The sequence below is a fragment of the Kitasatospora fiedleri genome, assembly GCF_948472415.1.
GTDB lineage: Bacteria > Actinomycetota > Actinomycetes > Streptomycetales > Streptomycetaceae > Kitasatospora > Kitasatospora fiedleri.
Window position 1 is genome coordinate 6,740,522 of the sequence record NZ_OX419519.1, and the last position, 54,056, is coordinate 6,794,577.

General features: G+C 74.7%; 57 protein-coding genes, 2 pseudogenes and 1 riboswitch (2 of these 60 running past the window's edge). Of the genes and pseudogenes, 17 read left to right on the top strand and 42 right to left on the bottom strand.

Annotation, left to right across the window (positions count from 1 at the left end):
• Positions 1-717 carry the end of a putative bifunctional diguanylate cyclase/phosphodiesterase gene (locus QMQ26_RS30435; protein ID WP_282203463.1) on the top strand. Its footprint begins 1,482 nt before the window's first position, so 717 of the gene's 2,199 nt are visible here — the last part of the coding sequence; the start codon falls outside the window, past its left edge; it ends in the stop codon at positions 715-717.
• On the opposite strand, the gene QMQ26_RS30440 is transcribed toward QMQ26_RS30435, so the two are convergent.
• Positions 688-1,773 carry a phosphotransferase gene (locus tag QMQ26_RS30440; protein WP_282203464.1) on the bottom strand — a complete coding sequence of 362 codons (1,086 nt, stop codon included), beginning with the start codon at positions 1,771-1,773 and terminating at the stop codon, positions 688-690. The genes QMQ26_RS30435 and QMQ26_RS30440 overlap by 30 nt on opposite strands.
• A gap of 1,006 nt (positions 1,774-2,779) precedes the next feature.
• On the opposite strand from QMQ26_RS30440, the gene QMQ26_RS30445 reads away from it, so the two are divergent.
• On the top strand, positions 2,780-3,223 hold the full coding sequence (locus QMQ26_RS30445; RefSeq protein ID WP_282203465.1) for a DoxX family protein: 444 nt from the start codon (positions 2,780-2,782) through the stop codon (positions 3,221-3,223).
• 133 nt (positions 3,224-3,356) lie between these two features.
• On the opposite strand, the gene QMQ26_RS30450 is transcribed toward QMQ26_RS30445, so the two are convergent.
• Positions 3,357-3,704, bottom strand: coding sequence for a protein kinase family protein (locus QMQ26_RS30450; protein ID WP_282203466.1), 348 nt, complete (start codon positions 3,702-3,704; stop codon positions 3,357-3,359).
• Positions 3,705-4,613: 909 nt separating this feature from the next.
• Here QMQ26_RS30450 and QMQ26_RS30455 point away from each other — a divergent pair.
• Positions 4,614-4,856, top strand: coding sequence for a hypothetical protein (locus QMQ26_RS30455; protein WP_282203467.1), 243 nt, complete (start codon positions 4,614-4,616; stop codon positions 4,854-4,856).
• Positions 4,853-5,200, top strand: a complete 348-nt coding sequence (locus tag QMQ26_RS30460) for a hypothetical protein (protein ID WP_282203468.1) — start codon at positions 4,853-4,855, stop codon at positions 5,198-5,200. The genes QMQ26_RS30455 and QMQ26_RS30460 overlap by 4 nt, the downstream gene beginning before the upstream one ends.
• A gap of 208 nt (positions 5,201-5,408) precedes the next feature.
• Here the strand turns inward: QMQ26_RS30460 and QMQ26_RS30465 are convergent, their stop codons facing one another.
• The 7 genes from QMQ26_RS30465 to QMQ26_RS30495 form a co-directional block, all read right to left on the bottom strand.
• Complete coding sequence (locus QMQ26_RS30465) at positions 5,409-6,200, bottom strand: phosphotransferase family protein (protein WP_282203469.1); 792 nt, start codon at positions 6,198-6,200, stop codon at positions 5,409-5,411.
• Positions 6,201-6,268: 68 nt separating this feature from the next.
• Positions 6,269-6,511 carry a glycine-rich domain-containing protein gene (locus QMQ26_RS30470; RefSeq protein WP_282203470.1) on the bottom strand — a complete coding sequence of 81 codons (243 nt, stop codon included), beginning with the start codon at positions 6,509-6,511 and terminating at the stop codon, positions 6,269-6,271.
• Positions 6,512-7,194: 683 nt separating this feature from the next.
• Positions 7,195-8,043, bottom strand: a complete 849-nt coding sequence (locus QMQ26_RS30475) for a helix-turn-helix domain-containing protein (RefSeq protein ID WP_282203471.1) — start codon at positions 8,041-8,043, stop codon at positions 7,195-7,197.
• 15 nt (positions 8,044-8,058) lie between these two features.
• Positions 8,059-8,577, bottom strand: a complete 519-nt coding sequence (locus tag QMQ26_RS30480) for a DUF6879 family protein (protein WP_404813992.1) — start codon at positions 8,575-8,577, stop codon at positions 8,059-8,061.
• Positions 8,558-8,821 carry a hypothetical protein gene (locus QMQ26_RS30485; RefSeq protein ID WP_282203472.1) on the bottom strand — a complete coding sequence of 88 codons (264 nt, stop codon included), beginning with the start codon at positions 8,819-8,821 and terminating at the stop codon, positions 8,558-8,560. Before QMQ26_RS30485 ends, QMQ26_RS30480 begins: the two co-directional genes overlap by 20 nt.
• Before the next feature lie 90 nt (positions 8,822-8,911).
• On the bottom strand, positions 8,912-9,064 hold the full coding sequence (locus tag QMQ26_RS30490) for a hypothetical protein (protein WP_282203473.1): 153 nt from the start codon (positions 9,062-9,064) through the stop codon (positions 8,912-8,914).
• A gap of 15 nt (positions 9,065-9,079) precedes the next feature.
• Positions 9,080-9,736 (bottom strand): GTP cyclohydrolase II, encoded by a 657-nt coding sequence (locus tag QMQ26_RS30495; protein ID WP_282203474.1) that lies wholly within the window; start codon positions 9,734-9,736, stop codon positions 9,080-9,082.
• 363 nt (positions 9,737-10,099) lie between these two features.
• Here QMQ26_RS30495 and QMQ26_RS30500 point away from each other — a divergent pair, with 363 nt between their 5' ends.
• Positions 10,100-10,870: a VOC family protein gene (locus QMQ26_RS30500; RefSeq protein WP_100839420.1), complete on the top strand. Its 771-nt coding sequence runs from the start codon at positions 10,100-10,102 to the stop codon at positions 10,868-10,870.
• A gap of 16 nt (positions 10,871-10,886) precedes the next feature.
• On the opposite strand, the gene lnt is transcribed toward QMQ26_RS30500, so the two are convergent.
• The 3 genes from lnt to QMQ26_RS30515 form a co-directional block, all read right to left on the bottom strand.
• Positions 10,887-12,446 carry an apolipoprotein N-acyltransferase gene (gene lnt, locus QMQ26_RS30505; protein WP_282203475.1) on the bottom strand — a complete coding sequence of 520 codons (1,560 nt, stop codon included), beginning with the start codon at positions 12,444-12,446 and terminating at the stop codon, positions 10,887-10,889.
• A 92-nt stretch (positions 12,447-12,538) separates the two neighbouring features.
• Positions 12,539-16,147 (bottom strand): cobaltochelatase subunit CobN, encoded by a 3,609-nt coding sequence (cobN, locus tag QMQ26_RS30510; protein ID WP_282203476.1) that lies wholly within the window; start codon positions 16,145-16,147, stop codon positions 12,539-12,541.
• Positions 16,144-16,290: a hypothetical protein gene (locus QMQ26_RS30515; protein ID WP_282203477.1), complete on the bottom strand. Its 147-nt coding sequence runs from the start codon at positions 16,288-16,290 to the stop codon at positions 16,144-16,146. The genes cobN and QMQ26_RS30515 overlap by 4 nt, the downstream gene beginning before the upstream one ends.
• Positions 16,291-16,342: 52 nt before the next feature.
• Positions 16,343-16,407, bottom strand: a riboswitch (cobalamin riboswitch).
• 259 nt (positions 16,408-16,666) lie between these two features.
• Between QMQ26_RS30515 and QMQ26_RS30520 the strand changes: the two genes are divergently transcribed.
• Genes QMQ26_RS30520 through QMQ26_RS30530 form a run of 3 tightly spaced genes read left to right on the top strand, consistent with a single transcriptional unit; the run spans position 16,667 to position 20,144 of the window.
• Positions 16,667-17,938, top strand: coding sequence for a hypothetical protein (locus QMQ26_RS30520; protein ID WP_282203478.1), 1,272 nt, complete (start codon positions 16,667-16,669; stop codon positions 17,936-17,938).
• Positions 17,935-18,561: a precorrin-8X methylmutase gene (locus QMQ26_RS30525; RefSeq protein ID WP_100839417.1), complete on the top strand. Its 627-nt coding sequence runs from the start codon at positions 17,935-17,937 to the stop codon at positions 18,559-18,561. The genes QMQ26_RS30520 and QMQ26_RS30525 overlap by 4 nt, the downstream gene beginning before the upstream one ends.
• Complete coding sequence (locus QMQ26_RS30530; protein ID WP_282203479.1) at positions 18,558-20,144, top strand: precorrin-2 C(20)-methyltransferase; 1,587 nt, start codon at positions 18,558-18,560, stop codon at positions 20,142-20,144. The genes QMQ26_RS30525 and QMQ26_RS30530 overlap by 4 nt, the downstream gene beginning before the upstream one ends.
• 25 nt (positions 20,145-20,169) lie before the next feature.
• Here QMQ26_RS30530 and QMQ26_RS30535 read toward each other — a convergent pair whose 3' ends face one another.
• A complete protein-coding gene (locus tag QMQ26_RS30535) occupies positions 20,170-20,928 on the bottom strand; it encodes a cobalt-precorrin-6A reductase (protein ID WP_282203480.1) in 759 nt (252 codons plus the stop codon).
• Between the two features lie 125 nt (positions 20,929-21,053).
• Between QMQ26_RS30535 and QMQ26_RS30540 the strand changes: the two genes are divergently transcribed.
• Entirely contained in the window at positions 21,054-22,229 is a 1,176-nt protein-coding gene (locus QMQ26_RS30540) for a cobalt-precorrin-5B (C(1))-methyltransferase (RefSeq protein ID WP_404813994.1), read from the top strand.
• A 104-nt stretch (positions 22,230-22,333) separates the two neighbouring features.
• Here QMQ26_RS30540 and QMQ26_RS30545 read toward each other — a convergent pair whose 3' ends face one another.
• The 3 genes from QMQ26_RS30545 to QMQ26_RS30555 all read right to left on the bottom strand — a co-directional run bounded on the left by QMQ26_RS30545 (position 22,334) and on the right by QMQ26_RS30555 (position 24,680).
• Positions 22,334-22,744 (bottom strand): RidA family protein, encoded by a 411-nt coding sequence (locus QMQ26_RS30545; RefSeq protein WP_282203481.1) that lies wholly within the window; start codon positions 22,742-22,744, stop codon positions 22,334-22,336.
• 32 nt (positions 22,745-22,776) lie between these two features.
• Positions 22,777-23,535 carry an IclR family transcriptional regulator gene (locus tag QMQ26_RS30550; RefSeq protein WP_100839413.1) on the bottom strand — a complete coding sequence of 253 codons (759 nt, stop codon included), beginning with the start codon at positions 23,533-23,535 and terminating at the stop codon, positions 22,777-22,779.
• Positions 23,536-23,603: 68 nt separating this feature from the next.
• Positions 23,604-24,680 carry a sugar kinase gene (locus QMQ26_RS30555; RefSeq protein WP_282203482.1) on the bottom strand — a complete coding sequence of 359 codons (1,077 nt, stop codon included), beginning with the start codon at positions 24,678-24,680 and terminating at the stop codon, positions 23,604-23,606.
• A gap of 245 nt (positions 24,681-24,925) precedes the next feature.
• Between QMQ26_RS30555 and QMQ26_RS30560 the strand changes: the two genes are divergently transcribed.
• From QMQ26_RS30560 to QMQ26_RS30570, 3 genes are all read left to right on the top strand, one after another.
• Positions 24,926-26,353, top strand: coding sequence for an alanine racemase (locus QMQ26_RS30560; protein ID WP_282203483.1), 1,428 nt, complete (start codon positions 24,926-24,928; stop codon positions 26,351-26,353).
• Positions 26,353-27,975 (top strand): N-acyl-D-amino-acid deacylase family protein, encoded by a 1,623-nt coding sequence (locus QMQ26_RS30565; RefSeq protein WP_282203484.1) that lies wholly within the window; start codon positions 26,353-26,355, stop codon positions 27,973-27,975. The genes QMQ26_RS30560 and QMQ26_RS30565 overlap by 1 nt, the downstream gene beginning before the upstream one ends.
• Before the next feature lie 87 nt (positions 27,976-28,062).
• On the top strand, positions 28,063-28,692 hold the full coding sequence (locus QMQ26_RS30570; protein ID WP_282203485.1) for a bifunctional 4-hydroxy-2-oxoglutarate aldolase/2-dehydro-3-deoxy-phosphogluconate aldolase: 630 nt from the start codon (positions 28,063-28,065) through the stop codon (positions 28,690-28,692).
• Positions 28,693-28,698: 6 nt separating this feature from the next.
• Here QMQ26_RS30570 and QMQ26_RS30575 read toward each other — a convergent pair whose 3' ends face one another.
• Together QMQ26_RS30575 and QMQ26_RS30580 are read right to left on the bottom strand one after the other, a co-directional pair.
• Positions 28,699-29,028: a hypothetical protein gene (locus QMQ26_RS30575; RefSeq protein ID WP_282206712.1), complete on the bottom strand. Its 330-nt coding sequence runs from the start codon at positions 29,026-29,028 to the stop codon at positions 28,699-28,701.
• A 68-nt stretch (positions 29,029-29,096) separates the two neighbouring features.
• Positions 29,097-29,390: pseudogene (locus QMQ26_RS30580) on the bottom strand (AhpC/TSA family protein); the annotation flags it as partial.
• Between the two features lie 65 nt (positions 29,391-29,455).
• Between QMQ26_RS30580 and QMQ26_RS30585 the strand changes: the two are divergent.
• Positions 29,456-30,100, top strand: a complete 645-nt coding sequence (locus tag QMQ26_RS30585; protein ID WP_282203486.1) for a TetR/AcrR family transcriptional regulator — start codon at positions 29,456-29,458, stop codon at positions 30,098-30,100.
• Between the two features lie 40 nt (positions 30,101-30,140).
• Here the strand turns inward: QMQ26_RS30585 and QMQ26_RS30590 are convergent, their stop codons facing one another.
• Positions 30,141-30,803, bottom strand: coding sequence for a TetR/AcrR family transcriptional regulator (locus QMQ26_RS30590; protein ID WP_282203487.1), 663 nt, complete (start codon positions 30,801-30,803; stop codon positions 30,141-30,143).
• 174 nt (positions 30,804-30,977) lie between these two features.
• Here QMQ26_RS30590 and QMQ26_RS30595 point away from each other — a divergent pair, with 174 nt between their 5' ends.
• Positions 30,978-32,231 (top strand): FAD-dependent oxidoreductase, encoded by a 1,254-nt coding sequence (locus QMQ26_RS30595; RefSeq protein ID WP_282203488.1) that lies wholly within the window; start codon positions 30,978-30,980, stop codon positions 32,229-32,231.
• Between the two features lie 33 nt (positions 32,232-32,264).
• On the opposite strand, the gene cobM is transcribed toward QMQ26_RS30595, so the two are convergent.
• Together cobM and cbiE are read right to left on the bottom strand one after the other, a co-directional pair.
• The gene (gene cobM, locus QMQ26_RS30600) at positions 32,265-33,005 is read right to left on the bottom strand and encodes a precorrin-4 C(11)-methyltransferase (RefSeq protein WP_100839405.1); all 741 of its coding nucleotides are present in this window, start codon (positions 33,003-33,005) and stop codon (positions 32,265-32,267) included.
• Positions 33,002-34,311, bottom strand: a pseudogene (cbiE, locus tag QMQ26_RS30605) (precorrin-6y C5,15-methyltransferase (decarboxylating) subunit CbiE). Before cbiE ends, cobM begins: the two are co-directional and overlap by 4 nt.
• Before the next feature lie 450 nt (positions 34,312-34,761).
• Here cbiE and QMQ26_RS30610 point away from each other — a divergent pair.
• Together QMQ26_RS30610 and QMQ26_RS30615 are read left to right on the top strand one after the other, a co-directional pair.
• Positions 34,762-35,235 carry a hypothetical protein gene (locus tag QMQ26_RS30610; RefSeq protein WP_282203489.1) on the top strand — a complete coding sequence of 158 codons (474 nt, stop codon included), beginning with the start codon at positions 34,762-34,764 and terminating at the stop codon, positions 35,233-35,235.
• 205 nt (positions 35,236-35,440) lie between these two features.
• The gene (locus tag QMQ26_RS30615) at positions 35,441-36,562 is read left to right on the top strand and encodes an alpha/beta hydrolase family protein (RefSeq protein WP_282203490.1); all 1,122 of its coding nucleotides are present in this window, start codon (positions 35,441-35,443) and stop codon (positions 36,560-36,562) included.
• A gap of 856 nt (positions 36,563-37,418) precedes the next feature.
• Here QMQ26_RS30615 and QMQ26_RS30625 read toward each other — a convergent pair.
• From QMQ26_RS30625 to QMQ26_RS30675, 11 genes are all read right to left on the bottom strand, one after another.
• Complete coding sequence (locus QMQ26_RS30625) at positions 37,419-37,598, bottom strand: hypothetical protein (protein WP_282206713.1); 180 nt, start codon at positions 37,596-37,598, stop codon at positions 37,419-37,421.
• Positions 37,599-37,898: 300 nt separating this feature from the next.
• Complete coding sequence (locus QMQ26_RS30630; protein WP_282203491.1) at positions 37,899-38,414, bottom strand: GNAT family N-acetyltransferase; 516 nt, start codon at positions 38,412-38,414, stop codon at positions 37,899-37,901.
• Entirely contained in the window at positions 38,411-38,746 is a 336-nt protein-coding gene (locus tag QMQ26_RS30635; RefSeq protein ID WP_282203492.1) for a protein kinase family protein, read from the bottom strand. The genes QMQ26_RS30630 and QMQ26_RS30635 overlap by 4 nt, the downstream gene beginning before the upstream one ends.
• Positions 38,743-39,252 carry a protein kinase family protein gene (locus QMQ26_RS30640; RefSeq protein WP_282203493.1) on the bottom strand — a complete coding sequence of 170 codons (510 nt, stop codon included), beginning with the start codon at positions 39,250-39,252 and terminating at the stop codon, positions 38,743-38,745. The genes QMQ26_RS30635 and QMQ26_RS30640 overlap by 4 nt, the downstream gene beginning before the upstream one ends.
• Positions 39,216-39,872: a hypothetical protein gene (locus tag QMQ26_RS30645; protein WP_282203494.1), complete on the bottom strand. Its 657-nt coding sequence runs from the start codon at positions 39,870-39,872 to the stop codon at positions 39,216-39,218. Before QMQ26_RS30645 ends, QMQ26_RS30640 begins: the two co-directional genes overlap by 37 nt.
• On the bottom strand, positions 39,869-40,294 hold the full coding sequence (locus QMQ26_RS30650) for a hypothetical protein (RefSeq protein WP_282203495.1): 426 nt from the start codon (positions 40,292-40,294) through the stop codon (positions 39,869-39,871). Before QMQ26_RS30650 ends, QMQ26_RS30645 begins: the two co-directional genes overlap by 4 nt.
• 580 nt (positions 40,295-40,874) lie before the next feature.
• Positions 40,875-41,048, bottom strand: a complete 174-nt coding sequence (locus tag QMQ26_RS30655; RefSeq protein ID WP_282203496.1) for a hypothetical protein — start codon at positions 41,046-41,048, stop codon at positions 40,875-40,877.
• Between the two features lie 51 nt (positions 41,049-41,099).
• The gene (locus QMQ26_RS30660) at positions 41,100-41,372 is read right to left on the bottom strand and encodes a hypothetical protein (protein WP_282203497.1); all 273 of its coding nucleotides are present in this window, start codon (positions 41,370-41,372) and stop codon (positions 41,100-41,102) included.
• Between the two features lie 274 nt (positions 41,373-41,646).
• Positions 41,647-42,495 (bottom strand): helix-turn-helix domain-containing protein, encoded by an 849-nt coding sequence (locus tag QMQ26_RS30665; RefSeq protein ID WP_282203498.1) that lies wholly within the window; start codon positions 42,493-42,495, stop codon positions 41,647-41,649.
• Between the two features lie 9 nt (positions 42,496-42,504).
• On the bottom strand, positions 42,505-43,017 hold the full coding sequence (locus tag QMQ26_RS30670) for a DUF6879 family protein (RefSeq protein ID WP_282203499.1): 513 nt from the start codon (positions 43,015-43,017) through the stop codon (positions 42,505-42,507).
• Between the two features lie 4 nt (positions 43,018-43,021).
• Entirely contained in the window at positions 43,022-43,342 is a 321-nt protein-coding gene (locus tag QMQ26_RS30675) for a hypothetical protein (RefSeq protein ID WP_282203500.1), read from the bottom strand.
• 259 nt (positions 43,343-43,601) lie between these two features.
• Between QMQ26_RS30675 and QMQ26_RS30680 the strand changes: the two genes are divergently transcribed.
• Positions 43,602-43,787, top strand: a complete 186-nt coding sequence (locus QMQ26_RS30680) for a hypothetical protein (protein ID WP_282203501.1) — start codon at positions 43,602-43,604, stop codon at positions 43,785-43,787.
• A gap of 369 nt (positions 43,788-44,156) precedes the next feature.
• Here the strand turns inward: QMQ26_RS30680 and QMQ26_RS30685 are convergent, their stop codons facing one another.
• The 10 genes from QMQ26_RS30685 to QMQ26_RS30730 form a co-directional block, all read right to left on the bottom strand.
• Positions 44,157-45,656, bottom strand: a complete 1,500-nt coding sequence (locus QMQ26_RS30685; protein WP_282203502.1) for a carboxyl transferase domain-containing protein — start codon at positions 45,654-45,656, stop codon at positions 44,157-44,159.
• A 262-nt stretch (positions 45,657-45,918) separates the two neighbouring features.
• The gene (locus tag QMQ26_RS30690; RefSeq protein WP_100839400.1) at positions 45,919-46,701 is read right to left on the bottom strand and encodes a DUF3050 domain-containing protein; all 783 of its coding nucleotides are present in this window, start codon (positions 46,699-46,701) and stop codon (positions 45,919-45,921) included.
• Positions 46,702-46,843: 142 nt separating this feature from the next.
• The gene (locus QMQ26_RS30695; protein ID WP_100839399.1) at positions 46,844-47,806 is read right to left on the bottom strand and encodes an alpha-ketoacid dehydrogenase subunit beta; all 963 of its coding nucleotides are present in this window, start codon (positions 47,804-47,806) and stop codon (positions 46,844-46,846) included.
• Positions 47,803-48,042, bottom strand: coding sequence for a hypothetical protein (locus tag QMQ26_RS30700; protein ID WP_282203503.1), 240 nt, complete (start codon positions 48,040-48,042; stop codon positions 47,803-47,805). The genes QMQ26_RS30695 and QMQ26_RS30700 overlap by 4 nt, the downstream gene beginning before the upstream one ends.
• Before the next feature lie 26 nt (positions 48,043-48,068).
• Positions 48,069-48,776 carry a thiamine pyrophosphate-dependent dehydrogenase E1 component subunit alpha gene (locus QMQ26_RS30705; protein ID WP_282203504.1) on the bottom strand — a complete coding sequence of 236 codons (708 nt, stop codon included), beginning with the start codon at positions 48,774-48,776 and terminating at the stop codon, positions 48,069-48,071.
• Positions 48,773-49,690: a phytanoyl-CoA dioxygenase family protein gene (locus QMQ26_RS30710; protein WP_282203505.1), complete on the bottom strand. Its 918-nt coding sequence runs from the start codon at positions 49,688-49,690 to the stop codon at positions 48,773-48,775. The genes QMQ26_RS30705 and QMQ26_RS30710 overlap by 4 nt, the downstream gene beginning before the upstream one ends.
• 16 nt (positions 49,691-49,706) lie before the next feature.
• Entirely contained in the window at positions 49,707-50,783 is a 1,077-nt protein-coding gene (locus QMQ26_RS30715; protein ID WP_282203506.1) for a VOC family protein, read from the bottom strand.
• Positions 50,780-52,084 (bottom strand): beta-ketoacyl-[acyl-carrier-protein] synthase family protein, encoded by a 1,305-nt coding sequence (locus QMQ26_RS30720; protein ID WP_282203507.1) that lies wholly within the window; start codon positions 52,082-52,084, stop codon positions 50,780-50,782. The genes QMQ26_RS30715 and QMQ26_RS30720 overlap by 4 nt, the downstream gene beginning before the upstream one ends.
• Positions 52,081-53,730 carry a class I adenylate-forming enzyme family protein gene (locus QMQ26_RS30725; protein ID WP_282203508.1) on the bottom strand — a complete coding sequence of 550 codons (1,650 nt, stop codon included), beginning with the start codon at positions 53,728-53,730 and terminating at the stop codon, positions 52,081-52,083. Before QMQ26_RS30725 ends, QMQ26_RS30720 begins: the two co-directional genes overlap by 4 nt.
• A gap of 84 nt (positions 53,731-53,814) precedes the next feature.
• Positions 53,815-54,056, bottom strand: the final stretch of a protein-coding gene (locus QMQ26_RS30730) for a hypothetical protein (protein ID WP_282203509.1). It continues 397 nt past the right edge of the window; 242 of the gene's 639 nt are visible here — the last part of the coding sequence; its start codon lies off the right edge, out of view; it ends in the stop codon at positions 53,815-53,817.

Sequence of the window (54,056 nt, forward strand, 5' to 3'; positions counted from 1 at the left end):
TTCGTCGGCGTCGCCGAGGAGACCGGGCTGATCATGCCGCTCGGCCGCTGGGTGCTGGAGCAGGCCTGCGAACAGGCCGCCGACTGGGTCGCCCGGTTCGGCGACCGGGCGCCCAGGATCAGCGTCAACCTGGCCGTCCGGCAGGCCCGCAGCGCGGGACTGGTCGGCGACGTCGAACGCACCCTGCGCACCACCGGCCTCGACCCGTCGATGCTCCAACTGGAGATCACCGAGTCGACCGTGGTCGGCCCCGAGGACGAGGCGCTCAAGGCGCTGCACGCCCTGGTCGACCTGGGCGTCTCGCTCGCCGTCGACGACTTCGGCACCGGCTGGTCCAACCTCGCCTACCTGCGCGATCTGCCGGTCTCCAACCTCAAGATTGCCGGGTCCTTCGTCGGCGACCTGCACGACCCCACCAAGGACACCCACCTCGGCTGGCGGATCGTCAGCGGCCTGGTCTCGCTCGCCCACACCCTGGGCCTGACCGTCACCGCGGAGGGCGTGGAGAGCCGCGCCGACGCCGAGCGCCTGCGCCTGATGGGCTGCGACCTCGCCCAGGGCTGGCACTTCGGACGGCCGGTGCGCCCTGCCGAGATCGCCCGGCGGATCGCCGAGACCGAGGCCGAGGCCGACCTCGAGGATGCGCCGGAGGTGTGGGACGGGGGCGGGGGCGGGGCCGGGGCTGGTTCAGGGACCGATTCCGGGTCCGGGGCCTGAGCCGGAGCCGGAGCCGGAGCCGGCGAGTTCGCGCAGGACCGGGACGAGGACCTCGCGCAGCCGGTTGCGGTCGCGGGCGAAGCGGCGGGACTGCTCCAGGCGGCCCGAGACGTGCCACAGCCAGGTCGACAGGGCACCGGAGAGCGGGAGTTCACCGGTCTCCGGGCGGTGCAGGGCGCCGGTGCGCAGGGCGGTGACCACCTGCTCGCCCCAGGAGCGGCCGTCCAGCAGCCGGCCCAGGTCCAGGGCGAAGCTCGCGCGGTCGACCACGGCCGGGCCGTCGGCCAGGGACTCGCCCCAGCCGACCAGTCCGGTGACGGCCGGTGCCGGTCCGTCCGCGCCGGGGGAGCGCAGCAGCAGGCTGCCCGGGGTGAAGTCGCCGTGCGTCCAGGCCACGTGCACCGGCCGGCCGGTCAACTCGCGGCGCAGGAAGGACCGCAGGGCGAGCAGCCCGGCGGTGCCCTCCGCGCCACGGCACCAGCGCACCCGGTCCGAGAGCACCGCCAACCGGTGGCCCAGCCAGCCGTCCACCAGCCGCCCGTCCCGGCTCAACCCGCCCGTCGCGCCGTGCAGTTCGTCCAGGACGCCGAACGCGGACGCAGTCAGCCGACCGGCCAGCTCCGGGCGGCGGGACAGCAGGACGTCGCCCGGTACGCCCGGCAGCAGCCCCTGCACCAGCACCGGCGGCCAGCCGCCCAGCCGGGAGTCGACGGTCCCCGGCAGCAGGCCGCGCAGCCCGGGCGACCGCAGCTCCGAGGCCAGCACCGCGACCGCGTCCCGCTCGCGCACCAGCGCCCGTACCGCCTCCCGGGTGCGCGGGCACTTCACCAGCACCGGCGACCCACCGCCGGCCGGACGCCACCGCGCCACCAGCACGTCCGAGGACCCCGGCACCACCGCCTCCCACCGCCCCGGCCCCAACTCCCGTGCCACCAGCCGCAGTCGCAGCCCGTCCGCGACCCGCCCCGCCACCCCCGGCGGCACCAGCAACAGCCCGCCCGCGACCTCCCGCACCCCCATCAACTCGTGCAGCGGAACACGACTGCCGACGTTCATCCCCACCCCCGCCCGCCCCCGGCGACGACCCCCGACGTCCGGAGACCGGCCCGCCACCCGCCCGACACCACCCGGCCGACGGCGCGCCGGTCCGGCGCGGCGGGGCGGTCCTCGGTGCCCGGGGGCCCGCTCGCCGCGACCGTCGGGTGCGGGTGCGGGTGCGGGCGGACGGGCGAGGTCCGGGCCCGGCCCGTCGCGGGTCCGGTCGTGGGCCTGGCGGAGCTGGTCTGCCTTGTGGTCATGGCGCTCTCCGGGGGAGCGCCGGGGTACCGGACGCGGGTGCTTCCACCGTCCGCCCGGCCCGCCGGGAACGCAACGCGGGCCCGGGCGGGTCCGGCTCCCGGTCGACCCGGCGTGTCCGGGCGGGCACAACGCGTCGACCGGCGGGCGCGGTCGGCCACCGGTCGGCGACCCACCGTCGCCGTCGCCGTCCTGCCCACACCCGGCGGGGCCGTCCCCCGGGTGGGGCGGTGTTCAACCGACTGGAGATCGAGATCCGGACGACCCTCCGCTCACCCGCCCGGGTGCGGGCCCGCGTCGACGGCGAGGACCTGGTGGAGGCCGCGGGTCGGGACCGACGGTCTCGGCAGCCACGTCCCGCGGTTACCGCCCACGGACGGGGACGGGGACGGCCCGCTCCGGGCGACCGACCGGGCCCACCGGGCGGAGTTCGGCGAACCCGGATGCACGGGCGGCGGCTGCGGCTACCTGGCCGCCACCGTCCGGCGGTACGGCGAACTCGTGGTCCGGTCCGACGGGGAGGCCCCGGCCGACGGACCGCCCCTGCCCGACGTCCACTTCGACACCCGGCAGTACGACGCCGAACCCGCCCGCGCAACGGCCGACCGCCGGTGGGACGTCCCCCGGCACCCTGAGCCTCCAGCGGCCCCGCCCCGGGCGGCCGAGCCGCAGGGCGGAAACTTTCCCGTCCCGCACCGATGAGTCCGGGCGGTCGCGCCCGTCGAAGCCGGTGAGAGCGACGACCACCGACCGGGGAGCACCTCAGATGTCCACCACCACGACCGCCACGACCACCACGACCGCCACCGCCACGACCGACACCGCCGCGAAGCCCGGAAAGGCCGTCGTCCGGACGGTCCGGACGCTACGCGTCCTGCTCGCGCTGTTCTTCGCCCTGGCCAGCGCGCTGCCCAAGCTGCTGGCGCTCCCCGCCGCCGCCACCGTCTTCGATGCGATCGGGGTGGGCGACTGGTTCATGTACCTGACCGGCCTGGTGGAACTGGCCGGCGCCGTCGGCCTCCTGCTGCCCCGCCTGGCCGGGCCCGCCGCGACGGCGCTGATCGCCTTCCTGGCCTGCGCGTTCGTCACCCAGCTGACCGCGATGCACGGCGAGAACGCCGGTACCCCGTTCCTCTTCATGGTCCCGCTCGCCGTCATCGCCTGGCACCGCCGCACCGACACGACGGCCCTCCTCGGCCGCCGTCGCTGAACGTCCGCCGGAGCGCCTGGCCCGGGACGAGTCGAGCCGTCGGGCCAGGCCGAGCAGGCGGCGGACAGCCTCGGGGTGTGGATGCCGGGGAGCACAGGAGCGTCCCCGCGCCGCAGCCCCCGTGACCCGACCATCAGCGGCCGAGTTCGCCCAGGGCGGTGAGCCGGTCGGCGAGTTCGGCGGCCGACGGACGGTTCCTGGCGTCGGCGAGCAGCACGTCCTTGAGCACCTGCTGGAACCCGGGCCAGACCTCGGTACCGACGAGCGGCACGGTCCGCTCCCCGATCGCTTCGAGCAGCGCTATCGGTCCGGCGGACTTCCGGTCGATGCCGACCGCCTCGTAGTCCAGCGGCCAGTCTCCCGTCGCGGCCGTCCACAGGGAGGCGGCGAGCGCGTACACGTCGGACGCGAAGCTGGTGAGCACGGGCTGCTTGCCGGCCGTGATCTCGGCGGCCGACTCGGGCGCGGTGAGGTGCACCATCGTTCCCCGGAACACCGACAGGGCGTCTCGCCGAGGTGGCGGGCCCACGCGAAGTCGATCAGTCGTACCCCATTCACCGTGTGGATGGCGTGGGCGGGTTGGAGGTCGCCGTGGACCCAACCGCGCCCGTGCAGCTCCGCCACCGCCCGGGCGACCTGCACGGCGCTCGCCAGCGCCTCGGGCCGGGCGCCGTCGCGTCCCGCGCGGACGGACCTGAACTGCTGCCAGGTGCTCGGCCCTTCCTCCCAGCGCGTGACGTACCAGACCCCACCGTCGATCCGGCCGACGGCCACCTCGTAGCCGGGGAGTCGGTCCAGCACGGACGCCTCGCGGGCGGTGACCTCGGCGGCCTCGCCGGTGCCGAGCTTGATCCCCGCCGCACCGTCCGGGCCGCCGGCCTTCCAGACCGCCGAGCCGCGCCGGTCGCTGATCTCGGTCAGCGCGACGGGCCCGCACAGGGCCTCCGCGGCCTTCAGCGCCTCTGCGGCCTCGGCAGGGAACCCGCCCATTCTCGAACTGCCTTCCATGCGCGAGGGATGTGCTCGAAGACGTCCCGGCCGTCGCCCACCGCCACGGCCAGGGCTGTGGCGAGGTCGGGTGCCTTCACGAGGAGCCCCGGACCCGGGAGTCGCCCGCCCGCCCTCATCGGTAAGAACGAGAAGGACGGCGACGGGATGCTGCAGCCGCGGGGAAGAGGGTGTCTGCGCCGATGCGGAGCTCGGTTCCGCTCCTGTTCTCCCTCGGTGCGGGACCCTCGCTCGGAGCGAGTAGCCTCGCAGCGGACGAGAGAGGGAGTGGCACGGTGAGCCAACCTGTGCACGACGGAGTCGAGCTGATCCCCCGGCCCGAACGGAATCCGGCCGCGCTCAAGTTGCCCTGGCCGTCGTTGTCGCGGACCGTCTCCCCGAGATGATCGACGGGCAGACGGAGGCGATGGCGGAGGCCATCACCACCGGCAGTGTCCAGCCGATCCGTTCGTTCGTCGCGCACTGGGCCGCCGTCGTGGAGATCGAGCGCCATCCGGCCACCGCCCGGACCTACCACCGGGCGAACTACCTGGCCAACCACGCCGGCGCCGTCCAGGAGTGCCGCCGGCACGCGGCCACCGTCGCCGAGCTCTACCGCGCCGCCTATGCGGTGGTGAACGCGTGACCCGGAGCTGGAAGTACCTGCCCAACGAGCAGCACGTCGCCGCCGGATGCCCGACCGGCTTCTTCGCGGCCGTCGAGCAGCGGGCCGCTGAACTCGTCCGGGCTGCCGAGGCGCTCTACCTCGACGGCACGTCCTACCAGGGCAGCGGAGAGCCGATGCGCTACCTCGACGTCGCCGGCGGCCTGCTCGCCCACTATGTCGCCCCACGCCTGGAGCTCGTCGTCTGCCAGGTCACGCCGTCGCCAACGCCCTTGACGTGCCAGGCTCCTGAACGGACGTCAGCGATTCGAGGGCCCGCGGAGCCTCGGCATCTCGTCGTCAGCCGACCAGGGGGTGAGGGCTAGGGTGTGCTGGGTGTGCTCGACCTTGGCGTAGCCGACAACCTTGCACCTGGTTGCTGAGCTGCGGGTTTCTGGCAAGCGATCTGTGTGCTCGGCGGTTCCCGGTCCTTCACGTCCTCCGGGGGCTCCCCGTCCAAGTCCTCCCCGTTGGCCGTCCACGGCGTCAGCAGGAGAAGCCGGGAACGGGGGGACCACACGCCCGGGGCTGTGCTCACTCGTACGCCGCCGCCCATGCCTCGGCCGCCGCGGTGAGTCTCATGCGCTGTGGGAGGGGGTCCTCGGCCGTCCGGCTCGCCCATGCGGCCCGGATGGTCCGGGCGAACACGGACAGCCGGTCGGGGTCCGCCTCGCGGTAAGCGGCGACGCCCCGCGCGACCCGGTCGGCCGCTTCCGCCGTGTGCCCGGCCGCGATCAGCCTGGGCACCCACAGGGCGGCGTCCGTCCATTCCGGGCCGGGGCACGACAGCGCCCAGTCGATCAGCCGGACCTGGGCAGCGGACACGATCAGGTTGAACTCCCTCATGTCCGTGTGCGCCAGCGAGTAGCCGTCCAGCGCCCCCGCGCCGTCCGGCGGGATGAACCGGGCCAGGCGGTCGCTCAGGGGCTTCTTGCGGATGGTGGCGGGCCACGGGTAGGACGACACCACGGCCAGCGAGGCGGCCACGAACGGCAGGTCCGTGGACTCCGGCGAGAAGGAGGGGTGACGGCCGGGCCAGAACTCGTACCCGTAGAAGCTCCACCCGCCTCCCTCCGCACGCCACTTGGGGAAGGCGGTCAGCGGGGCCACGGCGGACACGTCGGCCTCGTGTCCGTACACCCACGCCCCCGGGGCGTCCGTCGGTACGCCCTTGACGAACACCCGGTCACCGTTCGTCTCCAAGAGGCTGGCGAACGCGGAGTTGACCCCGTTGCCCGCGCTCTGCGCCTTGACGACGGGGCCTGTCAGTGCCTCTATGGCTTGCCGTACTTCGGCGGGGAGCTGGTCCCATGCGATGCGCGTCACTGCTGAGTTCCGTTCGTGAGCGGGGGTGGCCGGAGCCCCGCGGCGGAGGCCCCGACCGGACGGCAGACCTACTTGCCCGCGAACGGGCTGTCGTGGCAGTTGGCGTGGCACTGCGAGCAGTCCGCCAGCTCGATCTCCGGCCAGAAGTCGGGTTCCAGCAGGAAGCCCAGTTCGGCGATGGCGTCGATGGCGCGAGCCCGCAGCACCTTGCCGCCGCCGTGCTCCTCCGGGCCCAGGTACCCCGGCTTGTGGTGCACCATCTTGCCGAAGCTGGCCGCGCACCAGTCCATGTACGCCTCGGTGTTGAGCACGAAGGCGTTGCCAGTAGTCGTCCACCTCCGGCGACGGGCTCAGCGGCCGGTCACTGGTCGCGCACGCCGTCAGGAAGGCGGCCATCTGACCGACCCCCAGTTCGGTCCGGACCTCGGGCACATCCGGGTGGTTGGCCCGGTAGGTGGTAAGAATCAGTTCCCGGACCTCCGGGCTGATCAGGTCGCGCGGGTCCGTGACGGTGAGGTCCACGGTGTCGTTCACGCTCATGGTGCTTACCTCCGTGTGGAGTTGTTCAGCGTCCCGGCAGACGGATGCGCTCGCCGGGTGGTGCTGGCCCGCTTCGGCCGGGGCCCTTCCTGCGGTCGGCCGGCGTGGGGTTCTGCGGCCCGGGATTCCTACTGGGCGTCACGCTGCACGGCGGGCCGTGTTTCGTACCGTCGGGCACCTGTCTTCGCGAACGTGACGGGCACGCCACCCCGCAACCTTGCGGGCGATCGTCGGGTGCGTCTCAGCCGGGTACGCGGCAGCCGCGTCGTTGAAGTACTCGCACGAGGGGCACGCGGCCTGTGACGGGGCAGCCTGCCTACCTGCTTGTTTCGCGTCCGCGCTCATGCCCGTACCTCCGTGGAATCCCACGTAGAATCCCGTCAGCAGGAAGGTACGGAGCGGCCGGAACCCGCTGCTACGAAATTCCACGGGATTCCACACTGGTTGGAACGCCTCACCCCAACGGCTCGGCGGCCGACGCGATCAGCGTCCGTGCGGCGGCCCCGTACACCGCCAGTTCGGCCAGTTCGGCGAAGGTCTCGGCGTACATCGCCACCTCGCTCGGCTGGGTGATCGTCAGGTAGCCCGAGATCAGTTCGACGTTCACCTGCGCGGCGTCGAAGATCCAGAATCCCTCTGCGGGCCAACGCAGCCGGTCGGGCCGCATCGGGACCACGCCCAGGCTGACGTTCGGGAGGGAGCCGGCCGTGGCCAGGTGGTGGAGCTGGTCCCGCATCACGGCAGCACCGCCGATGCCCGAGCGCAGTACCGACTCCTCCACCAGGAAGGCGAACCGCCGATCCCCCTCGTACATCACACGCTGGCGCTCCATCCGGGCCGCCACAGCGGCGGACACGTCGTCCATCAGGCCGCGTCGCTGCTGGATCGCCTGCAAGGCCGCGGTGGTGTATCCCGGGGTCTGGATCAGTCCGGGGATCAGCCACGACGAGTACGAGCGGAACCGGTGCGTGCGCTCGTACAGCGGGCGTCGGGCCTCTTGCGCCTGCTTCAGCCCGGCCCGTTCCATCCGCCGCCACTCCACGAACATGCTTGTTACGGCGCGGAGCGTGGCGATCAGGTCAGCCGCCCGCTCGGGGACCCCGCAGGCCTGGCACCAGGCCCTGACATCGTCCTCGGACGGCGGGGTATGGGCGTTCAGCAGGCGGCTGACCTTGGACGGGTACCAGCCACAGGCGATGGCCAGGTCCCGTCCCTTGAGTCCGGAGTCCCGCAGTATCTCGCGGAGTTGGTCCGCGAGGCTCTGCCGGCCACGCTGGACACTCGAAGATGCCGAATCGGCCATGTGTTCGGTCGCCGATCAGGCAGGGCGGTACTCCGCGTGCGGGACGGCTCGTTGCCAAGCAGCCTCGTAGGCCGCGAGGTAGCGGGACGCCAGGTCGGTGTCCTCCCGGACCTCCATCCCGGCCCCGGCCCACTGGCCGTCGCCGGTGAAGTGGTGCAGGATCACCACCCGCTCGTCCATGACCCACCCGTCCAGGCCAGGCAGCAGCAGGTCACCCGTCCGCGAGCGTGGCAGCCACCTGACCTCTTCGCCGGCCGCGACGTTCGGGAACGTCACGGCGTACTCGTACTTGATGTAGTCGGCCACCGGCTCCGAGACGATCCGCAGGCGGCGCATGACGACGCCCCGGGAGGTCGTCTCGGCCACCACGTCCAGCCACGACCGCCACCACGACTCCCGGTCGGCCGGGTCCAGCCGCTTGCCGTTCTGCCAGGCGATGAACTCCGGGTCGTCCAGCATGTAGCTGTCCCGCATCTCAAGGTGCACCGCAGAGCGCTGCGCCTTGGCGAGCTGTTCACGAACCGCTGTTGCCACGGGTGCTGTCCTCCGGCCGGGGGATGAACTGGAGCATGTTCGCAGGGAGCCGGATCACGGTCTCGTGGTCCGGCACATCGGTGGAATGGCCAGGGACCGAGCCCACCTCCTGCGCTTCCCGAACCGTGGCCTCGTCAGCCTTGTACGACTGGATGACCAGGTCTCCGGTCACGTTGTCCAGCCAGATGGTCGGAGAGCCGTCATCCGGCGTGTTCGGGTGGATGCCAAGGAACTTTAGGGCCATCTCGTCCTCCAGCGTCGCTCAGGTTCCACGTGGTTCCAAGGATGCGACCGAGGAGCGCGCCTGTCAGGCGTATCGCGTTCTGATGAGCTGTCAGTCGGTGGCGCCCATGATCCGACGGACCGTCGTCGCGCGCAGGCCGTAGGATGCGGCACCGAGCCGGCGCCCCTGGCGGCGCTGTTCGTTCGCCGCGACGCCGCGCCGCCGTTCCAGGGCCTTGAGGTCCCTCACGTTCGGGGCGTCCACGTGTCCCAGCTCTGGTCAGGCCATGCTCACCCGCAACATGTCGTGCGCGAGTGAGAAGGCTGTTCCGTCAGCCTTGGCGCGGAGGTAGCGGAGGTTGCTGGGGGAGAGGTGGACGCCGGTGGGGACGCGTTCGGTGATGGTGATGCCGAGGGCGGTGAGTTGGGCGGCCTTGTCGGGGTTGTTGCTGAGCAGGCGGATCGCGGGGGCGGCGAGGGTGGTGAGCATCTGGGCGGCGGGGGTGTAGTCGCGGCCGTCCTCGGGGAGGCCGAGGGCGGCGTTGGCCTGGTAGGTGTCGAGGCCGGAGTCCTGGAGGGCGTAGGCGTCGAGCTTGTTGTAGAGGCCGATGCCGCGGCCCTCCTGGCGGAGGTAGAGCAGGTAGCCGCCGGTCTCGGCGATCCGCTGGACGGATTCGCGCAGCTGGGGGCCGCAGTCGCAGCGGGCAGAGCCGAAGACGTCGCCGGTGAGGCACTCGGAGTGCAGGCGCACCAAGGGGGCGGTGGTCGGGGACGGGTCGCCCAGGGCGAGGGCGAGGTGTTCGGCGCCGTCGGCCAGGCCGTGGAAGGTGTGCACGTCGGCCTCGACCCGGTAGCCGTCGCCGAAGGCGAGCGGGACGCGCACGCGGGAGCGCACGGTGGCGGCGGGGAGCTGTCGGCTGGTCTCGGGGTGCGTCATGTCTGGTCCCTCCGGGGCCGCGGGTGGTGGTCGCCTGCGCTCGCGGTCCGGTGCGAGCCGTCACCAGGTTGTTCAAATTCGAACCGGATCGTGCTCGCCCGACGCTACACCGTGGTTCCAATTTGAACAACCGGCTTTCCCGGCCGCATTCCCCCGTCCCGCCCGTCCCGTCGTCCGTCCCGCCGCCCGTCCCGTCGTCCGTGCGGACGCGCCGCCCGCACGGACGCACCGCCCTCCCGTTCGGCCCACCAGCCCCCGGCTACCCGCCGGTATCCCGGCAAGGTGGAGGGGTGAGGCGGAGGGGCGGAGCGCGGGCCCGTCCGCGGCAGAGCGGTGCAGAGCGATCCTGGAGATGAACCGACCGTGAAGATCACCCAACCGAGCCCCGGCGCGCCCTGCTGGGTGGAGCTCGCCACCAAGGACCCGGCCGCCGCCAGGGCCTTCTACCACGAGCTGTTCGGCTGGCGCGCCGAGGCGGTGCCGGAGGAGGGGGCGGCGGGCTACTCCCGGCTCTACCTGGGCGAGCAGCTCGTCGCCGGGCTCAGCGGCCTGATGCAGCCGGACCAGCCCACCGCGTGGACCATCGGCTTCCACACCACCGACACCGACATCACCGCCGACGAGATCGCCGACGCCGGCGGCCGGCTGATCGCCGGGCCGATGGACGCCCTCGACTGGGGCCGGTTCGCGGTCGCCGCCGACCCCACCGGCGCGGTCTTCTCCACCTGGCAGCCCGCCGCGATGCGCGGGGTCGACGTGCGCGACGAGCCCGGCTCGCTCGGCTGGGTCGAGCTCGCCACCCGCGACCCGCGGGCCGCCGCCGAGTTCTACGGCCGGGTGTTCGGCTGGAGCGTCAACACCGGTGAGATGTACACCGAGTTCGGCCTGGGCGGCCGGGACTTCGGCGGCATGATGGACATGTCCGACCAATTCCCGGCCGAGGTCCCGCCCTACTGGATGCCGTACTTCGCGGTCGCCGACGCCGACCTCGGGGCCGAGCGCGCCGCCCTGCTCGGCGCCACCGTCACCCTCCCGCCCACCGACGTCCCCGACGGGCCGCGGCTGGCCGTCCTGCGCGACCCGCAGGGCGCGCTGTTCGGCATCCACGTGGTGGAGCCGGGCGACCGCGAGTAGCGCGGGCGGGCGCGGCTCAGACCCGGGCCGGGGGCGCGCCGGTGGGCGCCGAGGACGGCGGCGGGCCCGGGCGGCGCCGTTCGCGCAGCAGCGGCCCGGCGGCGGTCGCGGCCGCCGCCAGCACCACCGCCAGCGCCGTCAGCGGCACCCAGTCGCCCAGCCGGACGTACCAGGTGCGGGCCGCCGGGTCGGCCAGCGCCAGCTGGACCGTCGCCGCGCCGGTCTCGTCGGTGTCCAGCCGCACCAGCCGCCGGCCCTGCGCGTCGTACGCCACGGACTCGCCGGTCAGCGCCGCCTGCACCACCGGCCGGCCGGTCTCCGCCGCCCGCAGCGCGCCCAGCGAGGCGTGCTGGGCCGGGGCCCAGGTGGACTGGAAGGTCGACGTCGCCGACTGGTAGACGATCAGCGCGGCACCCTGCCGGGCGCTGGTGCGCGACAGGTCGGGGAACGCCGACTCGAAGCAGATCAGCGCGCCCACCGGCAGCGGACGCCCGTCCCGGTCGGCCACCGGCAGCAGGTGCACCGAGCTGCCCGGCGCCCGGTTCTCGCCCGCCGCCGCGCTCACCCCGGCGATCCAGCCCAGCAGCGGGCGCAGCGGGATGTACTCGCCGAACGGCACCAGCCGGATCTTCCGGTAGCGCGCCACCAGGCCCGAACCGTCCACCAGCACCGCGTCCTTGGAGATCCGGCCGTCGGCCTTCCGGGCGTCCTCGCCGACCAGCAGCTGCGCGCCGGTGGTCCGCGAGAGCGCCGCCAGCCGCTGCACCGTCGCGGCGTCCCGGTCCAGGTCGTCGGTGGTCGAGCTCTCGCCCCACACCACCAGGTCCACCGGGCGGCCGACCAGGCTGCGGGTGATCTTGACGTTCGCCTCCAGCCGGGCCTGCTCGTCCGCGGTCGAGCCGACCTGGACGAGCGCCACCGAGGCCGAACCGGAGGTCGCCGGGGCGGCCTGCTCGGCGAACGCCAGCGGACCCGCCAGGACGACGGCCAGCGCGGCCGCCCCCGCCGCCGCGCGCAGCCGCAGCTCGTGCGCGCACAGCAGCACCAGCAGCGCCGTGTTGACCGCGACCAGCGCCCAACTCACCAGCCACACCCCGCCGATCGAGGCCAGGCCGAGCACCGCCGGGTGCTCCCACTGGGTGGCGCCGAGCAGCGCCCACGGCCCGCCCAGCGCGCCCCAGGAGCGGACGAACTCCGCACTCACCCACACCGCGGGCAGCACCGCGAGCGCCGCCGCCGCCCGGCGCGGCGCCGGCTCGCCGTGCAGCAGCCACCACACGGCCAGGCCCAGCGGCGCCTGCAACGCGCCGAACAGCACCGCCAGGACGGGCAGCGCCGGGCCGATCGACGGGATCAGCCAGTACATCCCGGTCAGGATGAACCCGGCGCCGAACCACCAGCCGCGCACCGCCGCCTCGCGCGGCCCGTCCGCCGCCCGCATCAGCAGCAGGCCCGGCACCAGCGCCGCCCAGGCCAGCCAGGCCAGGCCGACGCCGGGAAAGGTCAGGACGGGCAGTGCGCCCGAGGCCAGCGCGCCGTAGCGGGCCGGTTGGGTGAGTGCGGTTCGCAGGCTCATGCGGAGATTGTCCGCCCGGGAGGGCGGGAAGACACCCCTATTCGATCATCGGCATGTCAGGGACGCCCCCCTCATGCCCCGATCCCGCGGGCTCACTCGCCCTCCAGATCACCTTCCGTCTCCAGCAGCACCTGCCGCAGCTCGTCCAGCAGCGCCGCGTCCGGCTCCGCCCACAGGCCGCGCCCGGCGGCTTCCAGCAGGCGCTCGGCGATGCCGTGCAGGGCCCACGGGTTGGCCTCGGCGAAGAACGCGCGGTTGACCGGGTCGAGCACGTACTCCTCGGTCAGCTTCTCGTACATCCAGTCGGCGACCACCCCGGTGGTCGCGTCGTAGCCGAACAGGTAGTCGACGGTCGCGGCCATCTCGAACGCGCCCTTGTAGCCGTGCCGCCGCATCGCCTCCAGCCAGCGCGGGTTGACCACCCGGGCCCGGAAGACCCGGGCCGCCTCCTCGGTCAGGGTGCGGGTGCGCACCGTCTCGGGGCGGGTCGAGTCGCCGATGTACGCGGCCGGGCTGCTGCCGGTCAGCGCCCGGACGGTGGCCACCATGCCGCCGTGGTACTGGAAGTAGTCGTCCGAGTCGGCGATGTCGTGCTCGCGGGTGTCGGTGTTCTTGGCCGCCACCGTGATCCGCCGGTACGCGGTCTCCATCTCCTCGCGCGCGGGCCGCCCGTCCAGGCCGCGCCCGTACGCGTAGCCGCCCCACACCGTGTACACCTCGGCCAGGTCGGCGTCGGTGCGCCAGTCCCGGCTGTCGATCAGCTGGAGCAGGCCCGCGCCGTAGGTGCCCGGGCGGGAGCCGAACACCCGGACGGTGGCCCGGCGTTCGTCGCCGTGCTCGGCCAGGTCGGCCTGCACGTGGGCCCGGACGAAGTTCTGCTCGTCCGGCTCCTCCTGGCGGGCGGCGAGGCGCACCGCGTCGTCCAGCAGCGCCACCACGTGCGGGAAGGCGTCCCGGAAGAAGCCCGAGATGCGCAGCGTCACGTCGATCCGCGGGCGGCCCAACTCGGCCGGCGGGACCGGCTCCAGGCCGGTCACCCGGCGTGAGGCGTCGTCCCACACCGGGCGCACGCCCAGCAGGGCCAGCGCCTCGGCGATGTCGTCGCCCGCGGTGCGCATCGCCGAGGTGCCCCAGAGCGAGAGGCCCACCGACGGCGGGAACTGCCCGTCGTTGTCGGCCCGGTAGCGCTCGACCAGCGAGGCGGCCAGCGCCTGGCCGGTCTCCCAGGCCAGCCGGGACGGGACGGCCTTCGGGTCCACCGAGTAGAAGTTGCGGCCGGTGGGCAGCACGTTGACCAGCCCGCGCAGCGGCGAACCGGACGGGCCGGCCGGGACGAAACCGCCCTGGAGGGCGTGCAGCACCGCGTCCAACTCGTCGGTGGTGGCGGCCAGTCGGGGCACCAGCTGGGCCGCCGCGAAGTCCAGCACGTCGGCGACGGCGGACGGCAGCCCGGCGGCGACCTTCTCCACCGCGGCCGGGTTCCAGTCCTCCGCCTCCATCGCCTCCACCAGCGCGCGGGCCTTCGCCTCCGCCGCGTCCGTCGCGCCCAGCGACAGCGCCGCCTCGTCCAGGCCCAGCGCCTCGCGCAGGCCCGGCAGCGCGCGCACGCCGCCCCAGATCTGCCGGGCCCGCAGGATCGACAGCACGATGTTCACCCGGTCGGTGCCCGCCGGGGCCTGGCCCAGCACGTGCAGGCCGTCGCGGATCTGCGCGTCCTTCACCTCGCACAGCCAGCCGTCGACGTGCAGCAGGAAGTCGTCGAAGCCGTCGTCCTCCGGGCGCTCGTCCAGGCCCAGGTCGTGGTCGAGCTTGGCGGCCTGGATCAGCGTCCAGATCTGCGCCCGGATCGCGGGCAGCTTCGCCGGGTCCATCGCGGCGATGTTCGAGTGCTCGTCCAGGAGCTGTTCCAGGCGGGCGATGTCGCCGTAGGAGTCGGCGCGCGCCATCGGCGGCACCAGGTGGTCGACCAGGGTGGCGTGCGCCCGGCGCTTGGCCTGGGTGCCCTCGCCCGGGTCGTTCACCAGGAACGGGTAGACCAGCGGCAGGTCGCCGAGCGCGGCGTCCGGGCCGCACTCCGCCGACAGCGCCGCCGTCTTGCCCGGCAGCCACTCCAGGTTGCCGTGCTTGCCCAGGTGCACCACCGCGTGCGCGCCGAAGCCGCCGTCCGCGCGGTCCGCCGCGATCCACCGGTAGGCCGCCAGGTAGTGGTGGCTGGGCGGCAGGTCCGGGTCGTGGTAGATCGCCACCGGGTTCTCGCCGAAACCGCGCGGCGGCTGGATCAGCACCAGCAGGTTGCCCGAGCGGATCGCGGCCAGCACGAGGTCGCCGTCCGGGTTGTGCGAACGGTCCACGTACAGCTCGCCCGGCGCCGGGCCCCAGTGCTCCTCCACCCGCGCGCGCAGCCCCTGCGGAAGGGTGGCGTACCAGCGCCGGTAGTCGGCGGCCGGGATGCGCACCGGGTTGCGCGAGAGCTGGTCCTCGGTCAGCCACGCCTGGTCGTAGCCGCCCGCCTCGATCAGCGCGTGGATCAGCGCGTCGCCCTCGTGGCCGCCCCCGGTGCCGGTGTCCAGGCCGGGCAGGCCGTCGCCGAGGTCCATGCCCTCCGCGCGCAGCCGCTCCAGCAGCCGGATCGCCGACGCCGGGGTGTCCAGGCCCACCGCGTTGCCCACCCGGGCGTGCTTGGTCGGGTACGCGGACAGCACCAGGGCGAGCCGGCGCTCGGCCGCCGGAGTGTGCCGCAGCAGGGCGTGCCGCACCGCGATGCCCGCGACCCGCGCCGCCCGCTCCGGGTCCGCCGCGTAGACCGTCAGGCCGTCCTCGTCGACCTCCTTGAACGAGAACGGGACGGTGATCAGCCGGCCGTCGAACTCCGGCACCGCGACCTGCGTCGCCGTGTCCAGCGGCGACAGGCCGTCGTCGCTGGACTCCCACTGGGCCCGCGACCAGGTCAGGCAGAGGGCTTGGAGAATCGGACGGTCGAGGGCGGCCAACGCCCCCGCGTCCCAGGCTTCCTCGTCCCCGCCCGCCTGCGCGTCCGCCGGGCGGGTGCCGCCCGCCGCCAGCACGGTCGTCACGATCACGTCGGCCGCGCCCAGCTCCGCCAGCAGCTCCGGCTCCGCCCCGCGCAGCGACGCGCAGAAGTACGCCCGGGCCCGGGCGCCCCGGTCCTCGACCGCCCGGCAGAGCGTCTCGACGAACGCCGTGTTGCCGCTCATGTGGTGCGCCCGGTAGTAGAGCACCGCGACGACCGGGCCCTCGGTGGTGCGCGCCTCCCGCTCCAGCGGACCCCAGGCCGGGGCCGAGGCCGGGGGCGCGAAGCCGTGGCCGGTCAGCAGCACCGTGTCGGACAGGAACGCGCCCAGCTCCGCCAGGTTCGCCGGACCGCCGTGCGCCAGGTACGCGTGCGCCTCCGCCGCGATGCCCGCCGGGACGGTCGACAGCTCCATCAGCTGCGCGTCCGGCGCCTGTTCACCGGTCAGCACCACCACCGGGCGCGGCCCCGCCAGCAACGCGTCCAACCCCTCCTGCCAGGCCCGGCGCCCGCCCAGCAGGCGCACCACCACCAGCTCCACGCCCTCCAGCAGCGCGGGCAGCTCCTCGGGCGACAGCCGCGCCGGGTTGCCCCAGCGGAACGGCACCGGGCCGCTCGACGCCCGGGCGCTCAGCAGGTCGGTGTCGGACGTGGACAGCAGCAGGATCATGCGGAGGCCCTCCCGGGCGTCTCGGACAGCTCGGACAGCTCGGACAGCACGGGGCGGACGACGTGGGACAGCCCGGCACGGGCGGCGTGGGACGGCCCGGCGACGGCGGGCACCCGCCGGGGCGCGGGCATGCGGCAGCGCATGGAACAGCCTTCCTCGGGGTCCTCGCCCCGGGCGGTGGAGGACGGCCGGAGTTCCTGGCTCCCGCGGCTCACTGAGCCGCGGTCACAGTGGCGGGACCGCCCCGGATTCGCACCGGACTTCCTCCGCTGTGCCGTCGCTGGCAGCGGACGCCCCGAGAGGCGCCCGGCAGCATCGTACGGGGTGATCGGCCCCCGGGGGAGTGTGACCTGTGACGCTGACCGAAACCCGACCGTTCGCGCCCCCGCCCCGGGGCCGCCCCGCCCTGAGCTGCGCAATCGCCCGCCCGGCCGGACCGCGGGCGCGACGCCCGAGCGGACCGCGGGTGTGACGCACGAGGCGGTGGCGCGCCCGCACCCGATGGGTATGCTCGCCGCCATGCCACCCACACCCGACGCCGCCCAGGCACCCTCCGTCGGGCCCGACCGAGGCCGCGCCGACGCCTGCCCCGGCGCGCTCCGCCTGCACCCCGCCGAGGACGGCAACCTCGCCCGACTCCGCCTGCCCGGCGGGTTCCTGACGCACCGTCAGCTGCTCGCGGTCGCCGACGCCACCGACGCCCTCGGCGACGGCGAGGTCGAGATCACCTCGCGCGGCAACGTCCAGCTGCGCGGCCTCGCCGACGGCTGCGCCGCCGACCTCGCCGAACGGCTGCGCGCCGTCGGCCTGTTGCCCTCCGACACCCACGAGCGCGTCCGCAACGTGGTCGCCTCGCCGCTCGCCGGGCTCGACGGGCGGGGCGTCGGCGGAGACGAGATCGCGCACTGGGTGCGGGAGTTGGACCGGGCGCTGTGCGCCGCGCCGTGGGCCGCCGGGCTGTCCGGCAAGTTCCTGTTCGCCCTCGACGACGGCCGCGGCGACGTCGCCGCGCTGAACGCCGATGTGACCTTGATCGCAGTCGGCGCCGGCCGCGCCCTGCTCCGCCTCGGCCGGGCCCGCCGCGCCACCGCCGTCGACGCCCCCGTCCCGGCCGCGCTCGACGCCGCCCGCCGCTTCCTCGACCTCGCGGCCGGCCGGGCCTGGCACCCGCGCGAACTCCAGGCCGAGCTGCCCGAGGGCGACGTCCCGCTGCCCCCGTTCGCCGGGGAGCCGCCCGCGCTCGGCGCGGTGGAGCCGGTGGGCGCGGCGGGCGCGGCGGTCGGCGGCCTCTCGGTCGGCCTGCGGTTCGGGCGGGCGAGCAGCGCGCAGTGGCGGCTGCTCGCGGCGGCGCTGGGCGAGGGGGCCCGGGACGGCGAGGACGGCGGGGGCCCGCGGGCCGCCCGGCTCACCCCCTGGCGCGGCGTCGTGCTGCCCGGCGCCGACGGCTCCTGGCTGCCGCGGCTGGCCGACGCCGGATTCCGCACCGCCCCCGGCGGCCCCTGGGAGGGCGTCACCGCCTGCACCGGCCTGCCCGGCTGCGGGAAGTCCCTGGCCGACGTCCGCGCCCAGGCCGCCCGGGCCGTCGCCGACGTCCCCGCCGAAGGGCTGCCCGTCCACTGGTCCGGCTGCGCCCGCCGCTGCGGACACCCCGCCGGGCGCTGGGTCGACGTGCTGGCCACCGCGGCCGGACACCGCGTCACCGTCGACGGCACCGTGCGCGACACCGAAGAGAACGAAACGGCCGAGGCAGTCGCCGAAGCCCGGAACACCCCATGGCGGAGGCCCAAATGATCGACTACGAGAAGGACGGCGCGGCCATCTACCGCCAGTCCTTCGCCACCATCCGGGCCGAGGCGGACCTCGCCCGCCTGCCCGCCGACGTCGCCCGGGTCGCGGTCCGGATGATCCACGCCTGCGGCATGACCGACCTGGTCGACGACCTGCTCTGGTCGCCGAACGCCGTCGCCGACGCCCGCCGCGCCCTGCTCGACGGCGCGCCGATCCTGTGCGACGTCAACATGGTCGCCAGCGGCGTGACCCGCAAGCGGCTGCCCGCCGACAACGAGGTGCTCTGCACCCTCACCGACCCCGCCGTCCCGGAACTCGCCCGTGCCATGGGCACCACCCGCAGCGCCGCCGCGATGGAACTGTGGCTGCCCCGGCTGGAGGGCGCGGTCGTCGCCGTCGGCAACGCCCCCACCTCGCTGTTCCGCCTGCTGGAGCTGGTCGAGGCGGGCGCGCCCCGGCCCGCCGCCGTGATCGGCGTCCCGGTCGGCTTCATCGGCGCCGCCGAGTCCAAGCAGGCCCTCGCCGACCACCCCTCCGCCCTGGAACACCTGGTGGTCCGGGGCCGCCGCGGCGGCAGCGCGATCGCCGCCGCCGCCATCAACGCGATTGCGAGCGAAGAAGAATGACGGACAGTCAGCAGAGCGGCCGCGGCGTCGGCCGGCTGTACGGTGTCGGCGTCGGACCGGGCGACCCGTCGCTGGTCACCGTGCGCGCCGCCGAACTCATCGGCAAGGCCGACGTCATCGCCTATCACTGCGCCCGGCACGGCCGCTCGCACGCCCGTGCCATCGCCGAACGGTACCTGACGGGCAGTCAGGTCGAAGAGCGGCTGATGTACCCCGTCACGGTGGAGACCACCGACCACCCCGGCGGCTACCGCGGCGCGCTCGACGACTTCTACCAGGAGGCCGCCGCCCGGCTCGCCGCCCACCTCGACGCCGGACGCGACGTCGTCGTCCTCGCCGAGGGCGACCCGCTGTTCTACGGCTCCTACCAGCACATGCACAAGCGGCTCGCGCACCGCTACCCGACCGAGGTCGTCCCCGGCGTCACCTCGATCAGCGCCGCCGCCGCCCGGCTGGGCACCCCGCTGGTCGAGGCCGAGGAGATCCTCACGATCATCCCCGGCACCCTCCCCGAGGAGGAACTCGCCGCCCGCCTCGCCGCCACCGACTCCGCCGTCGTCATGAAGCTCGGCCGGACCTTCCCCGCCGTCCGCCGCGCCCTGGAGCGCACCGGCCGGCTGGCGGACGCCCGCTACGTCGAGCGCGCCACCATGGACGGCGAACGCACCGGGGCGCTCGCCGAGATCGACCCGGAGAGCGTGCCGTACTTCTCGGTCGCCGTGCTGCCCAGCAAGGTCGCCGCGCTCGACTCCGCGGGGCGGCCCTTCGCGCCCCCGGTCCAGGACGCCCCGGCCCGGCACGCCTCGACGCAGGACGACCCGGCGGCGGTCGGCGAGGGCGAGGTGGTGGTGGTCGGGACCGGTCCCGCCGGGCCGCTCTGGCTCACCCCCGAGGCGCGCGGCGCCCTCGCGAACGCCACCGACCTGGTCGGCTACACCACCTACCTGGACCGGGTGCCCGTCCGCGCCGGGCAGGTCCGGCACGGCTCCGACAACAAAGTCGAGGGCGTCCGGGCCGAGTTCGCCCTGGAGCTGGCCCGGCGGGGTCGCCGGGTCGCCGTGGTCTCCTCCGGCGACCCCGGCGTCTTCGCGATGGCCACCGCCGTCCTCGAAGCCGCCTGCGAGGACCCCTACCGGGACGTCCCCGTGCGGGTCCTGCCCGGCATGACCGCCGCGCACGCCGCCGCCTCCCGGGCCGGGGCGCCGCTCGGCCACGACTACGCGGTGATCTCGCTCTCCGACCGGCTCAAGCCCTGGGAGGTGATCGCCCGCCGGCTGCGCGCCGCCGCCGAGGCCGACCTGGTCCTCGCGCTGTACAACCCCGGCTCCACGTCCCGCACCACGCAGGTCGGTTCGGCCCGCGACCTGCTGCTGGAGTACCGCTCCCCGGAGACCCCCGTGGTACTGGCCCGGGACGTCGGCGGCCCCACCGAGCGGGTCCGCACCGTCGAACTCGCCGCGCTCGACCCGGCGGACGTCGACATGCGCACCCTGCTGCTGGTCGGCTCCACCCGGACCCGGTGGGTGCGGCGCGGCGGCGGGGCCGAGGTGGTGTGGACGCCGCGCCGCTACCCCGACGCGTAGCGGGGGCGGGGTGGTCGGCGGCGCGTCAGGCCGGGCGGGCCCGGCAGCGGTCCAACTGCCGGACCCAGTCGGCCGCCCCGGCGACGTCCGGGGCGGTGCGCACGCCCTCCGGGGCGGCCGGGCGCTGCACCACGACCACCGGCAGGCCCAGTTCGCGGGCGGCGGTCAGCTTGGGGGCGGTGGCGGCGCTGCCGCTGTCCTTGGTCACCAGCACCTCGATGCGGTGCGCGCGCAGCAGCGCGCGCTCCCCGTCCAGGGTGAACGGGCCGCGCTCCAGCAGCACGTCGGTGGCGGCGGGCATCGGCGGCTCGGGCGGCTCGACCGAGCGGGCCAGGAAGGTCAGGCCGTCCAGGTGCGCGAAGGCGGCGATGCCCTGGCGGCCGGTGGTCAGGAACACCCGGGTGCCGAGCGCGGGCAGCGCCTGCGCGGCGGCGGCCAGGCTCGGCACCGGGCGCCAGCGGTCGCCGTCCTGCGGGGCCCAGCCGGGGCGGCGCAGCGCCAGCAGCGGGGTGCCGGTCTCGGCGGCGGCCAGCGACGCGTTGCGGCTGATCCGCTCGGCGAACGGGTGGGTGGCGTCCAGCAGCGCGTCCACGGCGTGCGCGCGCAGCCAGGCGGCCAGGCCGGACGGGCCGCCGAAGCCGCCGATCCGGACCTCCCCGACGGGCAGCCGGGGCCGGGCCACCCGCCCGGCCAGCGAACTGGTCACCCGCAGCGCCGGATCGGCCGCCAGGACGTCCGCCAGCCGGCGGGCCTCGCTGGTGCCGCCGAGGATCAGGACGTGCATGACGGGCTCCCGGGGCCGCTGCGGTCAGGACACACCACCCTAACCGGGCGGTCGGGACGGCCGGCGTGGGACGGTGGGGCGGCAGGAGCGGGGCAGGGTGGACGAGTCGACGAGGGCGGACAGCGGTGAGCGGTGAGGTGTGGAACGGCGCTCCGGCGGCCGGTGGCGGGGCGGCCGGTGGCGGGGCGGCCGAGGGCGGGCGCCGGGGCCAGTTGCGCAGCAGCGGGCTGCGGCCCGGCTGGACCACGGGGGCGTGCGCGACGGCGGCGACCAAGGCGGCGTACACGGCCCTGCTCGGCGGCGGCTTCCCGGACCCGGTGGTGATCACGCTGCCGAAGGGGGAGCGGCCCGCGTTCGCGCTGGCGGTGGAGGAGGTGGCGGCGGGCCGGGCCAGCGCCGGGGTGGTGAAGGACGCGGGCGACGACCCGGACGTGACGCACGGCGCGCTGGTGCGCGCCACGGTGCGGCCGGGCCCGGCGGGCAGCGGGGTGGTGTTCCGGGCCGGCCCGGGGGTGGGGACGGTCACCAAGCCGGGCCTGCCGCTGGCGGTCGGCGAGCCGGCCGTCAACCCGGTGCCCCGGCAGTTGATCCGCGAGGCGGTCGCCGAGGTGGCCCGGGAGTTCGGGGCGTCCGGCGACGTGGAGGTGGAACTGTCCGTCGACCGCGGCGAGGAGATCGCCCGGCACACCTGGAACCCGCGGCTGGGCATCCTCGGCGGCCTGTCCATCCTCGGCACCACCGGCGTCGTCGTCCCCTACTCGTGCTCGGCCTGGATCGACTCGATCCGCCGCGGCATCGACGTGGCCCGGGCCGCCGGGCACACCCACGTCGCGGGCGCGACCGGCTCGACCTCGGAGAAGGTGGTGGTCGCCGAGTACGGGATGCCCGAGGACGCGCTGCTCGACATGGGCGACTTCGCCGGGGCGGTCCTGAAGTACCTGCGCCGCCACCCGGTGCCGCGGCTGACGGTCTGCGGCGGCTTCGCCAAGCTCTCCAAGCTCGCCGACGGCCACCTCGACCTGCACTCCGGCCGCTCCCAGGTCGACAAGGGCCGGCTCGCCGCGCTGGCCCGGGAGGGCGGCGCGCCCGAGGAACTGGTCGCCCGGGTCGCCGCCGCCAACACCGCCCTGGAGGCGGTGCAGTCGTGCGCGGCGGCGGGCGTCCCGCTCGGCGACCTGGTGGCCGAGCGGGCCCGCGCCACCGCCCTCGGCGTGCTGCTCGGCGCGCCCGTCACGGTCGACGTGATCTGCATCGACCGCGCGGGCACGATCGTCGGCCGGGCCGCCCCCGCCGGGCCCTGAGCGAACCTGACGGTCCGTCAACTCCCGTTCGGTGCACGGTTCTCGCGTACCGCCGCACGAAGGCCCCCGGTCCGCGCGGGACCGGGGCCTTCGCGGCGCCGGGGTCAGCCGGTGACGACGGCCTGGGCGTCGATCTCCACCAGCATCGGCTCCTGCGGGAGTTCGACGAAGATCGTGGTGCGACAGGGCTTCACGCCGCCCGGCGCGATGTTCTCCTCGATGAACCGGGCGTACACCTCGTTCATCAGCGGGAAGTCGGCCCGCTTGGTCAGGTAGACGCGGAACATCACCACGTCCTCGATGCTCGCGCCGCCGGCCTCGACGATCGCCTTGACGTTCTCCAGCGTGCGCCGGGTCTGCGCCTTCACGTCGCCGTGGTACAGGTACTCGCCGGTCGCCGGGTCCTGCGGGCCCTGGCCGGAGACCTGCAGGATCGGGCCCTTGCGCACGCCCTGGGAGAACATCCAGGCCGGGGCGGGCGCGCCGTCGGTACGGACCTCGATCTTGTCGCTCATGCGTCTTGCTCCAGAAGGTTGGTGACGGATCGTCAGTGGACGGTGCCGCGGGCCGGGAGGCCCGCGTCGGCGGAGATCGCCCGGGTGCAGGCGAGCAGCTGGGGGAGCAGGTCGAGCACCTGCTCGTAGCGGAGGACCACGTCCGGCACCGAGATCGACGCGGCGGCCACCACCCGGCCCGAGGCGTCCCGGATCGGCGCGGCCACGCAGTTGATGAACGCCTCGTGCTCGGCGTGGTCCTGCGCCCAGCCCTGCGCGGCGACCTGGTCCAGCTCGGCCAGCAGCGCCTGCGGGCTGGTGATCGTGCGCGGGGTGTGCACGGTGAACTCGATGCCGTCGACCACCCGGCGGCGCTCGACCGGCGGCAGGTCGGCCAGCAGCACCTTGGCCACCGCCGTGTTGTGCAGCGCCGCCCGCAGCCCGATCCGCGAGTACATCCGCACCGGGTGCCGGGAGTCGTACTTGTCGATGTACACCACCTCGCCGCCCTCGTACGCGGCCAGGTGCACGGTCTGGCCGGTCGCCGCGTTCAGCTCGGCGAGGTGCGGGGCGGCGGTGCGCCGGATGCCGCGCTGCTCCAGGGCGAGGCTGGAGAGCGCGAACAGGCCCGCGCCGAGGTGGTAGCGGTACTGCGCGTCGCGGTGGACGAAGCGCTCCTCCTCCAGGCTCTGCAGCAGCCGCAGCACGGTGGTCTTGTGCACGCCGATCAGGTCGGCCAGCTGGTCGAGGGAGCGTTCGCCCTCGCCGAGTTCGGCGAGCAGGCGCAGGGCGCGGGTGACGGTCTGGCTCATGGGTGGGTGTCCCGAGTGTTCTTCGAGGGTGCCGGGAGTGGGGGCGGGCGGTCGGTGGGGCGTCGGGGTCAGGGCGCGGGGACGGGCCGGGCGGCCGGGGCGGGCAGGGCGGGGGAGTCGATGCCGGACGCGGAGACCCGGGTCGCCGCCCAGTCCCGCTCGTCGGCGGCCAGCAGCGCGGCCACCGTCCGGGCGTCCGGCAGCGCGCCGTGGTCGGTGGGCGCGGTCAGCGCGCCGGCCGCCGCCAGGTGGCCCAGCCGCAGCCGGGAGCGCTGGTCGAGGCCGCGCAGGGTGCCCGCCAGGTAGCCGGCCGCGAACGCGTCGCCCGCGCCGGTGGGCTCCACCACCTCGACCCGCAGCGCCGGTTCGGTGACCGCGCCGCCGTCCCGGTCGAGCGCGGTGACCAGGTGCCCGGAGTCCTTGACCACCAGGGTGGCGGGGGAGGGGAAGCGGCGGCGCAGCGCCCGCGGGTCGCCGGCGCCGAACGCGTCCTCGGCCTCGTCCGCGCCGAGCAGCAGCACGTCCGCGGCGTCCAGCAGCTCCGGCAGCACCGCCGGGTCGCGCAGGCGCCACAGCGCGGGGCGCCAGTTGAGGTCGAAGGAGACCAGCCGGCCCGGGCGGCGGCGGGTCAGCAGGGCGCGCACCAGGGCCAGGCAGCCGTCCGACAGCGCGGGCGTGATGCCGGTCAGGTGCAGCAGCGGCGCGGCGTCCAGCAGGGCGGCGGCGGCCGGGTCGTCCAGCAGTGCGGGGGAGAGCGCGGAGGCGGCCGAGCCGGTGCGGTAGTAGTGCAGGCGGGAGCGGCCCGGGCCGAGGTCGTGCGGCAGGCCGGAGCCGCCGGTCTCCTTCAGGTACACGCCGGTGGGGCGGTGCGGGTCGACCGCGACGGCCGACACGTCCACGCCCGCCGCGGCCAGGTCGCCCGTCAGGCGGCGGCCGAAGCCGTCCGCGCCGACCCGGCTGATCCACGCCGTCGGCACGCCCAGCGCGGCCAGCGCCGCCGCCACGTTGGACTCGGCGCCGCCCACCGAGGGGCGGAACGCGCCGACGGCCTCGAACGGCCCCGGCCGGTCGGGCAGCAGCACCGCCATCGACTCGCCCAGGCACACCGCCCGGGCGGCGGCCGCCGCACCGCCTTGATCCGCCATCAATCCCGCTCCCTCGCCCTCGGGCCCGTGCCCCGCTCCCGCCGCCGGGGGCCGCGCGGACCGGCGCTCGGCGGTGAGCCCGGTGCTGCGTGCCTGGTGGGAGGGGTGGACGAGCCGCGTCGCGGTCCGTTGACCGCCGTCCGGCGTGAATGCTAGAACCGTATCACCAACATGCGCAATAGAGGTTGCGCATGTTGCAACTCCCCAGCTCGCAGGCGGGCCGGGGTTCGAACGGAGGCAGGGCGATGGACGAGACGGTGGACCGGGCGGGCGCGGAACGGCGGGCGGACGCGGAACGGCAGCCGGGTACGGAGCGGCACGCGGCCGCGGAACGGCAGGCAGGCGCGGAGCAGCACGCGGCCGCGGAACGGCGGTACTTCGCCGACCCCGCGCAGGGCCCCGGCATCGACCCTGCCGCCGTCGCCGCCCTCGCCGACGAGACGCTCGACTTCCGCTTCAAGGCCGTCCCCGCCGCCGCCCACGGACTGACCGTCCGCGACTGGCTCGCCACCCGCCCCGCCCTCGACGACCTCGGCACCCCCCTGCTCACCCTCGACGCCGCCGCCCTCGACCACAACCTGCGCACCATGGCCGCCTGGTGCCGCGACGCGGGCGTGCTGCTCGCCCCGCACGGCAAGACCACCATGGCCCCCGCCCTCTGGCAGGCCCAACTCGCCGCCGGCGCCCACGCCGTGACCCTCGCCAACCTCCCCCAGTTGCGGGTCGCCCGCGCCTTCGGCGTCCGGCGCCTGCTGCTCGCCAACACCCTGCTCGACCCCGCCGGACTCGCCTGGATCGCCGCCGAACTCGACCGCGACCCCGGCTTCGCCTTCACCTCCTGGGTCGACTCCGCCGACAGCGTCCGGCAGATGGACGCCGCCCTGCGCGCCGCCGGAGCGCGGCACCCCGTCGAGGTGCTGGTCGAACTCGGCGGCCCCGGCGGCCGCACCGGCGCCCGCGGCGTCGACGCCGCCCTCGACGTGGCCGCCGCCGTCCGGGCCGCCCCCACCCTGCGGCTGGCCGGCGTCGGCGGCTACGAGGGCGCCCTCGCCCACGACGCCTCCGACACCGCCCTCGCCGCCGTCCGCGGCTACCTGCGCGACCTCGCCGACCTGCACCGCCGCCTCGCCCCCCACTACCCCACCCGCACCCCCGTGGTCACCGCCGGCGGCAGCGCCTACTTCGACACCGTCGCCGAGGAGTTGACCCCGCTGGCCGAGCAGGTCCCCGGCACCGCCGTGATCGTCCGGGCCGGCGCCTACCTCGCCCACGACGACGGCTTCTACCGCGGCATCTCCCCGCTCGCCCGCGCCGCCGGCGCCACCCCGCTGCGCTCCGCCCTGCACGGCTGGGCCCGCGTCGTCTCCCACCCCGAACCCGGACTCGCCCTGCTCGACGCCGGGAAGCGCGACCTCCCCTTCGACGAGGGACTGCCCGAACCCCAACTCGTCCGCGGCGGCGGCCCGACGGCCGCCGCGGCCGCCGTCACCGCCCTCAACGACCAGCACGCCTTCCTGCGCGACGCCGGACCGGCCGCCCCCGTCGGCGCCGTCCTGCGGCTGGGCCTGTCCCACCCCTGCACCGCCTTCGACAAGTGGAGCCTCATCCCCGTCCTCGACCACGCCGACGCCGAACACCCCCGCGTGGTCGACCTGGTCCGGACGTACTTCTGATGGCCGACCTGCTGCTGCGCGCCGCCACCGTGGTCGACGGCACCGGCGCCGACCGCTACCGCGCCGACGTCACCGTCACCGACGGCCGGATCGCGGAGATCAGCCGCGCCGGGAAGGAACTGACGGGACGTCAGGTGATCGACGCCGACGGGCTGGTGCTCGCCCCCGGCTTCATCGACATGCACGCCCACTCCGACCTGCGGCTGCTGCTCGAACCCGACCACCCCTCCCGGATCACCCAGGGCGTCACCCTGGAGGTCCTCGGCCAGGACGGCCTCTCCTACGCCCCCGTCGACGACACCACCCTCGCCGCGCTGCGCCGCCAACTCGCGGGCTGGAACGGCGATCCCGCCGACGACGAGTTCGACTGGAACTGGCGCACCGTCGCCCAGTACCTCGACCGCCTCGACGCCGGAGCCGCCGTCAACACCTGCTACCTCGTCCCGCACGGCACCGTCCGGATGCTCGCCATGGGCTGGGACAACCGGCCCCCCACCGGGCCCGAACTCGCCCGGATGAGCGAGCTGGTGGACCGGGCGCTGGCCGAGGGCGCGGTCGGCATGTCCACCGGCCTCACCTACACCCCCGGCATGTACGCCGGCACCGCCGAACTCGTCGCCCTGTGCACCGTCGTCGCCGCCCGCGGCGGCTTCCACGCCCCGCACCAACGCTCCTACGGGGCGGGCGCGTTGGAGGGATACGCGGAGATGGTGGAGATCTCCCGCCGCTCCGGCTGCCCGCTGCACCTCACCCACGCCACGATGAACTTCGGCGTCAACGAGGGCCGGGCCGGCCAGTTCCTCGCCCTGGTCGACGCCGCCCTGGCCGACGGCGTCGACCTCACCCTCGACAGCTACCCCTACCTACCCGGCTCCACCACCCTGGCCGCCCTGCTGCCCAGTTGGTCCACCGAGGGCGGCCCCGAGGCCACCCTCGCCCGGCTCGCCGACCCCGCCGCCCGCGAGCGCATCCGCGCCGACGTCGAGGAGCGCGGCAGCGACGGCTGCCACGGCGTCGTCACCGACTGGGACACCATCCAGGTCTCCGGCGTCCGGCACAGCGCGCTGTCCGCCGTCGTCGGCCGGAAGGTCTCCGAACTCGCCGCCGAACAGGGCCGCACCGGCACCGAGGTCTTCTTCGGACTGCTGCGCGCCGACCGGTTGGGCACCACGATCCTCCAGCACGTCGGCCACGAGGAGAACGTCCGCGCCATCATGCGCCACCCCGCGCACACCGTCGGCAGCGACGGACTGCTGGTCGGCGCCCGCCCGCACCCCCGCGCCTGGGGCACCTTCCCCCGCTACCTGGCCCGCTACGGACGCGAGTTGGGCGTCCTCACGCTCGAACAGGCCGTCGCCCGGATGACCGGCCGCCCCGCCCGCCGCCTCGGCCTCGACCGGCGCGGCCTGATCCGCCCCGGCCACCACGCCGACCTGGTCCTGTTCGACCCGGACACCGTCCGCGACACCGCCACCTTCGACCGGCCCCGGCAGCCCGCCGAGGGCATCCGGCACGTCCTGGTCAACGGCGTCCCCGCGCTCACCGACGGCGAGCCCACCGGCGACCTGGCCGGCCGGGCCCTGCGGCGCGGCACCGACCGGAAGGTCCGGGCAGTGACCTGACACACCGTCACCTCCACCGGTGGGATGCCCCTTCGGCCCCGCCGCCCCCGACAACCAGCACGGAAAACGGAAAGAGGAATGTCCAGGATGGGAACCGAAACGACCGAACTGCGCGCGGCCCTGGCCCGGCAGCCGGTGATCGCCGTGGTCCGGGCCCCCGTGATCCCCGACGCGGTCGCGCTCTGCGAGGCGCTCGCCGAGGGCGGCATCGCCTGGACCGAACTCACCTTCACCACACCGGACGTCACCCGCCACCTGGCCCGCGCCGCCGGGGCCGACTGCCGGATCGGCGTCGGCACCGTGCTCACCGCCGACCAGGCCCGGGCCGGGATCGCCGCCGGGGCCGGCTTCCTGGTCACCCCCGGCCTGCGCCCGGCCGTCGCCGACACCGCCCGCGAGGCCGGAGTCCCGGTCGTGATGGGCGCGTTGACGCCCAGCGAGGTCGCCGACGCCGTCGACCTCGGCGCCGCCGCGGTCAAGATATTCCCCGCGAAGGCGTTCGGCCCCGGCTACTTCAAGGACCTGCGCGGCCCCTACCCCGACGTCCCGCTGGTCGCCTCCGGCGGCGTCAACGCCGGCAACGCCAGGGCCTTCCTCGACCACGGCGCGCTCGCCGTCTGCGCCGGGACCGACGTCGTCCCGCCGCAGGCCGTCGCGGACGGCGACTGGGCCGAGATCACCCGCCGCGCGAAGGAGTTCACCGCCGCGCTCGGCTGAGCGGGGTCACTCGCGGTCGGCGGAGGCGGCGGGCGCCGCCGTCGGGGCGGTGGCCGGGGTGGTCGTCGGGGCGGTGGCCGGTGTGGTCGTCGGGGCGGTGGCCGGTGTGGTCGTCGGGGTGGTCGTCGGTGTGGTCGCCGGACGGTGCTCGGCGGCCAGGGCGAGAACGCGCTCCACGGACCAGTGGTCGGCCGCGTGGGTGCCGTAGTGCGCGGCCAGGACCCGGCCGTCGGCGGCGAGCAGGAAGTCGGCGGGCAGGCCCAGCCGCCCGCCGACCGGGCGGGAGGACGGCGGCCGCTCCCGCCCGCGCAGCACCAGCGGCACGCTGCGGGCCACCCCCCGCGCCATCGACGGCCACGCCCGGGGTCGAGCAGCGCCCGCGCCCCGCGCTCGACCCCGTACGCGCGGTACAGCCCCCGCTCCGGATCGGCCAGCAGCGGGAACGGCAACCCGTCGGCGTACGGCCGCAGTTCGGCGGCGGGCGAGTGGAATGCGACTACCTCCCGCACCCCCGCCGCGCGCAGCTCCGGGTGGCGGACGGCGAAACCGCGCAGGTGCAGGTTGCAGATCGGGCAGCCCGCGAAACGGCGGAACTGCAGGTGCGTCAGGCCGCCCGCCGGCACCGGCGGCAGGGGCGCGCCGGCGGCGTCGGTGGCGGGCAGGGCGGGGGCGGCGGTACCGGTCCGAAGTCGGGACACGTGGGCTCCTCGTAGGTGTAGACCGTACGCCAAAACTGTAGGCGTATGCCGTACGCTGTCAACCCGTGCCCCGCCCGCGCTCCCTGACCACCCGCCAGATCGCCGCCGCCGCCCTCGCCGTGATCGACCGCGACGGCCTGCCCGCCCTCTCCATGCGCACCGTCGCCGCCGAACTCGACCGCCGCACCATGGCCCTCTACCGCTACGTCGAGGACCGCGAGGAGGTGGAGTGCCTGGTCGTCGACCTCGCCCTCGGCCCCGTCCTCGACCGCGCCGCCCGCGAACCCGCGGCACCCTCCCCGCGGGCCCGGCTGCTCGCCCTGCTGGACCTCATGCGCGAGGCCGTCGGCGCCCACCCCGGCGTCCTGCCGCTGGCCGTCCGGCACCACAGCGGCTGCCTGCCCGCGCTGCGCTGGCGCGAACGGCTGCTGGAGGCCCTGGCCGACGCCGGACTCGACGCACCGCGCCGCGCCGCGGCGCTGCACGCCCTGGTCGCCTACGTGATCGGCGAACTCGAACTGGAGCACCAGGCAGCCGCAGCCGCAGCCGCAGCCGCAGGCACCGCGGCAGGCCCCGGCGGTCCGCTCGTCCCCGAGACCTTCCCCCTGCTCTCCGCCGCCCTGGCCGCCCGCGCCGCCACCGATCCCGCCCACGCCTTCACCGACGGCGCCCGCACCGTCCTCGACGGCCTCGGCATTGGCCTCGGCTGATCCTGCGCCCCGGTCCTGGCTCCGGCCGCAGGCGGGTGCCTCAGTCGAGGGCGCTCCAGCCGTGGTCGAGGAGGTCGAAGGCGCGGACGACGGCGCCCCGGACGTCGGGATGGGACTGGACGGCCCGGGGTGCCTCCAGGGCGAAATGCGCCAGGGCGGTGCAGGCCGGGTCGTCGGCGGGGCGGCCGCTCTGCTCGGCGATGACCGCGGCGAGCGCGGCGGTGTGGCGCAGCCACATGGCCTGCTGGTAGTCGCGCAGGGCCGGGGTGGAGTCCACCAGGGCGGCGAAGGCCGGGAAGCGGGGGTCGCCGCCGGCGCCTGCCCGGCGGTGGCGCAGGGCGTGGTCGCACAGGGCGGCCGGGATGGACCGGCCGGGGGGCCGCTCGCGCACGGCGGCCAGCAGGTCGGCCTCCAGGTCGGCTTCCTCGTCGAAGACCAGCGCCTCCTTGACCGGGAAGTGCTTGAACAGCGTGGTGGTGGAGACGTCCGCGGCGTCCGCGATCTCGCGGATGCCGACGTCGTCGTAGCCGCGCTCCAGGAACAGGCGCAGCGCGGCGTCGGCGATGGCCTGGCGGGTGGCGGCCTTCTTGCGCTCGCGGCGCCCCGGCGGGGCCGGTGGCGGGGGTGGGAGCGCTGGGGACGCTGGGCTCGGCGGGGGCTCGGGGCTCGGCGGGGGCGGCGGAGGCGGTGGGGTGTCGGGCATGGGGACATCCTACCCGCCGGGTTCACTCGGTTTAAAAGTTGAGTCGTTGCACTTTTGTACTCGGTGTGGTCTGCTGGAGCTGCGGCCCCGTGGAGCGTGAACGCCCCGGCCGCCCCCACACCCCCTGCCCGGTCGCCCGGCACCGCCGTGCGCCCGTCCGGAAGGAGCACCGCCATGACCACCGCACCCGCCTCCACCACCCCGTCCGGCCCGTCCGGCCCGCCCGTCCCCCGCATCGCCGTCGTCGGCGCCGGGCCCGGCGGCCTGACCTGCGCCCGCATCCTGCAGCGCCACGGCATCGCCGTCACCGTGTACGACCACGACCGCGGCCCCGACGCCCGCGACCAGGGCGGCACCCTCGACCTGCACGAGGACAACGGCCAACTCGCCCTGCGCGAAGCCGGACTGCTCGACGACTTCTTCCGCCTCGCCCGCGCCGAAGGGCAGGAGATGCGCCAACTCGACGCCCTGACCGGGGAGATCGGCTTCCACCACGTCCCCGAGGACGGCGAACGGTTCAAGCCCGAGATCGACCGGGGCCAACTGCGCGACCTCCTGCTGCGCTCGCTCGCCCCGGACACCGTCCACTGGGGCCGCACCCTGCGCTCGGTCGAGGGCCCCGCCGGCGGCCCCCGCCGCCTGCACTTCACCGACGGCACCGCCACCGAGGCCGACCTGGTGATCGGCGCGGACGGGGCCTGGTCCAAGGTCCGCCGCGCGCTCTCCCCGGCCACCCCCCGCTACACCGGGATCAGCTTCCTCGAAGCCTGGTTCCACGACGTCGACCGCCGCCACCCCGAACTCGCCGCGCTGGTAGGCCCCGGCAGCGCCTCGGCGGCCGACGGCGAACGCGGACTGTTCGCCCAGCGCAACAGCGGCGACCACATCCGGGTCTACGTCATCCAGCGCGTCCCCGTCGACTGGATCGCGCAGGCCGGCCACACCGTCCAGGACACCGACGCCCTGCGCGCCCTCCTCCTGGACCGCTACCGCCGCTGGTCGCCCGCCCTGCACCGACTCCTCACCGACAACGACGGCCCCTACGTCGACCGCCCGATCCACGCCCTGCCCGTCCCGCACACCTGGACGCACGACCCCGCCGTCACCCTGCTCGGCGACGCCGCCCACCTCATGCCCCCGCTCGGCGTCGGCGTCAACCTCGCCATGCTCGACGCCTGCGAACTCGCCCTCGCGATCGCCGGACACGACACCCTCGCCGAGGCCGTCCGCGCCTACGAGGCGACCATGCTGCCCCGCTCCGCCGACACCCAGCGCCTCCTCGACGGCGCCGCCGCCGGCCTGCTGTCCGACGAACCGCACCAGGGGGAGCCGCAGCAGGGCGAACCGCGCCAGGGTGAGCCGGAGTCGGAGCCGGAGCCGCAGTCGGAGTCGTTCGGCGGCGCGGCCGAGCCGTCCGGGGTCCGCTGAGGCGTCGCTGGGCGGGGGAGCGGGGCGGCCGGGTCAGCGGGCCCGGGTGGTCGAGTACAGGTGGCTGTCGCGGAACTCCGTCGCGGCCAGCGTCCGGCCGACGATGATCACCGCGGTGCGCAGCACGCCCGCGGCCTTGACCTGGACGGCGATGTCGCCGAGCGTGCCGCGCAGCACCAGTTCGTCCGGACGGCTGGCCATGGCGACCACCGCCGCCGGGCAGTCCGGTCCGTAGTGCGGCAGCAGCTCCTCGACCACGCTGTCCACGTAGCGGGCCGCCAGGTGCAGCACCAGCAGCGCGCCGCTCCTGCCCAGCACGGACAGCTCCTCGCCGGGCGGCATCGGCGTCGCCTGCCGGGCCACCCGGGTCAGGATCACCGTCTGGCCGACCGTCGGCACCGTCAGCTCGCGCTTCAGCGCGGCCGCCGCCGCCGCGAACGCGGGCACCCCCGGCACCACCTCGTACGGGATGTCCGCCGCGTCCAGGCGGCGCATCTGCTCGGCCATCGCCGAGAACACCGACGGGTCGCCGGAGTGCAGCCGGGCCACGTCCTGGCCCGCGCGGTGCGCGCTGACGATCTCGGCCAGGATCTGGTCCAGGTCCAAGTTCGCGGTGTCGACCAGCCGGGCGTCCGGCGGGCAGTCCGCCAGCAGCTCCGGCGGCACCAGGCTCCCCGCGTACAGGCACACCCCGCAGCGGGCCAGGGTGCGCTGGCCGCGCACCGTGATCAGATCGGCCGCGCCCGGACCGGCACCGATGAAATAGACCGTCACTTCGCTCCTCCGAGAACTCCGACAACCTCGTCCGCACCAGCATCCGTACCGGGGGCCGCACCGGACTCCCCGCCGCCCTTGACGACGCTCCACTGGGTCACCGGCATCGCCTGCCGCCACCCCGTGAACCCGCCCACCGGCACCGCGTGCGCCACGCCCAGCTTCACCAACTCGCCGCCGTGGCGCCGGTACCACTGCGTCAGCAGCGCCTCCGACTCCAGCGTCACCGTGTTCGCCACCAGCCGCCCGCCGGGCCCGAGCGCCGACCAGCACGCCTCCAGCAGCCCCGGCACCGTCAGCCCGCCGCCGATGAACACCGCGTCCGGACGGCCCGGTTCGGACTCCAGCCCGGCCAGTGCCCGCGGCGCGGCCCCCGTCACGACCCGCAGCCGGGGCACGCCGAGCGCCGCCGCGTTGCGGACGATCCGCTCCGCCCGCGCCCGGTCCCGTTCCACGCTCACCGCCCGGCAGGTGCGGTGCGCCCGCAGCCACTCGATGCCGATCGACCCCGAACCGCCGCCGACGTCCCACAGCAGTTCGCCCGGCGCCGGGGCGAGCGCCGCCAGCGTCGCTGCCCGGACGTGGCGCTTCGTCAACTGTCCGTCCGACTCGAAGAGTTCGTCCCGCAGGCCGGGAACCAGCTGCTGCCGGGGGGCGTCCGCCGCGACGGCCGGGTCCAGGACGCAGTCCACCGCCAGCACGTTCAGCGGATCGCCCGGCGGCAGCGACCAGCCGCCGCCACCCCTTCGCGCACCGCCTCCGCCGGACCGCCCAACTGCTCCAGCACCCGCACCCGGCTCGGCCCGAACCCGCGCTCCGCCAGCACCCGCGCCACCCGCGCGGGCGTCGACGCGTCCGCGCTCAGCACCAGCAGCCGACGCCCCGGGTACAGCGCCGCGTGCAGGGACTCGACCGGTCGGCCGACCAGCGTCACCACCTCGGTCTCCTCCACCGGCCACCCCAGCCGGGCGCACGCCAGCGACACCGAGGACGGATACGGCAGCACCCGCAGCGACTCCGCCGGGACGCCGCACTCCAGCAGCGTCCGCCCGATCCCGTGGAACATCGGATCACCGCTGGCCAGCACCGCCAGCCGCCGCCCCGCGAACCGCTCCAGCAGCCCCGGCACCGCCGGCCGCAACGGCGACGGCCACAGCACCCGCTCCGCCGCCACCCCCTCCGGCAGCAGCCCCAACTGACGCCCCCCGCCGAGCACCACCTCCGCCGCGCCCAACGCCTCCCGCGCCGCCGCCGAGAGCCCCGCCCAGCCGTCCGCACCCACCCCGACGACGGTGATCGCAGACACGCGCAACTCCTCAGGGCTCGGGGACGGGGCAGCCGCAGCCTACCCGCAACCGGCCGCCGTACCCCCCGCGAGCTGCGGAGATCCACCGTGCGACATTGGCCACACCGGGCGGGGCGGGCCACCGGCGCGGGCGCGGACGCGGACACGGAAGTCCACTGCGCGAAAAGCCTGTTGGAGTGACGGGCGGTTCTAGGATTGGGTGGGGGTGATCGAATCCAAGAGACCTGACGGGGGATTCCGCGTGCGGACAAGAGCGGGAGGGGTGGCCCTCGCGGTCGCCTGCGCGACATTGCTGGCCGGCTGTAGCGGCGGCGGCAGCGGTGCGGACTCGCCGCGCCGGAACGGCGACTCGATCGAGGGGCACGAGACGGCGGCGGTCGTCCTCTCGGCGGAGCAGCTCCGGGTGGCCGCGCCCCTCGGCGACGCCCTGCCCGACGGGCTGGGCGGGGGATGGGCGGCACGGACATCTTCGAGGGCCAGAAGGCCGCCGACCGGTGCGGCTCGGAGACCGGCACCGCCTGTTCCGGGCTGGTGGCGGCGGCCCTGAGCGGATACACCACCCACCCGGGTGACGGCGACGTCTTCTGGGACGCCTTCTCCTTCGACACCGTCGAGGACGCGCAGGTGGCCTGGAAGGCCATGGCCGCCGGCAAGCGGGAGGAGGAAGCGTCGTCCGACCCGCAGCCGCTGGAGGTCTCCGCGGACGCGGACGAACTCGACGCCTACGGCCTCCCGCCCTCGCACGACTACTCCAGCGGGCAGAACATCGAGATCCACGACGCCAAGGTGATGATGCGGATCGGCGGGGTGGTCGTCCTGCTCACCGGCTACGACATGCCCAACTTCGAGATCATCCAAGGGCTCGCCACGGCGGCGGCGGATCGCGTGACCAGAGTGGCCCAGGGCAAGAACCCCGACGCCTGAGTACCGCACCGCCACGCTCCGCACCGCACTGCCCCGCACCGCCATGCTCCGCACCGCCCCGCCCCGCCCCGCCCCGCGCACGGCCGCGCACGGCCGCCGTGCCGGGGCGGCGTGCCCGCCACCGGTGCCGCCCACGGCCCGTTCCATCGATTTGTCGATCTGTCGGCTCACCGAGGCCGCCCCACTCCGGAGGACCGCACCACCCATGACCGAACTCTCCTTCCTCACCGCCCCCGGCACGGCGGCCGGGTTCATCGCCGAGACCCGCCCGCGTGCCCACGGCACGGGCATCGACCCCTACGAGTACGACCGGGTCACCGCGCCGATCGACTCGCTACTGCACTGGCCGGACGCTTGCCGGGCGGCCGCCCTCGCCCACCGCGCCCGGGCCGAACGGGCGGCCGGGCGCGGACGGTTCCGCACCGCAGGGCAGCACCACCGCTCGGCGGCCCGCTGGTTCCAGCTCGCCGCCATGCTGCCCGACCCGGACCGGGAGCGGGCCGCCGCCGTCGCCGCTGAGGCGGACCGTTCGATGGGCGACGCCCTCGCGCTGCTCGAACCCCGGGCCCGCCGGATCGAGGGCGAGGGCTACGCGGGGTGGCTGCGCCTGCCACCGGCGGCGGACGCTGGGCACCGCCTCCCGCTGGTCGTGCTGGTGCCGGGGATGGACTCCTCGAAGGAGGAGTTCCACGGCCCGGCCGACGCGCTGCTCGCCTGCGGGCTGGCCGTGCTGGCCGTCGACGGGCCCGGCCAGGGCGTGCTGGCCGACGGCCCCGCGCTCGGCCCGGACCACCGGCACGCGATCGGCCGGGCCCTGGACCACGCCCTGGCCACCGCCGCAGACCCGGCGGACCCGGCGGACCCGGACGGGCCCGGCGACAGCGGCGTGATCGACCCGGAGCGGATCGCGGTGCTCGGGTTCAGCCTCGGCGGCTACCTGGCCGCCGCCGTCGCCGCCCACGACCCGCGGGTCCGGGCGGCGGCGCTGGTCAGCGGCCCGTACCGGCTGGACTGGGACGCGCTGGTCCCGTTCGTCGTCGCCACCCTCTCCCGGCGCTGCGGCGGCACGTCGGCCGCCCGCGCCTTCGTCGAGCAGCTCGACCTGGCCGCGCTGGCCCCCCGACTGCGCGACCTGCCACTGCTGTTGGTCGACGGCGGCCAGGACCGCATCCCGGGCGTCACCAACGCCGAGGCCCTCACCGCCGACCTCCCGCACGCCGAACTGCTCCACGTCCCGCACGGCAACCACCTCCTCGGCAACGCCCTGCCGGACTGGCTCCCCGACACGGCCGACTGGCTGGCGGACGCCCTGACGGCGAAGCGGTGAACCGCACCCGACCGCACGGACGGCGCGGCGCCTCCGCCCCGGCGCTCTCCCGGCCCGGGCTCCCGGGCCTCCGGTCGGAGGGCGAGCCCGAGGGGATGCGGAACGAGGTGCGGACCTTCGTCGCGGCGGGCCCGCTTCCGGCCACGGACACGGACGCGGAGACGGGCGAGGACCCGGAGGAGCTCGACCGGCGCCGCCGGCAACCGGAAGACCTCCCCCGGCCGGCCACGGCCGAGGAGGCGACCGCGCCGGCGGCCTGTTCCGGCCCGGACGGCTGCTACGGCGTGGCCTGGATGCTGCTGCACCTCATCGAGACGGCGTCCGGCCCGCCGCCCGCCGCGCTCGACCCGGTCCTTGGGGAGGACGGCCGGCGGCACGTCCTGCACCGGCGTTGGGGGCGGTCCGGCGGGGACGCGGACTGGCCGCCACCCGGGTGGCGCGTTCCGTCCCGGTGCCCGATCTGCCGGGCGGGGCGGGGGAGTCGGCAGAATGCGGGGGATGGAACCACCGTTGCTGTACCTCGATGTCGACGGTCCGCTGATCCCGTTCGGCGGGCCGCCCGGGTGGCATCCGGAGCACCTGACGGAGCGCCGAATCCGCGACGTGCTGGGGACGGCGGCGGGGCACCCGCTGCTGGCCCGGCTCGACCCCCGGATCGGGGCGCGGCTCGCGGTGCTGCCCTGCCGCCCGGTGTGGGCCACCACCTGGGAGCACGTGCTGACCTTGCACCTTGCTCCCGACCTGCGGAAACAGGCTGAGGTGCAACGGGCCACGACCTATTCGTGGCCGCTGCCAGCGCGGGCTCAGGGCATCGCCTTCCGCCCCGGCAGCCGTATCGGCGTCCAGGGCTGCGGGTTCACGGGGCCCACGGTGGGGCCTCCTCCAACGGCCGGACCTGGTGGCCGGCCTTGAGCATCCGGTCGCGAAGCCAGTAGGGGTCACAGCCGTACATCGCGCCGATAACCCGGATGTCCACACCCGAGTCGTAGCGGCGGATGATCGCTGGAATGGCGGCGATCACGAGCTTCTTCAGCATGTCGCGCCGGTCGGGCTCGGTGTTGGCCCCATGGCGGTCCTCCGGGTGAGAGAACTCCAGCCCTGCGGCTGCGGGGCAGTCACAGGGCGGGGGCCTGCCCGCCGCGAGGGGGTGAGCGGCGGAAGTGCGAGATGGTCAGGGGTGATCGAAGATCCGGATGTCGAGGTGCAGGCCCCTGTGCCATTTCGACGGTCCGCCTCTCCGTCACCCGAGTGTGGAGAAGCTTCCCGAGGTCGTCCTCCTCACGGGGTTGGCGGTGCCAGCGGACGCTGGTGAACAGGTAGATCACCAGGACGGCGATCAGGACGGCACGTTCCATGGGGTGCTCCGGTGGTGCGGGGTGGCACTGGCGGCCGTCAGGGGCGCCCGGACTGCGTAGGCGAGGGAGTGGCCGCGGACGCCCGTGCGGGTGAACCCGGCCTTGAGCAGCACGCGGCCGGAGGCCACGTTGCCGGGGTGGTGCCGGGCGTGGATCTCGGGCAGACGAAGGTGCCCCAGACCGAGGACGAGCACCTTGCGAAGACCCTCGGTGGCGTAGCCCCGTCCCCAGGCGTCGGAGCGCAGGATGTAGCTGACGGCGGCGACGGGCCGGTCCAGGTGGAGCTTGACGATGCCGAGCAGGTCACCGTCCACGACCAGGCCGAGGGTGTGGAGCGTGCGCGGGCTTCGCGTGGCCGCAGCGACCGCAACGGCCACGAACTCCTGCGCTTCGCGGAGGTCCATCGGGCCCCGGTCCAGATATCTGACCGACTCGGGGCTGTAGATCCGCTGCACCGGCCCGGCGTCGTCGGGCGCCAGCTCTCGCAGCTCGATCACGCGTCCGCTGCCTTGACGAGCACGGTCAGCTCAGGGGCGCTGGGCCGGTCGTCGGGGGCGGCGAGCAGGACGTGACGCAGCCGGGCCTGGAGCGACGGCCACGGCAGCACGTCGGAGAGCGGGATCGCACGGTGGGCGATGGCCTTGCGCTTCTCCTCCGCCGGGGCGTCGCTGCCGATTCCGGCGATCTCGTAGTCCAGCGGCCAGGTCCCGGTGATGCACGTCCACAGGGTGCCGGCGAGGGCATAGACGTCGGCGGTCTGCGTGGTCTCGGCGGGCTGAGGGCCGTTGATGATCCGGGCGGCCAGCTCGGGGGCGGTCAGGTGGATCATCGTGCCGTCGAACGTCGACCACGGATGATATCGACCTGGCGGGACCACGCGAAGTCCAGCAGCCGGACGCCCCGCTCGGTGTGGATGCCGTGCTGGGGCTGGAGGTCGCCGTGCACCCAGCCGGCCTCATGCAGGTCGGCCACCGCCCGGCACAGGTCGACCGCCGCGGCGAGGGCTCCACCCCTCCCACCGTCGCCCTTGCGGACGGGGCGGAACACGTCCCAGGTCGACGGCCCGGCCAGCCACGGGGTGACGAACCAGACGCCACCGTCGAAGCGTCCGACGGTCACGGCGTAGTCGGGGAGCTGGTCCAGCACGGAGGCTTCGCGGGCGGTGACCTCGGCGGCCTCGCCGGTGCCGAGCTTGATGCTCACCACCCCGCGCGGCCCGCTGGCCTTCCACACCGCCGAGCCCCGCCGGTCGCTGATCTCCGCCAGCTCCAGCGGCCCGCAGGCGGCCTCCGCCGCAGTCAGCGCCGCTCTGGCCTCGGAAGGGAACTCGCCCATTCTCGTACTGCCTTCCACTCGCAGGGGATGTGCTCGAAGACGTCCCGGCCATCGTCCACCGACACGGACAGAGCCGTGGCGAGGTCGGGAGTCGCCTCCAGGAACTTCGGGTCCACCGGCCGGACGCCCGCCCGCACCGGGAGGAACGAGAACGGCGGCGGCGGGATGCTCTGCCCGCGTCGGCCGGTCTCCACCGCCCCCTGGGCGAACTTCCCGAACATCACGCCCACCGGGGCATAGAGGTTCTTCAGCGCCCAGTGCGGCCAGGTCAGCAGCTCCCGGTGGTCCGCCCCCTCGCAGTGGCCGAGCAGCACCACGCTCTCGCACGCGAGCAGACCGAACGGGCGGCTCGTCAACGGCCGGACCCACTCCGCGGCCTGCACCCCGGCGTAGAACAACTCCGCTTCGACCGCGTACCGGTGGCTGCCCGGGGTGATCTCGTAGACGGCCCACCCGGTCATCCCCCGGCGGATGGAGGGCCGGAGGAACGGGCAGTGCTCGGAGACTTCGGCGAGGTAGGCGTCCGCGTCCACGCCGGCGGGATGCTCCGTCCGGGCCTCGGTGAGGCGGAGCGCCCCGGCGGTGGGCCGGGACGCTCCGTCGGACAGCGTGTCGATCACAGGGAGGACGCCGCCGGGGTCAGGTCGTCGCCGTCGCCGGGGCCGGGCCGGGGGCCGCAGTCCCACTCGGCGGTGACGGTCCCGGTCTCGCGGTACTGCGCGAGGGCTCCGGTGTTCACCGTGCCGTCGGCGTTGGTGAACCAGATCTCCGGCAGCGGCCCGTACGCCTCCTCGTACGCGGCCACCCACGAGATCGGGCCGAAGCCCTTCATCTCGACGTGGACCAGCTTGCGGCCGGCGTGCTGGAGGGCGAACGCGTCGTGCGCGGCCGGGTCCTCCACGAGGGTGTGCCACGCCGCGTCGATCGCGGAGGAGAACATCTGCGGCGCGGTCTCGCCCGCATCGATCCGGCGCGCGCTGATCTTGAAGTACTTACCCAGCTCGTCCAGCTCCGGGGAGCTGGGGATGGTGGCGGTGCTCACGTGCCTCTCCCATCGGGTTGGCTCTGCCTGCCCGGGTGCGGGCGGGCAGCCGTGCGTGGTGCCCCAGCCCGTCGAGGACTCACGACGCGCTGGGAGTTCATGGGCGCCTGGGGCGCGGGTCGACGGTCGGTAACGGCCGGAGGCGATGAGCGCGGTGGCCACGACCGCCGGCAGGACCAGCGCGACCGTCTGCGCGATGGCGACCGGCAGTGGCGTCGGAAGCCCTCGGGCGGCTCGGTCGGCGGCCTCTCGGTACTCCTCCCGTCCGTCGTCCACGGCGGCCTACGCCGGGCGCTCGTCGAGCGCAGCGCGCATCGCGGCGCAACGGTGGGGCCGGCGGGCGCGGGCAAGGCAGTCGTGCGCAGAGCGCGTGGCAGGTGGCCTCGTTGTCGCCGGGGGCCTGGAGCGTGGTGCCGACGCAGACCAGCGTCTCCCGGTGGCAGACCCAGCAGTTCCCCTGCCGGTAGCCGTCGGGGCGGTCCACGGCCATCCCCCTCGCCCACGATCCGGACCGGGGCCGGCGGGGTGTCGCCCCGGACGGGCAGCCGCGTGGTCACGCGGACGGGTAGCGGTGGGGTGCTCACTCTGCGGGCTCCTCCAAGTCGGTCAGCAGGACCATCTGCGGGTAGGGGTCGCTGGAGCTGTCCAGGTTCACCCAGGCGTGGTTGGCGAGCGCGCTCGGGGTTTCGGCGACGATGCCCGTCCAGCGGTCCGTCCGGTGCCGAACGGGGTCTCCCTGGATCACGCTGTTCACAGTTGCGCCTCTCCACCGGGTCGTGGCGTGCGATGTGGTGGTGCCGGTGGGTCAGGCCGCGCGGCCGGCGGGGTGGCAGTCGACTCCCGCGACGACCACCGCGTCGGTGCCGGGGTGGGTCCTGATGTACTCGGCCGGCAGGAGGAAGCCGAAGCGTCCGCAGATGCCGCAGCTCCAGGTGTCGTCAGCGGGTGACGGGGAGTCGTACGTCGTCTGGAGGAAGCAGGCCGGACAGAGCGGGGGCGGTTCCATCCGCGTGCGGACGGTGCTCTGCACGCGGTTCACGCAGCCGATCGGCAGGCCGAGCACCGTGCGCAGGGGCAACTGGCGCGCACGGCATCGCTCTGGAGCAGGGTGCCCACCGACGGGGCACGGCCTTCGGGGTCGGCCGCCTTGTAGTCCGCCAGCAGGCTCCGGCCCTCCGGGGCCGTATTCAGCTCGTGCTTCGCGGGGCCGGTCACGACCTCGCGGTACTCACGCTTGGGGCTGCGTCTCGCCATCGGTCTGTCCTCCTTCGCCGTGGCGGTGGGGGTGCGTGATAGACCGTAAGGAGTCGGCTACAGACGGTGCCAGAAAGTTGCACGCGGTTGCACAGCAGTCACCCGAGAGAGTCGATTGCCTCGGTGATCAGGATGCGAGCGGCAGCACCGTGCACGGCGTCTGCGGACAGCTCCGCGAACCGACTGACGTACATCGCCACCTCGGAGGGCTGCGTGATCTGGAGGTACCCGGAGACGAGTTCGACGTTGGCCTGCGCCGAGTCGTAGAGCGAGAAGGCTTCGACGTGCATCGAGTGACGCAGATAGCCCCTCGGAATGATCCCCAGGCTCACGTTCGCCAGGGACGCGACAGCGATCAGGTGGGTGAGTTGGCCGGCGGCCACCTCTGTGCCGCCGAGGCCGTGGTGCAGACATGCCTCTTCGATGATGAAGGCGAAGGTCTTCCCGTGGTCTCTCAGAATCTCCTGTCGCTCCATACGCACCTGCACTGCCTCCTCCACGTCGTCCACGGCAACACGACGGCGTTGGGTGGCCTGGAGTACCGAGCGGGTGTAGTCCCGGGTTTGGAGGAGACCGTGCAGGATGCCAGGTGTGTACGCCCGGAACCGCGTGGTTCGCTCGTACAACGGGAGGACCATCTCTTGGGCACGCTTGAGCCCGCTCCGCTCCATGCGCCGCCACTCGGTGAACATGGTCTCCACCGAGCGGAGGGAAGCCACCAGGTCCGCGGCCTGGTCGTCAGCTCCGCAGACCCGACACCAATCTTTGGTGTCCTGCTCGGACGGTGTGGTGATCGCGTTCTCGATGCGGGAGCACTTCGATTTGCTCCAACCGCACGCAAGGGCGAGAGCAGGTCCGGTGAGCCCGGAGTCCTTGCGGATCTCCTTGAGCCGTTCGGCGAGAGCCTTCCGGGCCTGCTGAACGCTCGATGAGCGAGAGGTACGCATCTCGTTCGACTACTTGAGCACGTAGTCCTTGTGCGGAGTCGCCCTGTGCCACACGGTCTCGAAGGCGTTCTTCGCAAGCTGAACGACGGTTGGCTCGGTCGTCCACTCCCGGTCTACGACGTTCCCGTCACCCGAGAAGAAGGTGAACATGACCTTGGAGTCATCGAACATCCACAGGTCGGTTCCGGGCAGTGCGATGTCTGCTGCCAATCGGCGCGGAAGCCAACGGACCTGCTCGCCGACAGCCTCGTTCAGGAACGTCACATGGTGCTCGAAGCGGATGTACTCCGTGACCGGTTCTGAGACGATCCGAGCCCGGCGCATGGCCACGCCACGGTCAATCGCTTCTCCAGCGAAGGCAGTCCAGCCGTGGAACCACTCCGGCCTGTCCTCCGGGCCGTACCGAAGACCCTCCCGATAGCGCTGGAACTGCGGGTCGTTCGGCGTGTAGTTGTCGCGCATCTCCAAGTGCACAGCGGAGAACTCGGCCTCCGCCATAGCCTTGGCGATCGGGTTGGCCACGCTGCTACCTCTCGTCCTCATGAGTGGCCAGCCTCGCGGCGAGGTCCACGATGAACTTGATCATTTCTTCGGGAAGGCGAATCACGGTCTCGTGGTCGGGCACGTCAGTCGAGTGCCCGGGGACCGAACCAACCTCCTTGCAGCGGCTCAAGTCCTCACTGCTGGCCTTGTAGGACTGGATGAGCAGGTCGCCGTTCTCCGGATCGCGCCAGATCGTCGGCGAGTCGACCTCTGGCGTGTTGGAGATGATCCCGATGAACTGTAGAGGCTCCACGATGCTCCCTGTGTCTCTGGTTCCGCGTAGTTGCACAATCGGTGGGCTCATCCTGGCGGGTACACGACCGACCTGTCAGGCGTATGCGTTTCTGACGTCCAGCCGGCTTAGTCATCCGAAGTTGGGCGAAGGCGCAAGTAGCCCCGTGGGAAAGGGGGTTGCTCCGTTCGACCCGGCGCTCGATACCTCTGAGGTCACAGAAGGCCGCTACGAGGGGTGAGGGTGGGGCCTGGTGTCCGCTCGCCGATCTCGACGCCGTCGGCGAGGAGCTGCTGCACGGCGGCGTCGACCTGGTGGCGGTGGCGGTCCAGTGGCCGGCACCCTCCGCGGACCACGTCAGGTCGATGCCCGCGCCGGTCCGGGCCCGCTCGGCGCGCTCGCACTCGGCCCACGCGTCGGCGCGGCGCCGGCGCTCGGCGGCCAGCTCGTCCTGGTACCGCTGCTCGGCCTGCTCGCGGAGCCGGACGAGTTTCGATTGCATCGCAAGCCTTCCTGATGAAGGGGATCATCCGCTCGGGGATGCCGATCACGGACTCGTGGGCAGGTACGCCGACCCGGTGACCGGCCACCCACTCGGTCTCGCTGACCTCCACGAACTCGGCCCCGTGAGGGCGTCGCCCCGGATCACGAGCCGGTGCCGAGTCAGGTCCGCCCAGACCGTGGGGGAGCCCTCCTCATCGGTCTCAGGGGCGATTCCGAAGAACTCCAGGCCCATGGACACGTCTCCTGCCACGTTGCCGGCCCGTTGTCGGGCCAGGCGCCGCCGTGACCTCAGCATCCAGTGTCCAGGCCCGAGTTGTCAGATACATTGCTTCCTGACACCCCGACAGTGGAGCAGCCCTCGGCCGACGAAGGCCAGATGCGGTCATCGCGGGGTGGCGCCCGGGGTGGGGCCGCCGAGGTGGCGGTTGCGGGTGGCGCGGGCGGTGAGGCGGGCGGGGGTGGGGAGGGCGGCGAGTTCGGTGAGAGTGGTGATGATCGCGGTGGCGAGGCGGTCGCGCAGGTCGGCGGGGTCGGGGGTTTCGGGGATCACCTGGTCGACCAGGCCGGTGGTGGTCAGGTCGGTGGCGGTGATGCCCTGGGCACGGGCGAGTTGGGGGGCGTGGTCGCCGTCGCGGTGGACGATCGCGGACGCGCCCTCGGGGGGCAGTGGGGCCAGCCAGGCGTGCTGGGCGGCGAGGACCCGGTCCGCGGGCAGCAGGGCGAGTGCGCCGCCGCCGCTGCCCTGGCCGAGCAGGACGGCGAGGACGGGGGTGCGCAGCCCGACCAGGGTGGTCAGGCAGTGGGCGATCTCCAGTGCCACGCCGTCGAGTTCGGCCTCGACGGAGAGTTCCGCGCCGGTGGTGTCGACCACGGTGAGCAGTGGCAGCCCCAGTTCCTCGGCGATCCGGGCCTGGCGCCGCACCGCGCGCAGGTCGGCGGCGGTGACGGGGAGTTCGGGTCGGTCGGGGCCCTGGCGCTGCTGGGCGACCACCATGACGGGCCGTCCGCCGATCAGTGCCAGGCCCCGGACCAGCGCGCTGTCCCCGTCCAGCGGGAGGAACAGGTCGGCGGTGTGGTGCAGGAGTTCGAGCGCGGAGAGGCGTTCGGGGCGGCGGCTGAGCAGCACCGACTCCCAGGCGTCCGACGGCGCGGCGGGGGCGGTGGGAACGGCGGGAACGGTGGGAGGGGCTGCGGGGGAGGGGGCGGGGCGGGCGGTCGGGCGGGCGGTGAGGACGGTGAGGGCGCGGGAGAGGAAGACGCGCAGCCGTTCGGGCGGGACGATGGCGTCCAGCCGGCCGTGGGCGGCGAGCGTCTCGGCGCGCTGGACGGTCGGCGGCAGCGGTTCGCCGCGCAGTTCCTCGTAGACCCGGGGGCCGAGGAAGCCGAGCCGGGCGCCCGGTTCGGCGAGCACCAGGTGGCCGAGGGTGCCCCAGGAGGCGAACACCCCGCCCATGGTGGGGTTGCGCAGGTAGGTCAGGTAGGGGAGCCCGGCGGCGCGGTGCGCGTGGACGGCGGCGGTGACCCGGACCATGCACAGGAACGCGGCCGAGCCCTCCTGCATCCGGGTGCCGCCGGAGACCGGCAGGGCGAGCAGCGGCAGGCGTTCGGCGGTGGCGCGCTCCACGGCGCGGGTGATCCGTTCGGCGGTGGCCACGCCGATCGAGCCGCCGAGGAACCCGAACTCGCCGGCGACCAGCGCGATCGGCCGCCCGTCCAGCAGGGCGCGCCCGGTGAGCACGGCCTCGTCCAGGCCGGTGCGCTCGCGGGCCCGGGCCAGCGCGTCCCGGTAGGCGGGGTCGGCGTACTCGGCGGTGACCGGCTCGTCCCAGCTGTGCAGACTGCCGGGGTCGACCAGCAGGTCGAGGAGCTGACGTGCCGTCACCGGGGGCCTCCGTCACGGGCGAATCGGGCAGGGCGCGGGGGCGGGCCGCGCCACCGAGGCTAGCGGGGCGGCGGGGCCGTCGGCGGGTGCGCCGCACGGTGGTGAGCAGGATCACCGAGCCGTGCGGCGGGATGCCGCGGGCGTGCCCGCCGCCGACGTCCCCCCGAGGTGGTCGGCTCCGACCCGTGGCGCGGCCGGGACCGCCCGGACGCCCCTTCCCGTGGGCCCGGCTCCGGACGCGTCCGGAGCCGGGCCCCGCCGGTCACAGCGCGGCCGTGATCGCGTCCCACAGCCCGACCCGGGCCCGCAGCGCGGTGCGGACCGTCGCCGCGCACTCCTCCCAGCGCTCGGTGTCGTCGCCGCACAGGTCGATCAGCATCTGCATCGCCATCGGGGTGTGCTGCTCGCCGTCCACCTCGATGTGCCGGGCCAGGTAGTCCTTGAAGACGCTCAGCCGGCCCTCGGCGTCGTCGATCCGGACCACCTGCTCGAACATCTCCGGGATCAGGTCCTCCCGGCCGAACGCGAACGCCGCGGCCTGGCAGTGCACCGGCGCGTCCTCGATGATCCGGAACGTGACGGCCGCGAACTCGGCCGCCGCCTCCGGGATCTCGGCCGTCTTCGCGGCCTCCGCGACCGACCGGCCGGCCCGGATCGCGTCCAGGAACGCCTCGACCGGGGCGGTGTCCGCGCCCGCCCTGGCCATGCCGTCCAGGTACAGCTCGAAGTGGCTGATGTAGCCGTCGCCGAGCTCGTCGCTCTCCTCGACCAGCACGATCTCGTTGATCAGCCGGCGGCTCGCGGTCGGACCGTCCGGCAGCCACGGCAGGGTCACGCAGGTGAGCTGCCGCTGGAGGCACTTGAGCAGGGACATGAAGTCCCAGACGGCGAACACGTGGGTCTGCTGGAAGGTCCGCACCTTCTCCAGGCTGTCCAGCGACAGGTACATCGGGTGCGACACCACCTCGTGGCGGACCTCCTCGATGGACTCGCGCAGGGCGGTCAGGCCGGGGTGGCTGCGGTCCCAGTGGTAACGGTCGCTCATGGCTGCTCTCCTCTGTGGTGTGGTGCAACGGGGGTACGGCGGGGTGCGGCGGAGGCAACGCGGGTGGACGTTGCGGTGGTCCGGTGGTGGCAACGACCGCCCGGAGGCGGCGGTTACGCGGGAACGGCCGTGCCGGGAAAGGTCACTTCAGGACGGCGCGGATCGCGTCCCGCAGCTGCTCGGCGCTCGGTTGCAGGGCCCGGTCCAGGGCGAGGGCGAACGGGAGGACCGCGCCGTCGGGGCGGGTGACTCGGCGGGGCGGGGCGAGCAGTCGGCACTCCTCGGCGGCGACCGCCAGCACCTCGGCGGCGAAACCGGCGAAGCGGTTGGAGTCGTCGGCCACCACCAGCCGCCCGGTGCGGTCCAGCGACTCCACCAGGGCCGCCCGGTCCAGCGGGTACAGGGTGCGCGGGTCGAGCACCTCCACCGACACCTCGTCCGCCAACTCCTCGGCCACCGCCAGCGCCTGCTGGACCAGGTGGCCGACCGCCAGCACCGTCACGTCCGAGCCCCGCCGGGCCGTCCGGGCCTCGCCCAGCGGCAGCGGGACCAGCGGCGCCGTCACGTCCTCCCGGACGCCCAGCGCGCCCGCCGGGGCGAACAGCACCACCGGGTCGTCGTCCGCGATCGCCGAACTCAGCAGCCCGTACGCGTCGGTGGGCGTCGCGGGCACCAGCGTCTTGATGCCGACGTGCGCGAACAGGCCGTACGGGTGGTCGGAGTGCTGGCCCGCCCAGCCGCTGCGCGAGCCCGAGCCCGGCACCACCACGGTCAGCGGCACCCGGGCCTGACCGCCCGTCATCAGCGAGAACTTGTGCGCCTGGTTGGCGAGTTGCTCGAACACCAGGAACAGCAGCGACGGGATCTGCAACTCGATCACCGGCCGCATCCCGGTCAGCGCCGCCCCGATGCCCGCCGAGGTGAACGCCTGCTCCGACAGCGGCACGTCCACCACCCGCTCGGCGCCGAAGCGCTGCTGCAGGCCCAGCGTCAGACCGGCCAGGCCCGCGCCGACGTCCTCGCCGAACACGCACACCGCCGGATCGGCCTCCAGCGCGTCCGCCAGCGCCCGGTTCATCGCCTTGGCGTACGACAACAGCGTCACAGTGCCGCTCCCGACCGGGGCCGCAGCCCGCTCGCGTACAGGTGGTCATTGGCCGTCACCGGGTCCGGCTCCGCCGAAGCTAGCGCGAACCGCGCCGCCCTGGAAAGGAGTTCGACAATCTCCCGGTCGATCGCGGCGGCCTCCCCGGCGGGCAGCGCGGTCGCCAGCGGGTCGCGCTCCCGCCAGGACGCCACCTCCTCGGCCGTGCGGTACGACAGCCGGAAGCGCCGCTCCATCGTGTGGTGCGCCTCGAACCGGTACGTCAGGCACTCCAGGAACGACGGCCCGCCCCCGCGCGCGCCCGCTCCACCGCCCGCCCGGCCGCCGCCCGGACCGCCTCCACGTCCATCCCGTCCACCGTCTCGGCCGGGATGCCGAACGCCTCGGCCCGGCCGCAGGCCGAACCGCTCACCGCCGCCCCGGCCGGCAGCGTCGTCGCGTAGCCGTTGTTCTCGCAGACGAACACCACCGGCGCCCGCCAGATCGACGCCAGGTTCAACGACTCCAGCAGCACGCCCTGGTTGAGCGCGCCGTCGCCGAAGAACGAGGCCACCACGGTGGGTTCGCCGCGCCGCCGGGCCGCCCAGGCCGCGCCGACCGCGATCGGCGCGCCCGCGCCGACGATGCCGTTGGCGCCCAGGATGCCCAGCGAGAAGTCCGCGGCGTGCATCGAACCGCCCCGGCCGCCGTTCAACCCGCCGACCCGGCCCAGCAGTTCGGCCAGCAGCCGGGCCGGGTCGGCGCCCTTCGCCAGCACGTGCCCGTGCCCGCGGTGGGTGGAGGTCAGCTGGTCGGCCGGCTCCAGCGCGGCGCACACGCCGACCGCCACCGCCTCCTGCCCGATGTACGGGTGGGTGCCGCCGACCACCAGCCCGGCGCGCACCCACTCCAGCGCCAGTTCCTCGAACGAGCGGATCAGCCGCATCGTCCGGTACCGGCCCGCCGGGTCCGCCAGGTGCGGCAGGCTCACCGGCCCGACCGCCACAGCACCGGGCAGAACTCCGGGTCCGCGTAGTCCGGCCGGCCGTCCGCGTCGCGCCGCACCACCGCGTCGTGGTTGTACACCACCGGCGAGCCGTCCGGCCGCAGGTACGAGCGGTAGCGGTTCGAGCCGTCCTGCAGGTGCAGCGACACCGCCCGGCGCGGCTGCGCGGACCGGTTCGGGCCCGAGCCGTGGTAGGTGCGGCAGTGGTGGAAGGAGACGTGCCCGCGCGGGATCTCGATCGGCACGGTACGGACCTCGGTGCCGTTGAACTCGGCGTTCTCGTGCAGCAGTTGCTCCAGCTCGGAGCGGTCCCGGGCGGCGAAGTGCCGGGTCGAGTCGTCGCCGCCGGGGCGCTCCTCCCAGCGGTGGCTGCCGTCCACCATGGTGATGGTGCCCATCTCCTCGGTGCAGTCGTGGAACGGCAGGAACGCGGTCAGCATCCGCTGCGAGGTGGAGGTCTGCCAGTAGTGCTTGTCGAAGTGCCACGGCACCACGTTGCTCGGCTCGCCCGGCACCGGCGGCTTGTAGATCAGCGTGGCCTGGAACAGCCGGATCTCCGCCGCCTGCGCCAGCCGCGCCGCGACCGCGCCCAGCAGCGGCTTGCGCAGGATGCGGCCGATCTCCGCGTGCTCGTAGTGCACGTAGTCGTTGTGCCGCTGCACCGGCCCGTCCGACGGCCGCCAGGACGCCAGGTGCGGCGGCCGGGCCGGGAGTTCGCGGTCCCGTTCGCCCGCGTAGTAGCGCTCGGTGGCGGCCTGCAGCGCGTCCAGCTCGGCGTCGGAGAACAGCCGCCGCGACAGGTACCAGCCGCGCTCCGCGTACTCCAGCACCTCCTCGACGGTCGGCAGCAGCGCCGACTCCTCCTCGGTCAGCTCGAACCGGTCGATCGCGGTGGTCACGTGGGCTCTCCTCTGCTCAGCTGTCCGCGGTGGCGCGCTCGCGCTCCACCGCCTCGTACAGGGCCTTGATGTTGGCGGTGCCGAAACTGCCGGCGCCGCGCCGCTCCACCAGCTCCAGGAAGAAGGTCCGGCGCGGGTGGGTGGAGCGGGCGAAGATCTGGAACAGCTCGCCGCCGTGGTCCCGGTCCACCAGCACGTGGGTGTCCCGGAGTTCGGCCACCGGGATGGCCGTCGGGCCGAGCCGGGACTCCAGCGCCTCGTAGTACGCGCCCGGGGTGCTCAGGAACGCCACCCCGCGCCCGCCCAACTCCCGCACCGCGGCGGTGATCGACTCCGTCGCGTACGCCAGGTGCTGGACGCCCGCGCCGCCGTGGGCCGTCAGGAAGCCGTCGATCTGACCGGAGGCCCGCGAGGTGTCCGGCTCCAGCAGGGTGAAGGTGACCGTCCCGCACGGGCTCTGCACCACCCGGGAGTCCATCGCCTGGTCGCCGACCTCCACGTACTCCCGGAACACCTCCCGGAAGCCCAGCCCGTCGACCGCCCACCGCACCGAGCCGTCCAACTGCCCGCCCGGCACCACCACCGCCACGTGGTCCAGCGACAACAGCGCGCCGTCGCCCGGGAGTTCGCCCGCCGGCAGCAGGTCGTCCGGGCCGACGAAGCGCAGCGCCAGGTCGCCGAAACCGGAGACCGTGCCCGCCCCGTCCGGCCCGGCCCCGTCCGTTCCTGCCGCGTCCGTTCCTGCCCCGTCCGTTCCTGCCGCGCCCAGCCGTTCGCCGTCCAGTCGCTCGCCGCCCGCCGCCAGCGCCCGTTCGGCCGCCGCGACCGCCGACGCCCGGTCGGCGTGCCGCAGCGCGATCACCGCGACGCCGTCGCCGTGCCGCCGCACCCAGGCGGCCACCGGGTGGTCCGCCTCCACCGCCGAGGTCAGCAGCACCCGGATCGAGCCCTGGTGCGCCACCACCTGCGCGGTGCCCGGAGCGGCCGAGTCCGGCTCGCTCAACGTGAAGCCCCAGTCGTCGCGCAGCCGCGCGGCGTACTTGTGGGCGTCCTCCACGTACAGTTCGGTGTACGCGATGCCCGGCACGGTCATGAGTCCCCTCCGAGGTGCTTGGCCGTGATGCTCGGCGGGCCGAACAGCAGGCTCAGGTTGTGGCCGCCGAACGCGATCGAGTTGGACAGGGCGTGACGCACGACACCGTGCTCGGCCGCGCCCCGGACGTGCCGCAACGCGCAGGCTTCGTCCGGCTGTTCGAGGTTCAGGGTGGGCGGGATCAGGCCCTCGGCGACGGCCAGCGCCGACACCGCCGCCTCCACCGCCCCGCCCGCGCCCAGCAGGTGGCCGGTGGCGCCCTTGGTCGAGCTGACCCACGGCTCGTGGCCGCCGAACACCTCGCGCAGCGCCGCCGCCTCGGCCCGGTCGCCCAGCTTGGTGCCGGTGCCGTGCGCGTTGACGTAGTCCACCGCCGACGGCGCCAGGCCCGCCGAACGCAGCGCGGCCCGCATCGAGGAGACCGCGCCCGCGCCGTCCGGACGCGGCATGGTCGGGTGGTGGGCGTCGGTGGCCGCGCCCCAGCCGGCCAGCGCGGCGTACGCGGACGCGCCCCGGGCCGCCGCGTGCTCGGCGCGCTCCAGCACCAGGACGGCGCTGCCCTCGCCCAGCACGAAGCCGTTGCGGCGGGCGTCGAACGGCCGGGACGCCTGCGTCGGGTCGTCCCAGCCGGCCGCCAGCGCACGGGAGTTGTCGAAGGCGGCGGCGATCGTCGGGTGCAGCGGGGCCTCCGCGCCGCCGCACACCACCACGTCCGCCTCGCCGCCGCGGATCAGCCGCAGGCCCTCGGCGACCGCCTGGGCGCCCGCCGCGCAGGCGGTGATCACGGCCGAGCTGTAGCCGCGGATGCCGTGCGCGATGGCGATCCGGGCGGCCGCCATGTTCGACAGCATGCCCGGCAGCAGGTACGGGCTGACGGCGGCCCGGCCGCGCTCGCGCCGTCCGGCGGCCTGCTGCTCGTAGCTCTCCAGCCCGCCGCCGCCGGTGGCCAGCACCACCGCGACCCGCTCCGGGTCGGTGTCCTGACGGATCGTCAGCTTGGCGTCGGCGAGGGCGTCCTCGGCGGCGGCCAGCGCGAGCAGCAGGAAGCGGTCGGCGACCCGGGTCTCGGTCGGCGGCAGCACCTCGGTCGCCGGGACGTGCGGGGCGATGCCCGCCACCCGCAGCCAGCCCGCCGCCGGGTGGTCCGGCGGCGGGGCGACCAGCCCGGAGCGGCCGGCCGCGAGCGCCCGGTAGACCTCCGGCACGGCGCGGCCCAGCGGCGTCACCCAGCCGATCCCGGTGACCTGCGCGGTGACGGCGGTGGTGGCGCCGGCTGCGGCTGTGGCGTCGGGGGCGTTCACCGCGCGCCGGTCCCGGCCCCGGTGACGGTCCCGGCTCCGGCCTCGGCCAGGTGGCGCTGGCGCAGCAGCACCTTGCGGACCTTGCCGGTCGGGCCGAGCGGGATGCGCCCGTCCGGGACGGCCAGCACGGTGCGGACCGCGGCGGCCACGTGCGGCTCCAGCGCGGCGAGCACCTCGGCGGTGCGGTCGGCGTCCTGGTCGGCGGCCGGGTCGAGCTGGAGCAGCACGTCGGCGACGGTCCGCCCGCCGTCGCGGAAGGCGACCACGGTGCAGTCGTGCACGTCCGGGCAGGCGGCCAGGACGCGTTCCTCGCTGGCGGCGGTGTGCAGGCGGCGGCCGTCGCCCAGGTCGACGGTGTCGACGGCCCGGTCCACGTGGTAGTAGTAGCCGTCCTCGTCGCGGTACACCAGGTCGCCGGTGAGGAAGTAGTCGCGGACCCGGGTGCGGTGGGTGGTCACCGAGTCGTTCCAGTAGCCGGGCGACAGGGTGGGCGAGCGGGTGCCCAGCTCGCCGACCCGGCCCGGGCCGAGCTCGTTGCCGTCCGGGTCGAGGACCGCGCAGTCGACGAAGGCGTGCGGGCGGCCCACGCAGCGGCCGTAGCGCTCGGAGTCGACGGTGTGGGTGATGAAGAAGTGCGAGTGGCCCATCTCGGAGGAGCCCAGGCCGTCGATGAACACCGACCCGGCGGTGCGGACCCGGCCCTGCCGGGTGGCGGTCTCGCGCGAGCCCTGGGCGACCAGGCGGCGGATGTGCGCCTCGTGCGCGCAGTCGCCGGTGTTCCACCACAGGCCGACCGAGGACAGGTCGCGGGCGGACAGGTCCTGCCGGGCCAGGTCGGCCCAGGTGGTGGCGAAGCCGTACACGCCCAGCGGCTGCCAGCGCTCGATCGCCTCCAGCACCGCCGGGCCCGACTGCTGGGAGATCAGGTGCAGTTGGGCGTCGAAGCTGAGCGCCAGGTTGACCGCGATCAGGGTGGCGGCGTGCGCGGCGGGCAGCGCGCTGAGCACCCGGTCGATGCCCTGCGGCCGGGGCAGCAGCAGGCGGTGGCGGATCGCCGCGTACAGGCTCTGGTGCGAGTGCAGCACCGCCTTGGGCAGGCCGGTGGTGCCCGAGGAGTGGGTGATCGCGACCGGGTCGGTGGGCCAGTGCCGGTACGGTTCGGGCGCCGACTCCGGGTCGCCGTCGGCGAGTTCGGCGGTGTCGGCGAGGACGGGCGCGCCGAAGTCCACGTCGGCCAGGGCCTTGGCGTGGGCGGCGTCCGCGAGCAGCCCGACCGCGTTCAACCGGCGCAGGTAGCGGGCCGAGGTGTCCGCGTCCAACGCCGGGTTGAGCAGGGCCGGGATCGCGCCGAGCCGGCTCAGCGCGAGGAAGCACAGCACCTGCTCGGCCGCGGCGGACGCCTGCACGGCGACCGGGTCGCGGCGGCGCACCCCCCGGGCGTGCAGGGCGGCGGCCCGGGCCCGTACCGCGAGGTCGAGTTGACGGAGCGTCAGGGCGGTGTCCGCCGGGTGGCCGTCGACGGGGGTGTCGAAGGTCAGGGTCGGCGAGTCCAGGCCGAGGCCCTGCTCGACCCGGGTGGTCAGGACGTTACCGGCGCCGACGGAGCTGTCGGCGGACAGCACGGCGCGAAGGGTGCGGAGGCTCATCGTTCCCGTTCTCTTCTCGTGGTGCGGGAAAGGGGGCGGGCTCCCTCGGCGGGGGCCGCGGTGCGCGAGGGGGCGGGGCGGGTGTCAGGGGGCGAGCAGGACGGCGGTGGCGCGGTCGGGCGGGCCCTGGACGGCGGTGATGGCGAGCACCTGCTCGGCGTCGCCGTCCTCGATCAACAGGGCGGCCCGCTCGTGCAGTTCGCGCTCCTCCCGGAAGCCGGGGCCGAGCGCGACGACCGGGCCGTCCAGCTGCCAGCGGGCGGCCAGGTGGCCGAGCACCGCGTTCGGGTTGGACTGGAAGAACAGCAGCGGGGCGACCCGCTGCC

What these genes read in the sequence shown, in the direction of transcription:
- QMQ26_RS30440 (WP_282203464.1), bottom strand. Translation starts at nt 1,773, where the DNA reads ATGAACGTCGGCAGTCGTGTTCCGCTGCACGAGTTGATGGGGGTGCGG.
- QMQ26_RS30445 (WP_282203465.1), top strand. Translation starts at nt 2,780, where the DNA reads ATGTCCACCACCACGACCGCCACGACCACCACGACCGCCACCGCCACG.
- QMQ26_RS30450 (WP_282203466.1), bottom strand. Translation starts at nt 3,704, where the DNA reads ATGGTGCACCTCACCGCGCCCGAGTCGGCCGCCGAGATCACGGCCGGC.
- QMQ26_RS30455 (WP_282203467.1), top strand. Translation starts at nt 4,614, where the DNA reads ATGATCGACGGGCAGACGGAGGCGATGGCGGAGGCCATCACCACCGGC.
- QMQ26_RS30475 (WP_282203471.1), bottom strand. Translation starts at nt 8,043, where the DNA reads ATGGCCGATTCGGCATCTTCGAGTGTCCAGCGTGGCCGGCAGAGCCTC.
- QMQ26_RS30485 (WP_282203472.1), bottom strand. Translation starts at nt 8,821, where the DNA reads ATGGCCCTAAAGTTCCTTGGCATCCACCCGAACACGCCGGATGACGGC.
- QMQ26_RS30495 (WP_282203474.1), bottom strand. Translation starts at nt 9,736, where the DNA reads ATGACGCACCCCGAGACCAGCCGACAGCTCCCCGCCGCCACCGTGCGC.
- lnt (WP_282203475.1), bottom strand. Translation starts at nt 12,446, where the DNA reads ATGAGCCTGCGAACCGCACTCACCCAACCGGCCCGCTACGGCGCGCTG.
- cobN (WP_282203476.1), bottom strand. Translation starts at nt 16,147, where the DNA reads ATGATCCTGCTGCTGTCCACGTCCGACACCGACCTGCTGAGCGCCCGG.
- QMQ26_RS30515 (WP_282203477.1), bottom strand. Translation starts at nt 16,290, where the DNA reads ATGCGCTGCCGCATGCCCGCGCCCCGGCGGGTGCCCGCCGTCGCCGGG.
- QMQ26_RS30520 (WP_282203478.1), top strand. Translation starts at nt 16,667, where the DNA reads ATGCCACCCACACCCGACGCCGCCCAGGCACCCTCCGTCGGGCCCGAC.
- QMQ26_RS30525 (WP_100839417.1), top strand. Translation starts at nt 17,935, where the DNA reads ATGATCGACTACGAGAAGGACGGCGCGGCCATCTACCGCCAGTCCTTC.
- QMQ26_RS30530 (WP_282203479.1), top strand. Translation starts at nt 18,558, where the DNA reads ATGACGGACAGTCAGCAGAGCGGCCGCGGCGTCGGCCGGCTGTACGGT.
- QMQ26_RS30535 (WP_282203480.1), bottom strand. Translation starts at nt 20,928, where the DNA reads ATGCACGTCCTGATCCTCGGCGGCACCAGCGAGGCCCGCCGGCTGGCG.
- QMQ26_RS30545 (WP_282203481.1), bottom strand. Translation starts at nt 22,744, where the DNA reads ATGAGCGACAAGATCGAGGTCCGTACCGACGGCGCGCCCGCCCCGGCC.
- QMQ26_RS30550 (WP_100839413.1), bottom strand. Translation starts at nt 23,535, where the DNA reads ATGAGCCAGACCGTCACCCGCGCCCTGCGCCTGCTCGCCGAACTCGGC.
- QMQ26_RS30555 (WP_282203482.1), bottom strand. Translation starts at nt 24,680, where the DNA reads ATGGCGGATCAAGGCGGTGCGGCGGCCGCCGCCCGGGCGGTGTGCCTG.
- QMQ26_RS30560 (WP_282203483.1), top strand. Translation starts at nt 24,926, where the DNA reads ATGGACGAGACGGTGGACCGGGCGGGCGCGGAACGGCGGGCGGACGCG.
- QMQ26_RS30565 (WP_282203484.1), top strand. Translation starts at nt 26,353, where the DNA reads ATGGCCGACCTGCTGCTGCGCGCCGCCACCGTGGTCGACGGCACCGGC.
- QMQ26_RS30570 (WP_282203485.1), top strand. Translation starts at nt 28,063, where the DNA reads ATGGGAACCGAAACGACCGAACTGCGCGCGGCCCTGGCCCGGCAGCCG.
- QMQ26_RS30590 (WP_282203487.1), bottom strand. Translation starts at nt 30,803, where the DNA reads ATGCCCGACACCCCACCGCCTCCGCCGCCCCCGCCGAGCCCCGAGCCC.
- QMQ26_RS30595 (WP_282203488.1), top strand. Translation starts at nt 30,978, where the DNA reads ATGACCACCGCACCCGCCTCCACCACCCCGTCCGGCCCGTCCGGCCCG.
- QMQ26_RS30610 (WP_282203489.1), top strand. Translation starts at nt 34,762, where the DNA reads ATGGGCGGCACGGACATCTTCGAGGGCCAGAAGGCCGCCGACCGGTGC.
- QMQ26_RS30615 (WP_282203490.1), top strand. Translation starts at nt 35,441, where the DNA reads ATGACCGAACTCTCCTTCCTCACCGCCCCCGGCACGGCGGCCGGGTTC.
- QMQ26_RS30625 (WP_282206713.1), bottom strand. Translation starts at nt 37,598, where the DNA reads ATGCTGAAGAAGCTCGTGATCGCCGCCATTCCAGCGATCATCCGCCGC.
- QMQ26_RS30635 (WP_282203492.1), bottom strand. Translation starts at nt 38,746, where the DNA reads ATGATCCACCTGACCGCCCCCGAGCTGGCCGCCCGGATCATCAACGGC.
- QMQ26_RS30640 (WP_282203493.1), bottom strand. Translation starts at nt 39,252, where the DNA reads ATGGGCGAGTTCCCTTCCGAGGCCAGAGCGGCGCTGACTGCGGCGGAG.
- QMQ26_RS30665 (WP_282203498.1), bottom strand. Translation starts at nt 42,495, where the DNA reads ATGCGTACCTCTCGCTCATCGAGCGTTCAGCAGGCCCGGAAGGCTCTC.
- QMQ26_RS30675 (WP_282203500.1), bottom strand. Translation starts at nt 43,342, where the DNA reads ATGAGCCCACCGATTGTGCAACTACGCGGAACCAGAGACACAGGGAGC.
- QMQ26_RS30690 (WP_100839400.1), bottom strand. Translation starts at nt 46,701, where the DNA reads ATGAGCGACCGTTACCACTGGGACCGCAGCCACCCCGGCCTGACCGCC.
- QMQ26_RS30700 (WP_282203503.1), bottom strand. Translation starts at nt 48,042, where the DNA reads ATGGAGCGGCGCTTCCGGCTGTCGTACCGCACGGCCGAGGAGGTGGCG.
- QMQ26_RS30715 (WP_282203506.1), bottom strand. Translation starts at nt 50,783, where the DNA reads ATGACCGTGCCGGGCATCGCGTACACCGAACTGTACGTGGAGGACGCC.
- QMQ26_RS30725 (WP_282203508.1), bottom strand. Translation starts at nt 53,730, where the DNA reads ATGAGCCTCCGCACCCTTCGCGCCGTGCTGTCCGCCGACAGCTCCGTC.